Annotated in this window: 53 protein-coding genes, 1 pseudogene and 1 other annotated feature (1 of these 55 cut by a window edge); of the genes and pseudogenes, 46 read left to right on the top strand and 8 right to left on the bottom strand. The window is 36.6% G+C overall.

Features of this window, described 5'->3' with window-relative positions; genetic code table 11:
- From BN1243_RS10140 to BN1243_RS21780, 8 genes are all read left to right on the top strand, one after another.
- Positions 1-743, top strand: partial view of a tripartite tricarboxylate transporter TctB family protein gene (locus BN1243_RS10140; protein WP_230200167.1) — the 3' portion only. The gene continues 58 nt to the left of window position 1, outside the view; the window shows 743 of its 801 coding nt (coding positions 59-801); its start codon lies beyond the left edge, outside the window; it ends in the stop codon at positions 741-743.
- Positions 744-1,019: 276 nt separating this feature from the next.
- Positions 1,020-1,538 carry an STM3941 family protein gene (locus tag BN1243_RS10135; protein WP_062106476.1) on the top strand — a complete coding sequence of 173 codons (519 nt, stop codon included), beginning with the start codon at positions 1,020-1,022 and terminating at the stop codon, positions 1,536-1,538.
- A gap of 154 nt (positions 1,539-1,692) precedes the next feature.
- Positions 1,693-2,319 carry a hypothetical protein gene (locus BN1243_RS10130; protein WP_062106474.1) on the top strand — a complete coding sequence of 209 codons (627 nt, stop codon included), beginning with the start codon at positions 1,693-1,695 and terminating at the stop codon, positions 2,317-2,319.
- Positions 2,316-2,549: a hypothetical protein gene (locus BN1243_RS10125; RefSeq protein ID WP_062106473.1), complete on the top strand. Its 234-nt coding sequence runs from the start codon at positions 2,316-2,318 to the stop codon at positions 2,547-2,549. Before BN1243_RS10130 ends, BN1243_RS10125 begins: the two co-directional genes overlap by 4 nt.
- Before the next feature lie 5 nt (positions 2,550-2,554).
- Positions 2,555-2,932, top strand: coding sequence for an SET domain-containing protein (locus tag BN1243_RS10120; RefSeq protein WP_062106471.1), 378 nt, complete (start codon positions 2,555-2,557; stop codon positions 2,930-2,932).
- Between the two features lie 213 nt (positions 2,933-3,145).
- Entirely contained in the window at positions 3,146-3,727 is a 582-nt protein-coding gene (locus BN1243_RS10115; RefSeq protein ID WP_062106469.1) for a DUF6944 family repetitive protein, read from the top strand.
- A gap of 116 nt (positions 3,728-3,843) precedes the next feature.
- Positions 3,844-4,057 (top strand) — a binding site (T-box leader).
- 63 nt (positions 4,058-4,120) lie between these two features.
- The gene (gene proS, locus BN1243_RS10110) at positions 4,121-5,557 is read left to right on the top strand and encodes a proline--tRNA ligase (RefSeq protein WP_062106467.1); all 1,437 of its coding nucleotides are present in this window, start codon (positions 4,121-4,123) and stop codon (positions 5,555-5,557) included.
- Between the two features lie 113 nt (positions 5,558-5,670).
- Entirely contained in the window at positions 5,671-8,784 is a 3,114-nt protein-coding gene (locus BN1243_RS21780; RefSeq protein WP_084781876.1) for a hybrid sensor histidine kinase/response regulator, read from the top strand.
- Positions 8,785-9,473: 689 nt separating this feature from the next.
- Here the strand turns inward: BN1243_RS21780 and BN1243_RS10100 are convergent.
- Positions 9,474-11,426 (bottom strand): elongation factor G, encoded by a 1,953-nt coding sequence (locus BN1243_RS10100; protein WP_062106466.1) that lies wholly within the window; start codon positions 11,424-11,426, stop codon positions 9,474-9,476.
- A 378-nt stretch (positions 11,427-11,804) separates the two neighbouring features.
- On the opposite strand from BN1243_RS10100, the gene BN1243_RS10095 reads away from it, so the two are divergent.
- From BN1243_RS10095 to BN1243_RS10035, 13 genes are all read left to right on the top strand, one after another.
- Positions 11,805-12,287, top strand: a complete 483-nt coding sequence (locus tag BN1243_RS10095) for a hypothetical protein (protein ID WP_062106464.1) — start codon at positions 11,805-11,807, stop codon at positions 12,285-12,287.
- Positions 12,288-12,711: 424 nt separating this feature from the next.
- A complete protein-coding gene (locus BN1243_RS10090; RefSeq protein ID WP_326569832.1) occupies positions 12,712-13,218 on the top strand; it encodes a sigma-70 family RNA polymerase sigma factor in 507 nt (168 codons plus the stop codon).
- Positions 13,215-14,108 (top strand): DUF4367 domain-containing protein, encoded by an 894-nt coding sequence (locus tag BN1243_RS10085; RefSeq protein ID WP_062106462.1) that lies wholly within the window; start codon positions 13,215-13,217, stop codon positions 14,106-14,108. The genes BN1243_RS10090 and BN1243_RS10085 overlap by 4 nt, the downstream gene beginning before the upstream one ends.
- Before the next feature lie 303 nt (positions 14,109-14,411).
- A complete protein-coding gene (locus BN1243_RS10080; protein WP_230200166.1) occupies positions 14,412-15,473 on the top strand; it encodes a GntR family transcriptional regulator in 1,062 nt (353 codons plus the stop codon).
- 168 nt (positions 15,474-15,641) lie between these two features.
- Positions 15,642-16,979, top strand: coding sequence for an ABC transporter substrate-binding protein (locus BN1243_RS10075; RefSeq protein WP_062106453.1), 1,338 nt, complete (start codon positions 15,642-15,644; stop codon positions 16,977-16,979).
- A gap of 183 nt (positions 16,980-17,162) precedes the next feature.
- On the top strand, positions 17,163-18,104 hold the full coding sequence (locus BN1243_RS10070; protein ID WP_407638854.1) for a carbohydrate ABC transporter permease: 942 nt from the start codon (positions 17,163-17,165) through the stop codon (positions 18,102-18,104).
- A 12-nt stretch (positions 18,105-18,116) separates the two neighbouring features.
- Positions 18,117-18,953 (top strand): carbohydrate ABC transporter permease, encoded by an 837-nt coding sequence (locus BN1243_RS10065; protein WP_062106451.1) that lies wholly within the window; start codon positions 18,117-18,119, stop codon positions 18,951-18,953.
- Between the two features lie 39 nt (positions 18,954-18,992).
- Complete coding sequence (locus BN1243_RS10060; protein ID WP_062106449.1) at positions 18,993-21,404, top strand: family 43 glycosylhydrolase; 2,412 nt, start codon at positions 18,993-18,995, stop codon at positions 21,402-21,404.
- A 19-nt stretch (positions 21,405-21,423) separates the two neighbouring features.
- Positions 21,424-23,187 carry a glycoside hydrolase family 2 protein gene (locus BN1243_RS10055; RefSeq protein ID WP_062106447.1) on the top strand — a complete coding sequence of 588 codons (1,764 nt, stop codon included), beginning with the start codon at positions 21,424-21,426 and terminating at the stop codon, positions 23,185-23,187.
- Between the two features lie 238 nt (positions 23,188-23,425).
- Positions 23,426-24,400, top strand: a complete 975-nt coding sequence (locus BN1243_RS10050; protein ID WP_230200165.1) for a glycoside hydrolase family 43 protein — start codon at positions 23,426-23,428, stop codon at positions 24,398-24,400.
- A 122-nt stretch (positions 24,401-24,522) separates the two neighbouring features.
- Positions 24,523-26,058 carry an arylsulfatase gene (locus tag BN1243_RS10045; RefSeq protein ID WP_230200164.1) on the top strand — a complete coding sequence of 512 codons (1,536 nt, stop codon included), beginning with the start codon at positions 24,523-24,525 and terminating at the stop codon, positions 26,056-26,058.
- A 94-nt stretch (positions 26,059-26,152) separates the two neighbouring features.
- A complete protein-coding gene (locus tag BN1243_RS10040) occupies positions 26,153-27,658 on the top strand; it encodes a CehA/McbA family metallohydrolase (protein WP_062106445.1) in 1,506 nt (501 codons plus the stop codon).
- 236 nt (positions 27,659-27,894) lie between these two features.
- Positions 27,895-28,971 carry a helix-turn-helix transcriptional regulator gene (locus BN1243_RS10035; RefSeq protein WP_062106443.1) on the top strand — a complete coding sequence of 359 codons (1,077 nt, stop codon included), beginning with the start codon at positions 27,895-27,897 and terminating at the stop codon, positions 28,969-28,971.
- Between the two features lie 926 nt (positions 28,972-29,897).
- Here the strand turns inward: BN1243_RS10035 and BN1243_RS10030 are convergent.
- Together BN1243_RS10030 and BN1243_RS10025 are read right to left on the bottom strand one after the other, a co-directional pair.
- Complete coding sequence (locus tag BN1243_RS10030; protein ID WP_062106441.1) at positions 29,898-30,587, bottom strand: LrgB family protein; 690 nt, start codon at positions 30,585-30,587, stop codon at positions 29,898-29,900.
- Complete coding sequence (locus BN1243_RS10025) at positions 30,577-30,948, bottom strand: CidA/LrgA family protein (protein WP_062106439.1); 372 nt, start codon at positions 30,946-30,948, stop codon at positions 30,577-30,579. Before BN1243_RS10025 ends, BN1243_RS10030 begins: the two co-directional genes overlap by 11 nt.
- A gap of 220 nt (positions 30,949-31,168) precedes the next feature.
- On the opposite strand from BN1243_RS10025, the gene BN1243_RS10020 reads away from it, so the two are divergent.
- From BN1243_RS10020 to BN1243_RS23050, 4 genes are read left to right on the top strand one after another with little or no spacing between them, the layout of a single operon-like run.
- On the top strand, positions 31,169-31,543 hold the full coding sequence (locus BN1243_RS10020) for a GntR family transcriptional regulator (protein WP_062106437.1): 375 nt from the start codon (positions 31,169-31,171) through the stop codon (positions 31,541-31,543).
- A 2-nt stretch (positions 31,544-31,545) separates the two neighbouring features.
- Positions 31,546-32,421 carry an ABC transporter ATP-binding protein gene (locus BN1243_RS10015; RefSeq protein ID WP_062106435.1) on the top strand — a complete coding sequence of 292 codons (876 nt, stop codon included), beginning with the start codon at positions 31,546-31,548 and terminating at the stop codon, positions 32,419-32,421.
- Positions 32,405-33,022, top strand: coding sequence for an ABC-2 transporter permease (locus BN1243_RS10010; RefSeq protein WP_062106433.1), 618 nt, complete (start codon positions 32,405-32,407; stop codon positions 33,020-33,022). The genes BN1243_RS10015 and BN1243_RS10010 overlap by 17 nt, the downstream gene beginning before the upstream one ends.
- A gap of 12 nt (positions 33,023-33,034) precedes the next feature.
- Complete coding sequence (locus BN1243_RS23050) at positions 33,035-33,331, top strand: YfzA family protein (RefSeq protein ID WP_062106431.1); 297 nt, start codon at positions 33,035-33,037, stop codon at positions 33,329-33,331.
- Between the two features lie 59 nt (positions 33,332-33,390).
- Here BN1243_RS23050 and BN1243_RS10000 read toward each other — a convergent pair whose 3' ends face one another.
- The gene (locus BN1243_RS10000) at positions 33,391-33,963 is read right to left on the bottom strand and encodes a DUF4352 domain-containing protein (RefSeq protein WP_062106429.1); all 573 of its coding nucleotides are present in this window, start codon (positions 33,961-33,963) and stop codon (positions 33,391-33,393) included.
- Positions 33,964-34,428: 465 nt separating this feature from the next.
- Between BN1243_RS10000 and wrbA the strand changes: the two genes are divergently transcribed.
- From wrbA to BN1243_RS09985, 3 genes are all read left to right on the top strand, one after another.
- The gene (wrbA, locus tag BN1243_RS09995; RefSeq protein WP_062110545.1) at positions 34,429-35,040 is read left to right on the top strand and encodes an NAD(P)H:quinone oxidoreductase; all 612 of its coding nucleotides are present in this window, start codon (positions 34,429-34,431) and stop codon (positions 35,038-35,040) included.
- A 161-nt stretch (positions 35,041-35,201) separates the two neighbouring features.
- Positions 35,202-36,152, top strand: coding sequence for a cation diffusion facilitator family transporter (locus BN1243_RS09990; RefSeq protein ID WP_062106427.1), 951 nt, complete (start codon positions 35,202-35,204; stop codon positions 36,150-36,152).
- 331 nt (positions 36,153-36,483) lie between these two features.
- Entirely contained in the window at positions 36,484-37,335 is an 852-nt protein-coding gene (locus tag BN1243_RS09985) for a DegV family protein (protein ID WP_062106425.1), read from the top strand.
- Positions 37,336-37,434: 99 nt separating this feature from the next.
- Here the strand turns inward: BN1243_RS09985 and BN1243_RS09980 are convergent, their stop codons facing one another.
- Both BN1243_RS09980 and BN1243_RS09975 read right to left on the bottom strand, forming a co-directional pair.
- Positions 37,435-38,433 carry an inorganic phosphate transporter gene (locus BN1243_RS09980; protein WP_062106423.1) on the bottom strand — a complete coding sequence of 333 codons (999 nt, stop codon included), beginning with the start codon at positions 38,431-38,433 and terminating at the stop codon, positions 37,435-37,437.
- A gap of 15 nt (positions 38,434-38,448) precedes the next feature.
- A complete protein-coding gene (locus BN1243_RS09975) occupies positions 38,449-39,066 on the bottom strand; it encodes a DUF47 domain-containing protein (RefSeq protein WP_062106421.1) in 618 nt (205 codons plus the stop codon).
- A gap of 417 nt (positions 39,067-39,483) precedes the next feature.
- Here BN1243_RS09975 and BN1243_RS09970 point away from each other — a divergent pair, with 417 nt between their 5' ends.
- From BN1243_RS09970 to BN1243_RS09920, 11 genes are all read left to right on the top strand, one after another.
- Complete coding sequence (locus BN1243_RS09970; RefSeq protein ID WP_062106419.1) at positions 39,484-40,095, top strand: DedA family protein; 612 nt, start codon at positions 39,484-39,486, stop codon at positions 40,093-40,095.
- A 127-nt stretch (positions 40,096-40,222) separates the two neighbouring features.
- A complete protein-coding gene (locus BN1243_RS09965; RefSeq protein ID WP_062106417.1) occupies positions 40,223-41,224 on the top strand; it encodes an LLM class flavin-dependent oxidoreductase in 1,002 nt (333 codons plus the stop codon).
- Between the two features lie 176 nt (positions 41,225-41,400).
- A complete protein-coding gene (locus BN1243_RS09960; protein WP_062106415.1) occupies positions 41,401-43,485 on the top strand; it encodes a class I SAM-dependent methyltransferase in 2,085 nt (694 codons plus the stop codon).
- A gap of 135 nt (positions 43,486-43,620) precedes the next feature.
- Positions 43,621-44,466, top strand: coding sequence for a hypothetical protein (locus tag BN1243_RS09955; RefSeq protein ID WP_062106413.1), 846 nt, complete (start codon positions 43,621-43,623; stop codon positions 44,464-44,466).
- 126 nt (positions 44,467-44,592) lie between these two features.
- Complete coding sequence (locus tag BN1243_RS09950; RefSeq protein ID WP_069201852.1) at positions 44,593-45,189, top strand: P-loop nucleotide/nucleoside kinase family protein; 597 nt, start codon at positions 44,593-44,595, stop codon at positions 45,187-45,189.
- An 84-nt stretch (positions 45,190-45,273) separates the two neighbouring features.
- Positions 45,274-45,999, top strand: coding sequence for a 3-ketoacyl-ACP reductase (locus BN1243_RS09945; protein WP_062106410.1), 726 nt, complete (start codon positions 45,274-45,276; stop codon positions 45,997-45,999).
- Positions 46,000-46,264: 265 nt separating this feature from the next.
- Positions 46,265-46,969 (top strand): gamma-glutamyl-gamma-aminobutyrate hydrolase family protein, encoded by a 705-nt coding sequence (locus BN1243_RS09940; RefSeq protein WP_062106408.1) that lies wholly within the window; start codon positions 46,265-46,267, stop codon positions 46,967-46,969.
- Between the two features lie 143 nt (positions 46,970-47,112).
- A complete protein-coding gene (locus BN1243_RS09935) occupies positions 47,113-48,426 on the top strand; it encodes a Gfo/Idh/MocA family protein (RefSeq protein ID WP_062106406.1) in 1,314 nt (437 codons plus the stop codon).
- A 98-nt stretch (positions 48,427-48,524) separates the two neighbouring features.
- Positions 48,525-49,352 (top strand): sugar phosphate isomerase/epimerase family protein, encoded by an 828-nt coding sequence (locus tag BN1243_RS09930; protein WP_062106404.1) that lies wholly within the window; start codon positions 48,525-48,527, stop codon positions 49,350-49,352.
- 375 nt (positions 49,353-49,727) lie between these two features.
- Complete coding sequence (locus BN1243_RS09925; RefSeq protein WP_062106401.1) at positions 49,728-50,282, top strand: DJ-1/PfpI family protein; 555 nt, start codon at positions 49,728-49,730, stop codon at positions 50,280-50,282.
- A 61-nt stretch (positions 50,283-50,343) separates the two neighbouring features.
- Complete coding sequence (locus tag BN1243_RS09920; RefSeq protein WP_062106400.1) at positions 50,344-50,700, top strand: hypothetical protein; 357 nt, start codon at positions 50,344-50,346, stop codon at positions 50,698-50,700.
- Positions 50,701-50,722: 22 nt separating this feature from the next.
- Here the strand turns inward: BN1243_RS09920 and BN1243_RS09915 are convergent, their stop codons facing one another.
- Positions 50,723-51,886 carry an MFS transporter gene (locus BN1243_RS09915; protein WP_062106398.1) on the bottom strand — a complete coding sequence of 388 codons (1,164 nt, stop codon included), beginning with the start codon at positions 51,884-51,886 and terminating at the stop codon, positions 50,723-50,725.
- 108 nt (positions 51,887-51,994) lie between these two features.
- On the opposite strand from BN1243_RS09915, the gene BN1243_RS09910 reads away from it, so the two are divergent.
- The 4 genes from BN1243_RS09910 (at position 51,995) to BN1243_RS09895 (ending at position 54,692) form a co-directional block, all read left to right on the top strand.
- The gene (locus BN1243_RS09910) at positions 51,995-52,540 is read left to right on the top strand and encodes a hypothetical protein (protein ID WP_062106395.1); all 546 of its coding nucleotides are present in this window, start codon (positions 51,995-51,997) and stop codon (positions 52,538-52,540) included.
- A 145-nt stretch (positions 52,541-52,685) separates the two neighbouring features.
- Positions 52,686-53,126: an NUDIX hydrolase gene (locus tag BN1243_RS09905; RefSeq protein ID WP_062106393.1), complete on the top strand. Its 441-nt coding sequence runs from the start codon at positions 52,686-52,688 to the stop codon at positions 53,124-53,126.
- Between the two features lie 593 nt (positions 53,127-53,719).
- Positions 53,720-54,274 (top strand): DJ-1/PfpI family protein, encoded by a 555-nt coding sequence (locus tag BN1243_RS09900; protein ID WP_062106401.1) that lies wholly within the window; start codon positions 53,720-53,722, stop codon positions 54,272-54,274.
- Positions 54,275-54,335: 61 nt separating this feature from the next.
- Positions 54,336-54,692: a hypothetical protein gene (locus BN1243_RS09895; protein WP_062106400.1), complete on the top strand. Its 357-nt coding sequence runs from the start codon at positions 54,336-54,338 to the stop codon at positions 54,690-54,692.
- 22 nt (positions 54,693-54,714) lie between these two features.
- Here the strand turns inward: BN1243_RS09895 and BN1243_RS09890 are convergent, their stop codons facing one another.
- Positions 54,715-55,878: an MFS transporter gene (locus BN1243_RS09890; protein ID WP_062106398.1), complete on the bottom strand. Its 1,164-nt coding sequence runs from the start codon at positions 55,876-55,878 to the stop codon at positions 54,715-54,717.
- Between the two features lie 108 nt (positions 55,879-55,986).
- On the opposite strand from BN1243_RS09890, the gene BN1243_RS09885 reads away from it, so the two are divergent.
- The 3 genes and pseudogenes from BN1243_RS09885 to BN1243_RS22330 form a co-directional block, all read left to right on the top strand.
- The gene (locus tag BN1243_RS09885) at positions 55,987-56,532 is read left to right on the top strand and encodes a hypothetical protein (RefSeq protein ID WP_062106395.1); all 546 of its coding nucleotides are present in this window, start codon (positions 55,987-55,989) and stop codon (positions 56,530-56,532) included.
- Positions 56,533-56,677: 145 nt separating this feature from the next.
- Positions 56,678-57,118, top strand: coding sequence for an NUDIX hydrolase (locus BN1243_RS09880; protein WP_062106393.1), 441 nt, complete (start codon positions 56,678-56,680; stop codon positions 57,116-57,118).
- A 184-nt stretch (positions 57,119-57,302) separates the two neighbouring features.
- Positions 57,303-57,671: pseudogene (locus BN1243_RS22330) on the top strand (RNA-guided endonuclease InsQ/TnpB family protein); the annotation flags it as partial.

Here is a 57,671-nt window from a genome sequence, read left to right as displayed (position 1 = left end):
AAGTAATTTACTTTCTTCTCATTGGTGTTGCAATATTGGTTGCAATTTTGTTTGTTAGTTTTATTTTTCGAGGACGGAAAAAATGGGCGATTGTGATAACAACTGTGCTTGTGATTGGGTTTGTTGGATACTATTTATATTACCCATCATTAAAAGTAAAGACGCATACGGAGCGATACGAACAGGTCACGGACTACTTGGCAAAAAAATATCCAAATAAGAAATTTACCATCTCTCCAAAACATTACGAAGAAGGATATACGGTCGGTGAGTTTATGGTTAATGATATTAAAATACCACAGATGGGCGTGACTTTATCCGTTGATAAGGAAGGACAAGTAACGCAAACAAGTACTTGGTCAACTCAAGACTATCCAACACAGCAAGAGTTATGGCGAGAAATTCCATTTTCTTACGGTGGAACCTACACATTAGATAAAGAACTTGCGGAAATCACCAAACTAGATGAATGGATAAATGGTGAATTAACAGCATTTGCGTTGACGATTGATAATTTGCCTGCGATTGCTTTATTTAATTATTCCAATGCAGGTTATGGGTTATTAGAACTTCAACAAGGTGAACAGGAAGAGGTCGTTTCAATAGAAATGGAAGGCTATCTTTTTATTTATATTGATGATCGCTATCAAGGGGATAAGGTTACGGTTGATTTAAAAAATGGCGAGGAATACACTGCAAATGTCGATGAGAACAAAGGTCGATTAATTGTTCGAAAATTATAGGTGAATATTTCTCCCCAAAAAATGAAGAATTAAGGATCAGTCATATCATGCTGAAAAATTTACTTTCATGATAGACTGATCCTTAATTTTAATGCGTTATGGTGCCTTAGGTCATCTAAAATACAAGGGATAGACTAGGCAATCTTCTAATCAGAAGCAAATGAAAAGAAAGTAAAAATCAATCTCAATCCTCTGTAGGTCGTTTGGAGGATTTATTTGTTAGGAGAAAGTTGTTAAGTTGAGTAGTGAATGTTGTTGGATTTGGGAGGTAACGCAGTGAATGATGATTTTATTGTAATGGCTAAAAGGGGCAGAATGGTCATGTTTGCTATCTTTAGTCTCGTTTTTGTTGCGGCGGGTATTTTGATTTTATTGACTCCGTTTAAAGAAACAATGTGGCCTGCGGTAGTAGGTATTCTTGCAATCATAGTATTTGGGTTTTGTTTTCTTTATTATGTTATTGTACTCATCAAAAGTGAGCCAGCTGTAATTGTTACAAAAGAAGGAATCGTAGACCAGTCCAGTTATATTAAGGCAGGCCTTGTATGCTGGGAGGAAATTGAAGCAATTGAATTCTTGAACTTTTCGGGTCAGACTTATCTGGGTATTTTTACATTTGACCGTGAACTAATCATTAACCGATCAAATGGTATGAAGAAATTGTTTAATATATTAAATAAAGGATTATTGCCATCACAGGTTAATATACCAGTCAATAACTTAGCTTGTTCTGCGGAGGACCTTGTGTATGCCATTGGTCAACGTTGGGAAGCAGCAATGAAAAAGGAATCTTAACCTGGAAATTGGTTGTACAGATAGAATAATATCTACTATTCACCAGTCTATTAACATAGTCAAAGGAAATTCTTGGATGCCATCGAATTAAGTGACTACGGTAGCTATCTCATTTAAGTTGACAATGTGATGATTATAATAGGGGGCATGAGCAATGAATGTTGTTGAAGAATCAAGGCGATTGGCCATTAGAGTGCCAGAGCTTCGTATGAAGGAATTAACGTCAAAATTGACAGCTATGGAACAGCAGGAATTGGATTCAATGGTAGAAATGAAGTTTAAAGCATATCCAGAAGTGACAAAACAACAATATGCTGAAAATGTCAGATTGACGGCTATTAGAAACCTTACATTCAAAGATGTTACACCGAAAGCAACACTCTTTCAGAAATTGCGCAAGAAGGAGAATTTGAAAGAATACGAGATAGAGCTATCGAATGAAAAAGATGTAGCCGAATACGATTTACACTTTACATTCGCATTAGAACTTCGCCAACTAATGGAAGACGTCGGGCTAGGGCTTGATTGGCCCAAAATGCTGCCTGTAGATTTTGCTATGTACTATACAGATAAAATGGACGAGGATGAAAAAAGGTGGTTTTTATCGTTTCCAGATCCCGCTTGGTGTTCCGCGAAACTAGATGAAGCAAAAAATCTTCAGGAAAAAGCAGGGGCCTACGGTGAGAATATGCAACAATTAATCCAGTGGCTTCATAAACATTGGGAAGCCGGATACAAGATTTATGCAGATATTGACCCTGATGACGATGATTGGGATTGATGGGGTGGAAAGACATTGTTCTTAAGCAAGTACTACAAAGCAATCCGAAAAATAGAGAAGAAAGAGACTTTCCAGAAGTGAAACTGATTAACTGGAAGGTCTTTTTAGTTTTATGTTTTATGATGATCAATAAAATATTTAACAGGAATCGACTATCTGATTTAAAAATGCGGTTAAATGAGTCATTTAATGTTATAGTTGAAAAGTATATTTTACAAGTGAGTAGGTGATCTGCATGATTGAAGTAAAAACATCTTCAATAAGTGAAGGAGAATTTAACAGAGGGGTATTTGCTACCTGCGATATAAAAAAGGGAACGTTGATACATGAAGCTCCTGTTATTGCATATCCAAACGAGCAACATCCGTACATTGAGCAAACGCTACTGGCTGATTATGCATTTGAATATGGGGTGAATCATACCGCCATCCTTCTTGGTTATGGGATGTTGTTCAACCATTCGTATGAGCCTAATGCAACGTATGAGATTAGTTTTGAAAAACATACTTTCGACTTCTATGCTTATACAGATATAAAAGCCGGCGAAGAAATTTTGATCAATTATAATGGTGACGTGGATGACAAAGAGCAGCTATGGTTTCATCAGAATTAAATAATACTACTTGCAAAATTCACGTTAGATAAGGCATCCTTCAGGGTGCTTTTTTTTATATTGTACCAAGAGCTACTAAGTCCCTTAATGATGGGAGGGCGGTTAGGTGAAATTATTTTTTAGAATATTCAACCGGCTTATGGGTCTATAAGAACCGAACTACACCATAAGAATATAATAATTAAAATCTATATAAGTTGGAATGGATAGCGAATGAATAGTCATTATAAAGAAATAATTGGATCTCTTCTATCGGTGATCGGAACTATACAAGCAGCAATTGGCAATACTCCTCAGTTTCAATTGAACGAAAATGAAACCTATCTCCTAAGATTGACTGGGAATACGCTGCAAGCATTAGGTAGTGCATTGTCTGCTGACGGACAAGGTACAGTTTCTTTTGAAAAAATTGGCGATGAAATTCAAGCAACAGGTAACTCAACCGTCATTACAGGAATGTTGCTAAATGGTATTTTTGAGGACGAAGAAACGGAACAAAGGCTTAATATTGCGGGAAGTTGGATACAGGCTTTAGGAAGTTTTGTTGGCCTTACTGATGAATTTTTTGATAGCACAGAAGATGGCAGATTAGAGAATATTACTGGAAACTTGTTGCAAGGTGTTGGAAACTCCTTGCAGGCAATAGGTGGAATTCAAGCATTGCATGACAAAGGTTCGGAACAGTATCAGATTGGAGTAGCGGGAAGTTGGATTCAAGCTGCAGGTTCTGTAATCTCTCTCATTGGACAAATCCAAGAGGAATCAGAGGAAATACGCCGTAATATTAATGAATAAATTCTAATGTACCTTTTTTAGTAACTTTGTCGGCCTGTCCTCAACAATATTCTGCACAGTACATTGACAGTTATCATTGAATTCCTTGAAGCAAATTGATATATTAAATTATAAATACGAAATCAATGATGTGATCAAGTAAATAAGGATTGTGAAACAGAAAATATAGCCATGGCTGAAAGCTATATCACCCCTACTTATTGAACCCTGTCACGGAGATGTTAGAAAAAACTAACCGAGTCGTTTCGTTACAAACGTCTAGAGGACTTATTATTTATTTAAGTCGAACTAAGGTGGTACCACGTCTATTAGCGTAAAGACGTCCTTATTTAAGGACTTTTTATGCTTTTTTTATTTTAAAAAGTTGTTTCACTTTCTCAGGAGGAAAAGACGATGTCACAAAAAACAAACGATTTTACAAAATGGTATATTGATACAATTCAAAAAGCTGATTTAATGGATTACACTCCAGTTCGTGGTTGTATCGCATTTAAGCCAGATGGGTATGAATTATGGGAACATATTCAAGCAGAGATGGATAAACGTTTTAAAGAAACCGGCCATCGCAATGCATATTTCCCAATGTTAATTCCAGAAACCTTCTTTCAAAAGGAAAAGGACCATATTGAAGGGTTCTCACCTGAACTTCCTTGGGTAACAGAGGCTGCAGGAGAGAAACTAGAAGAACGTTTAGCATTGCGTCCAACTTCAGAAACAATGATTGGACATTTATATTCAGATTGGATTAAAAGTTATCGGGATCTTCCAGTACTCATTAATCAATGGGCAAATGTATTCCGTTGGGAAAAGAAAACTCTGCCATTCATTCGGACTTCTGAATTTTTGTGGCAGGAAGGACATACAGCTCATGTGGATGAAGATGATGCACGCAAAGAAACGATGCAAATGTTAACGATTTATAAAGAAGTCGTAGAAGGATTACTAGCAATTCCGGTTTATGATGGGAAAAAGACACCATCAGAACGTTTTGCCGGTGCGATTGATACATTCTCCATTGAAGCAATGATGCAAGATGGGAAAGCTGTACAAGCGGGTACTTCCCATTATTTAGGGACAAAATTTGCCGAAGCATTTGATATTAAATATTTAAATAAAGAAAATAAACATACCTATGTACACACAACATCTTGGGGTACTTCTACACGATTAATAGGATCCGTTATTATGGTTCATGGAGATGAACAAGGTTTAGTCCTGCCACCAAAAATTGCGCCAACCCAAGTTGTGTTAGTTCCAGTAGGCCCATGGAAAAAGAATCCTGCCATTATCGAGAAGTTAGATCAAATCTTTGCAGCTTTAAAAGCAAAAGGCATTCGTGTTCGTCTTGATGATTCTGATCAATCACCAGGCTATAAATTTAATCATTGGGAGTTAAAAGGAGTACCTGTCCGTATTGAACTAGGACCACGTGATTTAGAAAATAATCAAGGTTTAATGAAAGCCCGTGATGAAGCGGAAAAGGTATCAGTACCAATAGAATCAATTGTTGAAAGCATTGAAAAAGAACTTGAAACAATGCAAGCTCGTCTATTTGAAAAAGCAAAAGCCTTCCGTGCAGAGAATTCGCACACACATATCGATTCAATGGAACAGTTAAACCAACATTTAGCAGAATCTGAACAAAAAGGAATCATTCCTGGTTGGATATTGTCTGGATGGTGTGGAGAGGATACGTGTGAAGAAAGTATAAAAGAAAAAACAAAATTTACAACACGAAACATTCCATTTAATCCGCCTACGACGAAGCATACATGTCTCCATTGTGGTAAAGAGGCTAAGCATACAGTATGGTTTGCTCGTGCTTACTAATCTAAGTTTATAAATGTACACATAAATGTGCTGCTTTATTGCTAATCTGAAACACATTACGGAACGTAATATTTCAGATATGACAACTGGTATATCAAGTGGAGGCAAATCAGTTGAAATTTAAACATAAGCTATACTTAATAGCTTTTATAGCCAGCTTCTTATTGACAATAATGATTGGTGAAAGCAGAATCTTGGCGAATCAGTCTGGTAATACATCGAGTGTGTTTGATTTTAGTGTTATGCCAGATTCGAAGGAATTCTATACTGAACTTGATGGTGAATGGAACTTTTTTGAAAAAATGTTGTTAACACCTAATGAGGTCAAGGAACAATTAAAGCATGGGATAGGGAGAACGGTCTCCCTTCCTAGCTCCTTCGAAAGACAAACAGGAGAGAACCATTCATTTGGAACATACAGTACAACAGTCAAAATAGCTGATGAATATGTGGGTGAGACATTAGCCATTCATATTCCCTATCAATATAGTGCTTATAAATTATTTGTAGATCAAACGGAGATTGCTAGAAATGGCATAGTGGGGCAAGATGCTGCTTCACATGTTGCTGAAATGGCTCCTAGAACAGGTTATTTTATTGCGCAATCAAATGAAGTGCTACTCACTATGCACGTGTCAAGCTTTGATCATATTCGCGGAGGATTTGAAAACCCTATATATATCGGGGAGGCTTCGGTTGTATCTAAAAAGTTTAATACGAATATGACTAGCACACTCTTTATGAATGGCTGTATATTTATTATTGGTATATTTATGATTTTATTTGCGTGGTATCGCAGACAGGAGCATGTGTTTTTTATTTTTGGCCTGTTTGCTATGCTTATTTCTGTTCGTGCTTTATTTGCTGTTCCATTTTACTATACACTCATATTTTTGAATATGTCTTGGCTTTGGGGGACGCGGTTAGAATATATTTTAACCGAGGCGACTTCTATGTTATATGTCATTTTATTATGGAAATGGCATGAAAAGGAGTTTTCTAAAAAAATAATGTATGGACTTGTTGCCATACATTTAGCACTTATGTTTACAACTTTATTCACGCAACCTGTGTTTTTTCAATCGCTCTTTTTTAAGGTGTATTATTTAACTATCCCTACATTTTTCTATTTAATGTATGTAATTTACAAGAGCGTTCGCAATAATAACAGAACTGCAAAAATAAATGTCATCGGAATGATTCTAATATTTTTTGCATTTTTTAATGATTTTGCGATCGGAAACAATTGGTATCAAGGATCAACATTAATGTTACCAGCAGTTGCCGTTTATGTTATGATCCATGTCATCCTAATGAGTAAAAATTTTGCCGATTCTGTTCAAAAAACAGAGCAACAAAATGAGCAACTATTAGCTTTAAACGCTTCGAATGAAGAGCTAGCGATTCAACTACAAAAAGAGATGAAGAAAAAGGATGATTTTCTAGCAAATACATCCCATGAAATTCGAAATCCGTTACATGGCATTATTAATATTACTCAGTCTATTTTGCGAAACAGATCCCATCAGTTGGATGAAAAAACAGAGAAAGATTTGAAGCTTCAATTAACAATTGGTCATCATATGTCATGGACTTTGGAAGATTTATTAGACATTACCCGCTTGAAGGAACATCGGATTCAGCTTCATAGAGAGAGTCTTTACATACAGTCTATCTCTGCAGGCGTTGTTGATATGCTTAAAGTTTTAATTGAAAATAAAAATATTGAAATGGAAGTCAGAATCCCAAGCGACTTTCCGTGTGTTTCAGCGGATAAAAATCGGCTAATTCAAATTTTGTTTAACCTTCTACATAATGCTGTTAAATATACGCATGAAGGCATTGTTATAATCGATGGCGACATAAAAGAAGGGATGGCCCATATTCATATTACGGATACGGGCATAGGGATGGATGAAAAAACGTTACGAACAATTTTCGAGCCATATGAACAAGGGGACTCGAGTATTACGGCAATTGGTGGCGGTCTTGGTCTAGGGCTAAGCATTTGCCAACAGTTAGTGGAAATGCATGGTGGAATCATTAGAGCGAGCTCCGTTTTAGGGGAGGGTTCGGTTTTTACTTTTACCTTACCACTAGCAGAAAAATCTTTTGAAAAGCAAACAGCAGCACCAACATCTTCATTTATAGATATAAGTGAACTTCCAATTAAAGAAACTCCATTTGTCATGCATAATGCGATGATTAAGGCATTTACAAAAAACAGCGCAACATCATATAAAACGAGAATTTTGGCAGTTGATGATGATCCAGTGAATTTGCAAGTGTTGACTAAAATACTTTCTGAAAACCAATATGAGGTAGAAGTCGTTTCAAGTGGAAAAGAAGCATTAAAAAAACTTGAATGGAAGGAATGGGATTTAATTATTTCAGATGTTATGATGCCTAAAATGTCTGGCTATGATTTAACCCGTTCCATTCGGGAAAAATTTTCCATCTCTGAACTACCAATTCTTCTTTTGACAGCACGAAGTAACCCAGAGGATATATATACTGGATTTTTAGCAGGTGCAAATGATTATGTTACAAAACCAGTCGATGCTGTAGAACTAAATGTTCGCGTGCAATCTTTAACAAACTTAAAGGCATCCATTAATGAACGGTTAAGTATGGAAGCTGCATGGCTTCAAGCACAAATTCGTCCGCACTTTGTGTTAAATACGTTAAATGCTATCGTTTCATTGAGTGAGATCGATACGTCTAGAATGGCTCGCCTAATTGAAAAGTTTGCACAGTATTTACAAAGTAGCTTCTATCTAAAAAATATAGACAAAGTCGTGCCTCTCGAAACTGAACTTGATTTACTAGAATCCTATTTATATATCGAAAAGGAACGCTTTGGGAATCGGCTACATATAAAATGGGAAATAGATGAAGTTAAAGATGTAATGATCCCACCTTTATCGATTCAAACATTAGTAGAAAACGCGGTCAATCACGGAGTGTTGAAAAAAGTCGCTGGAGGTTTAATAACAATACGAATTAGTAAAGAAAATGACTATACGGAAATTTCCGTTATCGATGATGGTGTGGGAATGGATGAAGAAAAAGTCCAAGAAATTTTCACGCTTCAATCTGATCGAAAAAAGGGCATTGGAATTATCAATACCGAACAGCGTTTAAAGCGACTGTATGGGAAAGGTTTACAGGTTAAAAGTGCACCTGGAGTTGGAACAACTATTGCATTTACTGTACCAACTAACTGATAATGGCGGACAATTGAACCTAGAAGTTGGTTGTGCATTAGCGCCTGAATTCTTTAAAAGTAAATTTTTTTCAAAATTAGAGGGGCTGTCCAAAGGTGGAAGATCACTTCCCATTTGGCTTCCCCTATTTTAGTTGATTAAAACGTGGTTGATTTATCATGGGTTAAAAACATTTGTCTCAGCCTCCGGGCAGAAGTCTCCTTCCTCAACATCTGAAAGATGTAGGTGAGAGATGAATTCTTGCTCTTATATTTTTTAACAGAATAGTCCTCTGTAAAATCTTTTGTACACGCGCTTAGTAAGATGAATATTAAAACAAAAAACAATAAGGTTATCTTTTTCATTCTACTTTCCCTTCTCTGCTGTTCAGTGTTGTTGGGTTACTAATCTAGAAGTACTCCTGTTCACTTTATCGTTTGAGCAACGATAAAGTGAACAGGAGGTCTGTTATTTACCTGAAAGGTCAGAACTCTATAACACTATAATAAGACTGTGCGGTTACAGAATTTATCCTAAACTGCAAAAAAAGGTTTTGCCAAGCAATTCAAAATATATTAAGCCAACACCCAATAGGCGCAAACAATTCGAAGTTATTTTATTGAAAAAGTTCATGTCAATCCCCCTAAAATGCATACTAGCATCTCGGGGGATTCGAATGTATGGATGATTGTTCTGTTAGGCCGAGATTTTTATTGTATATGCATTGCTTTTTTTGCTTGATCCCATGGAACGGTGTAGCCGACTCCTTTGGCAATAAATATCGACGAGGAGGTATATTCGGGATCAGCGTCTTTTTGATAATTGATTCGGGCAATCACTTCTTCTTGGTTATGGCAACGATCATAGCCCCCGTGGCGGAGAGTGAGAACGCCCTTACCGTGTGTGAAAGCAATGAAACTTGCATAATAATTCATGAAGGTTGCAACTGGTACTTTTCCTGTTAATATTGCTTTATCGCCAATTGTTTCCGCTGGAGAAAACGTCCCATACGCTTGCTGAATATCAGACATTACCTTGCCAATATGATCTAAATCTACTTTTATTTTAAAATCATAATACGGTTCGAGCAGAACGTTCTCCGATTGTTCTAATCCTTGCCGAAGGGCGCGGAAGGTTGCCTCACGGAAATCTCCACCATGTGTATGTTTATTATGGGCTCGTCCAGTCAGCAATGTAATTTTAACATCTGTGAGAGGGGAGCCGGTAAGTAAACCGTGGTGATCTCGTTCAAATAAATGATGACGGATTAAATTTTGATGGCCAATAGACAGATCATTGGCATGGCAATGATTTTCAAAGCTAATACCTGTTCCTCTCGGTGAGGGTTCTATTTTTAGGTGTACTTCTGCATAGTGTTTCAAAGGTTCAAAATGACCGTAACCAGTTGCAGTTGTGTTCACTGTTTCCTTGTAAAGAATTTCAGGCTCAGCAAAAGTAACTGTATAATCGAATCGCTCTTTAATGATTCGCGTTAATACTTCTAATTGAATTTTCCCCATGACATGAATGTATATTGCTTGAAATCTTTCATCCCAAATGACCTGTAGGGAAGGATCTTCTGCCTCTAAAATTCTGAAACAGCTTAACATTTCTTTATCATGAATAGCGGTATCAAAAATGACCTTTGATTTTAAAATTGGGATCATATCGTAGGTTGTTTTCTCCATTAAATCCCCGACCCCGTCACCAATCGATGCAGTCGATAGGCCAATAACAGCTGCAATTTCACCAGCTTGAATAAGGTTAGTCGTTTGGAAACTTGCTCCATTATAAATTCTTAGCTGTGTCACTTTTTCAGTTACTTTATTTTCTTCATCACCATAACTGATTTCATCGCGGACACGTAATGTGCCGCTTAATGTCTTAATAAAAGTAACGCGATTTCCGTTTTCATCATAACGAATTTTATACACTCTGCCTGCAAAAGGACTTTCATTCACATAATTTGTTTCTGTTAAAAGATCGAGTTGCTCTAAAAATTCTACGATCCCTTGATCCTTCAAGGCTGAACCGTGAGCACAAGCAAATATTTTATTGTCCTTAATCATGTTTTTAAATGTATGTATCCATAATGCTTTGTCATAGCCCGTTTCCAAATATATTTCGAATAATACCTCATCGCGTTCAGCAATAAATTCGATTAAATCTTCCGTCATATCCCCGTTACTAAAGGATGAAGTTAAATCACAAACGTCCGGAGTTAAATTAGCATGAATATCTTCTAAAACACCTGCGAGATTTGCTCCTTCACGATCTGTCTTATTAATAAAGAAAAAGGTCGGTATCCGATGTTTTTGTAGAAGCTGCCAAACTGTTTCGGTATGCCCTTCCACTCCTTCAACCGCACTAATAATCATAATGGCATAGTCCATAACTTGAATGGCTCTTTCCATTTCCGGGGAAAAATCGACATGACCCGGTGTATCAATAACATAGTAGGTTGAATCATGATAAGTAAATCTTCCTTGATCAGCAAAAACTGTAATTCCTCTTTCTTTCTCTATTGCATGACTATCAAGAAATGTGTCTTGATGATCTACGCGTCCTCGATGTCTAATACTATTTGTATGATAAAGCAGTTGCTCCGAAAAGGTCGTTTTTCCTGCATCAACATGTGCAAGAATACCGATTATTTTGTTCATTTTCGTCCTCCTAACGACCGTCGTACTGTTTTTTCATTATAGCAAATGAAGGAAAATTAAAAGAGACAATGACGCAATTTCGTAAGGTGAATAAAGTGTAGTTTTTATAAAAAATAAGTCAGTTTAGTGGGGTTTGGGGATAAGAAACTTTTGCTAGAGCTTTCTCAAATTGGTAGGGAAACTCTTCCTCATTCCAATCCTAATCTTTTGTTTCTTTGCCACATCTGATAAAGTTAATGAGTATTATCCAACTATAAGCATGAAAGCTGTTTTGGATTGGCGTGTGCTTAATTTGTATTAAAGGTATAGATATTACTGATATTACGAATGCAAAGGGATTAGCATTGATATAAATCAGCGAGGAAAAGAGGAAACAACATGCTCACATTTGAAGAAAAACAAGCAATCATCGAATCATTTCCCCAACTTACACGTAAGGAGGTATCAATGAAACGGGTGAATTATCATTATTTAGACAGCTTGTATGATAAAACAATTGTTGTTTATCACCTGCATCCAAACGGTAATGGGTTTGTCTTTGTTGGGGATTTGAAAGGGTATCAAGCGGATGATAAGGGACTTATAAATATTAGAGATACCTCAGAAGAAGAGTTACGGAAAGTGATTTCTGATTCTATAAAGTATTTATCGGAAGGATCGGAAGAAGAGATTGATTCTGAAGCGAATATTGAGTACGAATGGCGAAATAAGGAAGGTCACACAATGATATTAACGTGTGAGGAAATGCTTTGGAATATATATGCAGGTTTAAACTTAGTAGAAAGCTTTACTTCATACAAAGATGCTGAAAGCTTTTTGCGGGAGGAAGGATTTGAGCCAGCACAAAATCGGAGCGAGTAATCGCACCTTTTGAACAAAGATTAGCGTTGCATTCCCCTGGGAGAGTGGTTGTGTGTGTCCAGGCCAATGTGCATTTGCATCAACCCTGAAACTTGCGGCTTCAGCCGCGGAAGGTTCATAGAAAATGCAAGGATAATTCAATAAATTTCGATGAAGAGAATTACTTTTAATTCTCTTTTTTCTTTGCCTGATAGTGAGAAGGAAATGGCTTAGTAAGTTGATATATATATGAGGTTTCCTATTTTATAAATTTTTTTTTACTTTTTTAAAGCCAAATGCTTCGATCGATTGTCTAATAGGTAGAAATCATTAATTTAAAAGATTGGGAGGAGGGAGGTCGCAAGAACAGAAATGTGAAGGATAAAGAAATATCATCATTCACTGCCAGAACAGAGTAAAAATAGAGGTGGTTGTTATTAAAAAGTTGGTAAGAAAAGCGCAAAAGGGGGATGAAAAAGCCTATCTCATCCTTTTCCAACAACATGAAGTAGACATTTATCGGATGGCCTACATTTATGTGAAAAATCAGCAAGATGCACTAGATATTGTCCAGGAAACGGCTTATAAATCATTTAGCCAGATCCAAACCTTGAAAAATCCCGATTATTTTAAGACATGGTTGATTAGAATCGCTATAAATACAGCACTTAGTTATTTAAGACGGGAAAAAAAGGTAGTCCATTTAAATCCTGAATACGCTGAAATGTTTCCCTCAAATGACAAAGATGTTTCTCTTCAAATAACACTGAGAGATTTAGTCGAGGGGTTAAAAGAAAGTGAAAAAAGCGTCGTCCTTTTAAGATTTTATGCAGACTATACGATTGAGGAAATTTCAAATATTTTAGACATGCCTCTAGGTACAGTGAAAACAAATTTATATCGTTCTTTGGATAAATTACGCAAGCAGTTGAAGAGGGAGGATTATTTATGAATAATGAAATAAAACGTGAAATGGAAAAAATCGAAATTCCGGATGAACTTCATGCTAGAGCAGAGACGGGAATTAAGCTTGTTAAACATGAAGGAAGGAAAAGTAAACGGTATCCTAAATGGATTGTTGGGGTCGCAGCTTCTGCTATGCTTATGGGAGCAACCTACTCAATCGGAGGTTCCTATATAGCGGATGCAGCCGAAAGTTTGTTAGGAAAAGTAATTGGTTCAGAGGATACGATTAAGGAAATAAAGGAAGTTTTCCCTAAGGAAGAGGTAGAAGCATATTTACCGCAAAGGGAACAACACCTGAAATTGGCAAAGGAGCATCTCTCACCAGAAGAATATGAAGAATATAGCCAATTGATTAAGGAATCGATGGAGCTTGACTTGGAACGGGGGAAAATTCCTCACGCAGATTATGAAGAACGATCACAAAAACTTGGGGAGGAAATAGAGAGCTACGGAATTTATGCTCTAATGATTCATACGTTCGAGGAAGCACAGGAAATGGCCAGTTATCCGATTAAACGGCCGACCTTTGTACCGGAGGGATATGTTTCGATAAGGGAAGAAGCACATACTGAACAGGCAAATGTAGGGAAGGATCCAAGGGTTTTGTTGGAATATCAACAAAAAGATGGAGAATTTAATTTCATTACAGTTACAGAGAAAATAGATAAGAGTATCGGGTTAGGGATATATAACAATCTCGATACTTATCAACTAAAGGGATATACTTTTGAGCATGCTTACGGCTATAAAGACGGGCTCGGCAATGTCCAGACGATGAGAGTCACGATACCAGAAAAGGATTACCAAATTACTATAGATGCAGCGTTGTTATCTAAGGAAGAGATGGAAAAAGTATTGCTATCAATGGTTGAATAGTCATCACCGCGTTAGGGATACATGTAATTGTTTGGACATATTATAAGCTAACAAAAAATAACGGCCTAATCTCTGCAAGAAAACTCACTAAGACTTAGCGATCGTCAAGATGGGGCTGTAGTCGCAAAGATCAGATGTATTATCATCTGGTCTTTTTTTTTTCTCCAAAGCACTTATTTTTGCAACTCAAATAGAGGGTATCCTACTATTGATAAAATCTAAAAATAGACAAATATAAAATTAGGATATAAAGTATAGTTAGTATAAAACGAACTTAGGTGATGAGTTATTAAAAATGTACCATTGTACCAGCAGATTAAAGATTATATTAAAGAACAAATTATTTCAGGAGATTTAAGAGAGGGAGATTTGGTTTCTTCTGAAAAAGAATTAATGGAAAAATTTCATGTCAGTCAAATTACAACGAAAAACGCGCTTAATGGGCTCGCTGAGGAGGGAATTGTCAAAAGAATAAGAGGAAAAGGGACGTTTGTAACAGAAAGCGGCCTTCTAAAGGAATCTAATCGTTTATCAATAAGCGGCCAAAGTCGATCTAATGGTGTAATAGGACTGATTTTGCCAAGTATGAAAACGAAAATTGAGCAAGAGTTTGTTAATTATATTGAAATATATGCATCAAAATATAAATATAATCTTGTTGTTAAAATTACGAGAGAATCACAGTTTGAAGAGAGCAATGCGATTGAAATGCTTCAAGAATTGGGGGCAAAAGGGATCATCATTTTTCCTACCGAAAAAGAGGTTTATAATGAGTCGATCCTTAGGCTTTCATTGGATAAATTTCCTATAGTTTTAATTGATCGATATTTAGAAAATATTAGGACTTATAGTGTTTCTTCTGAAAATGAAAATGGTACATTTGAAGCAATTTCATATCTTATTCGTAATGGGCATCACAATATTGGCTTGATTTCACCGCCAATTACGAATACCGTTACAGTTGAAAGATCAAATGGATTCGAGCGTGCCTGTTTAAATAATGGATTAGTTGTAAATAAACATTTATGGTTTTTAATGAATTTCCATAAAATTTCCATTGAGCAAGCTCCTTTATTAATCAAAAAGTTTTTATTGAACAACCCAGAAATTACGGCGCTTTTTATTATGAATGCTGAGCTAACACGTTATACATATATGGCAGTTGAAAAGATAAAAAAGGAATACGCTCGGGACATTGAGATCATATCTTTTGATCATTCAGGAATAGAGGGAATTGCTTATATTCAACAGAATATTGAAGAATGCAGCAAACAAACAATAGATTTGTTACTAGAACAACTTGAAGGGAATTATGAACCAAGGAGAGTTTTTGTTCCGGTCAAGTTTATAAATGATTCATTATAAAAGTTCTAAATAAGAGGATTATGACCTAATACGTTAAAAAACTATTAGGTTTTTTTTAGTTTAAAATCATATAATTAGTTCATTTTATACTAAGTATAGTATATATATTGAACTTTTAATCTAATATTATGATAAATGAAAGGGATTACATTTCTGGGGAGGTTAAATATGAAGAAGGTAAGAAGTGGATTAATTGTATTTGTTTTGAGTATGTTTCTGTTGGTCACGGGATGCAGTAGCAACTCGAGTAATTCAGGAGGGCAATCAGAGGAAAAAGGAGAAACGATTGAATTATCGTTCATGGGCCATGGAAATCCAGACGAAAAGAAAATCTTTCAATCCGTCATTAAATCTTTTGAAGATAAGTATCCAAATGTGAAAGTAAAATATACAAGCGTTCCTCCTGCAGAATATTCGCAAAAACTATCTACATTAATTGCATCTGGCAAACAGCCTGATGTGTATTATGCCGCTGGACCTGAGTTCGCCCGCTTCGTTGGCGCTGATCAATTATTAAATTTACAATCATATCTTGATCAAACAGACATTTTTAATCCAGATAATGTTTGGGAGCAGGCATTAAATAGGTATCGCTATAGTGGTCAAACAGTAGGAGAAGGAGATTTATATGGCTTACCAAAAGACGTGGGACCTTGGGCGATGGTCTACAACAAAGACTTGTTTGATGAGGCTGGTGTCGATTATCCACCTCACGAAGTTGGAGAATGGACATGGGATAAGATGTTAGAAACGGCATTAAAATTAACGAAAGATACAAATGGTGATGGGAAAACAGATCAATATGGGATTGCTGGCTTTCCTTTAGAAACAGCAGTCTGGGGTAATGGAGCGGATTATATTGATTATGAAACGGGTGAAGCGAAAATTGATACACCCGAATTTATCGAAGCCATGCAATTTGTCGCAGATTTGAGTCAAAAACATAAAGTATCGCCTTCTCAGGAGGCGGAGGAAGCGCAAAATTCCTATACAAGGTTTGTATCTGGTGGAGTGGCTATGTTCGCAATGGGTCCTTGGGATCAACCAAGTTTTTGGGAATTACCATTTGGGTGGGATTTAGCCCCTTGGCCAGCTAGTCCAAATACAGGGAAAACGGCAACTTGGCTTGGCTCAATGGGATTTGTTATATCTAAAAAGACTGAACATCCTGATGAAGCATTTGCCCTAGCTTCCTATTTATCATTAGATGAAGACGGGCAAAGGCAATTTATGGAGTTAGGGCAACAAGTACCAAACTTAAAGAGTCTTGCGGAAAATGAGTTTTTAACTATGGATAAGGCACCGGAAAATCGCCAAGAATTTATTAATATAATTGAAGATTATGGTAAACCGAATAACGGTTGGAGATCTCCAGATGTTCAGTGGCTAGATCATTTTAATCAGGAAGCAGCAAAAGTTTGGAATGGAGAAATGTCTGTCGAAGATTGGGTAAAACAAGTTAAACCAAAAATGGAGGAACTGTACAAAAAAGGGAACTTGAAGTGATCTAATAGAAATATAGAGGCTGGGACAAAAGCTTTTTAACCGATGATAAATCCGAACAATATTGTTGGTTGTGATTTACCCACTCCGGAAATATCCTTTGCTTTAGGCAGGGGGATACTAAGTTATGTCACAGTCTCTATGTTTTACCGATTTGAATCTGTTTAACAAAAGGAGGGAACATTTTTGGCTGAGTTGCTTACGGAGACTGAGAAGAGGGTCCATTCCAATCGAAAACGTTCTAAAATACCCGGATACAAAAAGAAAGAGATTTTGTGGGCGTACTTATTTGTTGCAGCTCCAGTAATTGGTTTTCTCTTATTTGGGCTTATTCCTACCATTTGGTCAGTTGGTTTAAGTTTTGCTGAATGGGATCTCATTAACAAACCTAATTTTGCTGGGATAGATAATTATAAGGAACTTCTTGGGGATGAAAAGGTCTTTAAATCTATTTATAATACGATCTTCCTTATGGTTGGAATTCCGATCGGGATGATTCTTTCATTAATATTGGCTGTTATGATGAATAGAAAGATTAAAGGGATAAGTGTTTTTAGAGCAATCTATTATATTCCAGTCATCACTCCGATTATTGCTGTTTCACTCGTTTGGCAGTGGATCTTTAACTACGATTTTGGACTTTTAAATAATATGCTATGGGAATGGTTTGGAATTCAAGGCCCTAATTGGCTTGGAAGTGCATCATGGGTTAAACCAGCACTAATCATTATAGGTGTTTGGACAGGGATAGGGAGTAATATGATCCTTTATTTAGCCGGTCTTCAATCTATCCCTAGTTCGTATTATGAAGCAGCAGAAGTAGACGGGGCAAATATTTTTCAAAAATTTACGAAGATCACTTTCCCATTATTATCACCAATCCATTTTTTTGTCCTTGTTATGGGTGTGATTGGTGCGTTTCAGTCTTTCAGTCAAATTTATGTCCTCGCTGGTGATGGTGGCCCTGAGTATAGTGCAGCTACAGTTGTTTTCTATATTTTTGAACATGGTTTTAAATATTACAATATGGGATATGCAAGCTCAATTGCATGGATATTGGGAGTTATCGTCTTTATTGTAACTTTAATCCAATTTAAATTATCTAAACATTGGGTTTATGAAGGATAGGAGGATGAAGGTATGAAGAGCGAAAAGATTATTAATATTTGGGCCTTCGCTATCCTGTTATTTGGTTCAGTGGCGATGCTCGTACCATTTGCATGGTCAATCTCTACTTCATTAAAAGATCAAAAAAATATATTTCAAATTCCACCTAAATGGATACCAGATCCTGCAACTTTTCAGCATTATATTGAAGTTTGGAAAGAAGTCCCGCTACTAAGTGGGTTTATCAATACGCTCATCGTTGTAGTCTTTGTATTGGTAATTGGGATTTTTACTTCAACGATGGCTGCTTATGCTTTTGCGAAAATTGATTTCCCTTTTAAAGAAACTATCTTTTTAGCTTTGCTTGGCACGATGATGATTCCTTTTGCAGTTGTAATGATCCCGCAATTTATCATGTTTTCTAAATTGAATTGGGTAGATACATTGCTTCCTTTAATTTTACCAGGGCTATTTGGAAATATTGTGACTGTGTTCTTTCTTAGACAATTTTTACAGAGTGCCTTGCCTGATGAATTAATTGATGCAGCTAAAATAGACGGAAGCGGTTTTATTCGGACTTTTTTCACCATTGTTTTACCTGTCGCAAAACCGGCTATTGCTGCCCAAGCGGCTTTAGGATTTATGGGAATTTGGAATGACTTTCTAGGCCCATTAATTTATTTGCATTCTCCGGAAAAGCAAACTTTACAAGTTGTTATCGCTTCGATGCAGGCACAGTATATGGGTTCTTCTAATTATCCATTGATATTGGCTGCGTCCATAATATCTATGATTCCATGTGTCATTATCTTTTTAGTAGCACAAAAGCATTTTGTTCAATCATTGGCAATCAGTGGAATAAAAGGGTAGTTAAGGCAAGTTGAGCTTTTTTGGAGGTTTCAAATTCGAATGAATCGAAAACAATATTTCCCTATACTTTATTTAGGCCTTATGCTATTGATGTTAACAGCTTGTGCACAAATAGAGGAAGTAAAGGTGGATATAAACATGGATAAGATGCAAACGTACAGTAATCCTTTTGAATTGGCTGATGAATGGCCGGATTACGGTAACGGTGATCCTTATGTTTTCCGTTACAACGGGATCTATTATTTATATGTGAGTACAAAGGATGCCAGAGTAGGAATCAAAGCATGGAGTTCTAGTGATTTGGTAAATTGGACATACGAGGGATTAGTGACCGAGGATGAGCGCACAGCTTCTGCATATGCACCTGAAGTTGTTTATTGGAACGGAACCTTCTATATGTATACTTCGCCGGCCGGTAATGGCCATTATGTTTTAAGCAGTAAGAGTCCAACAGGTCCTTTTAAAGTTGAAACGGAAAATCTAGGTATGTCCATTGATGGATCTGTTTTTATCGATGATGATGGCTCATGGTATTTTACCCATGCAGGAAATACAGGAATTGTTGGTCATAGAATGATAGATCCGTTTACGTTTGAAGAGGGTGTGGAAACGAATGTCTTTTTAGATCATTGGACAGAAGGGTCGATGATCATCAAAAATAATGATTTTTACTATATGACATATACGGGAAATCATGTGTTTAGTAAAGGGTACAGAATTAATTATGCCGTTTCTGAACAAGGGCCATTAGAAGGATATGAGATTCCCGAGCATAATCCAATCATAATCAGTACTCGCGATGAATTTAATGGTCTTGGTCATAATTCGATTGTGATGGGCCCCAATCTAGATTCTTATTATGCTGTTTATCATAATCTTATTGGCCGTTCAGCTGAAGGTCCTCCAGTACGGAAAATGAATATAGATCGAATCGTATTTAACGGAAAGAAGATGGATGTACTTGGCCCGACCCAATTTCCAACTCCTGTACCTGAACGACCAGATTTTGAGAAAAGATGGCAAGAAAATGAACAGGTTAAACAAAGCTGGTTAAGTGAAGTTAAGACTGGTGCTTATTTTACTGCGGAATTTAACTTTGCGATACCGGAGAAAAAGAAGAACGCGAAAGTCGCAACGCAATTCTCTTATTACGATGATCAACATTATGGAGCGGTGTTGGTCGATTTTGAAGAACTTAACATAAATCTCTTGCAAGTAAGCGACGGAAAGACGCAAATTTTAGACTTTGCTGCTTTTCCCGAGGAATTTGATTTTAGTTACTTGCATAATGTGAGAGTGGAAAATAGAAAAAATAAAACAATCGTGTATTTGGACGGAATGAAGAAAATAGAAGTAGAATCTACTGGTTTTGGTGCAGGGGAGATAGGCTATCAATCTGAACATGCAAATATCGTTTTCGGTTATACCGCATTTTCTAATCATGTTGATAATTCAAGTGATTATGAATTGTATAAGCCATTACCAGGTATTATTGAAGCTGTTCATTATTTAGAGGGTGAAAACAGAGGGTACTTTATTAAGGAACTATCAAAAGAAAATGTTTATCGGGAAAATGTACCGATTCGATTAAGTGAAGCAGGTTCATACTCAGTTGCTTTAAAAAATAAGGGTGACTGGCTTAAATATAAAATAAATGTAAGTGAAGCGGGATTATATGAGATAAGTGCTGTTATCAATCCTAATTCTGTCAAAAGGAATCTTTCCTTCGAGGTGTCGATAGACGATGAAAAGGGAGAGGCATTTAAGGTAAAGAAGAATCTCTTAGATTTGGAAGTTCAGACTCAAAAGATTCGCCTTGGCAGAATTAGACTCGAAGAGGGTTTGCATATATTGAAGTTTTTACATGATGGCGGAGAAGTGGAAATGGATCATTTCGAATTTAATCTCGTTTCTGAGGAAAAATTTGAAATGAAAGATGGAATAAAGCAAGTGAAGGCAGAAGATATCCACGGTACATGGACACAAAATGAAGATGGGGTAGACTCCAATTCTGCCGAAGATATGAAAATGTATGTTGGCGATGAAAAATGGACAGATGTTGAAGCGGAGTTAACTTTTGAAATCAAAGATGAACTGATGGATGAAGCGGGAATATTATTGAGAGCCACTAATGAATCTGATTTTGAACATCAAGTGAAGGATTCGTTGATCGGCTATTATGTATCTTTCAATACGAGGGAAGTATCCTTGCAAAAGTTAAACTACAATTCTACTTTACTGAAATCAACATCCGTTTCATTGGAAGAAGGAAAAGAATATCATTTACGTGTTTTAATCGAAAGCAATGAGATCAATGTTTATTTGAATCACGAAAAGAAACCAATTATTACTTATAAAGATCCACTGGCCTTTACGAATGGAAGAGTAGGAATAAGATCGGAATATTCGGATGTCTATTTCAAGGACTTGACAGTTAAGTCATTACCATAAGATAAGGAGAATTCATCATATGAATCACAATAATCTACCAAGAAAAGAATATCCAAGACCCCACTTTACAAGGGAGGATTGGTTAAATCTAAATGGAGAATGGAACTTTGCTTTTGACAAAGAAAATGTTGGCGAAAAAGAAAAATGGTATGAATCTACAAATCTCCCACAAAAAATCATTGTACCTTTTACCTATGAAACAAAGGCAAGTGGAATAGGTGAAGAGGAATTTTGTTCCAACATTTGGTATCAAAAACAAGTGGCAATTCCTCAAGAATATGAAGATAAGATGGTTCTTTTACATTTCCAAGCAGCGGATTATATTACAAAAGTTTGGGTGAATGGAAAGTATGTTGGAAAACATCAAGGCGGGCAAATTGCTTTTTCCTTCAATATTACAGAGTATCTTAGCGAGAATCGTGAGTTTAATATAGTAGTCAAAAATGAAGATAGTTATAGTTGTCATCAACCAAGAGGAAAACAACGTTGGCAAGATCAAAACTTTGGATGCTGGTATGTCCAAACGACTGGAATTTGGCAAACGGTTTGGCTGGAGTTTTTGAATGAGACACATTTGGAGACTGTAAAAATCACGCCGGATATTGATACTGAGTCAGTAGAGTTTACTTATCAGTTTCCGGATGCGATTGATGTTAGTGATAATCTTTCATTAAAGACGGAAATCACATTCAATCAAGTGCCAATCAAATCCTTTCATATTGATGTGAATCGCGGGCTACATACAGCGAAGGTTAATATCGCGAGTGATCACTTTGATTGGAAAGTGGTGCTCTGGGGTCCTGAACACCCGAATCTATATGATGTTATATTTACTCTTTATAAAAATGAAAAAGTGGTGGATCAGGTTGAATCTTATTTTGGGATGAGGAAGATTTCAATTGAAAATGGAAATGTATTGTTAAATAACGTTCCTCTTTACCAAAGATTACTTTTAGACCAAGGTTATTGGCAAGACAGTCATTTAACACCACCTTCAGAAGAAGCCATTCTTGAGGATATTGAAAAAACAATGGAGATGGGATATAACGGCGTTCGAAAACATATGAAAGTGGAAGATCAACGTTATCTCTATTGGGCTGATAAAAAAGGATTACTCGTTTGGTCGGAAATGGCTGCAACCTATGAATACTCTGATGAAGCGGTGCAAAATTTTACAGAAGAATGGATGGAAGTCGTAAAGCAACATTATAATCATCCTTCTATTATTACGTGGACACCTTTTAATGAGTCATGGGGAATAAAAAATATTTATACGGATGTAAAGCAACAGCAATTTACTGAAGCAATTTATCACCTCACGAAATCGTTCGATAGCATGAGACCTGTCATCGTCAATGATGGTTGGGAACATACCGTTTCGGATATTCTGACGTTGCATGATTATGTCGAATTAGGCGATGAGTTTTCGGAGAGATATAAGGGCTTCGAAAATATTGTTGGCAACAAAATTGCCTTCAACAAACATAAACATGCACTGGCTCAAGGCTACAAATATAAAGGGCAACCGATCATTATTAGTGAATATGGCGGTATTGCCTTTAACTCAGAAAAAGGCTGGGGCTATGGGAACCAAGTTAAAGACGAGGAAGCGTTTTTGAAAAGATTTGAATCGATCACGCAAGCAATTAAAGATATAGATTACATTTGTGGCTTCTGTTATACCCAAATTACAGATGTACAACAGGAAGTAAATGGATTACTTACAGAGGATCGCCAACCAAAAATTGAGATGAAAAAGATTCGAGAAATTAATCTTAAATAAATTAGTGACATAACTCATGGGGAGTTTCAGTTAATGACTGTGACAGTGTAAGCAATCATTGTCTTTGGCTATCAAAATATATACTTAGTACAGTGCCAGCTACTAAAACCGTTCAACAAGTGTTCTAGTATCTGGCACTTTCCCGATAAGGCAGAAAAATAGCAGCACAAACAACGATAAATTCACGATTTCTTTGAATACCTCTATAAATCCAATTGAAAAGAAGGAAGGGATTAATGTGACAAACGATGTTTTTCAAAATCCGTTAATGGATCCAGGAGCAGATCCGTGGGTTTATAAGGATCATAATATGTATTATTTTATGGTTACGAGAAGAAACCGACTTGATTTATGGAAATCTCCAACGCTGAGCGGTATCGCGGAAGGAGACTGTAAGACGATCTGGACTCCGCCACAGGAAGGGATTAATAGTCAAAATTTATGGGCGCCCGAAATCCATAAAATAAATGGAAAATGGTTTGTTTATTTTACAGCAAACGATGGTGATGGCGGCGACAAGACTCGGAAAATTTTTGTTCTTGAAAATTCATCGGAAGATCCTTTTGAGGGTGAGTGGATTGAACGAGGTTATGTGAATACTGAACATCCAGGATTAGATGGAACAGTCTTCGAGCACGATGGACATCAATATTTTGTTTATGCGGGTTATGGAAACTTTCCAGCCTATGGCTCCGGGCTATACATTGCAGAAATGACCAATCCTTGGACAGTGACTGGTCCAAATGTATTGATCTCCAAACCGGAATATGAATGGGAAATGCAAGGGGGCATGGCGATCAATGAAGGACCTGTTCTATTGAAAAGAAATGGGAAGCTTTTCTTAATATACTCGGCGAGTACGACATGGTCTGATGATTACTCACTTGGTATGTTAACCGCCTCTAATGAAGCAGATGTATTGAATGTTAGTTCCTGGGATAAATCGCCTCATCCTGTTTTCAAGAAATCAGTGGAGAACGGGGTGTTCGCTCCCGGCCATAATAGTTTTTCCCAATCACCCGATGGGACGGAAGATTGGATTATTTATCATGCCATTCCAAAATCGGAAGGCGGTAGTCAACTGCGCAGCACTCGTGTTCAGAAATTCGGCTGGAACGAGAATGGTACACCTGATTTTGGAATTCCGTTATCAACCTCAGTGCCTATCCAATTACCTTCAGGGGAAGGATTAACGAATAAAGTAAACGAATAAGGATTATATCCGATAAGTCATTACCTTAAGTGAAATCTTAACATGAGAACGCTACACCGCTTGAAAATTGCACTTTTGGATAATTCAAGCGGGTTTTTTCTAAAGTTTAAGGGGGATGCAAAATGATGAAAGACAAGCCAAATATTATTTTTATTTTAACCGACGATTTAGGTTTCTCGGATTTAGGTTGTTTTGGAAGTGAGATTGAAACGCCAAATTTAGATCAGCTGGCCAATGATGGGTTAAGGTTTACACAATGTTATAATTCGGCACGTTGCTGTCCAAGTCGAGCTTCTTTACTAACAGGAGTATATCCTCATCAATCAGGGGTTGGGCACATGACTGATGACTATGATCTACCTGGTTATCGTGGTTATTTGAAGGATGATTGTGTAACCATCGCTGAAGTGTTGCGAGAAGGCGGCTATCGCACGTATTTATCTGGAAAATGGCATGTTGGGAAGCATGACCCTATTAAGCGGGGATTTGATGAATTTTATGGTTTATTAGGTGGATTTACAAGTTTTTGGGACGAACAAAGCTATGTTCGCTTGCCGGAAGATCGGCCGGTACGAGATTTTAATCAAGGGGAATTTTATTCAACGGATGCGATTACGGATTATGCTTTGGATTTTATAAATGAAGCTCGTCAAGATCAGAATCCGTATTTCTTGTATTTGTCTTACAATGCACCTCATTTCCCTCTACAAGCACCAAAAGAAGATATTGAAAAATATATAAAGTTGTATGAAAAAGGTTGGGATCAAATTCGCGAAGAGCGTTTTGAAGAAATGAAAGAATTAGGAATTGTGGATCAAGAATCACAACTAACTCCTTTATCGGAATACTGGGATCGTGATCGGGAAATCCATGGTGTAAACCCTGATTGGAAATCGATTGATCCAGATCGAAAGCGGGATTTGATACGTCGAATGGCGATATATGCAGCGATGGTCGATCGAGTTGATCTGAATATAGGCAGAGTCATTGAAGACTTAAAAGAAAACGCTGAACTTGAAAATACTCTAATTGTGTTTTGCTCAGATAATGGAGCATGTGCAGAATGGGATCCTTGGGGATTTGATAACTGGATTACGACGACAAACATTTTACATAGAAAAGCAGACTTAGAGAAGATGGGTGGCCCTGACAGTTATCATAGTTATGGATCGGGATGGGCTAATGTGAGCAGCACTCCGTTTAGAATGTATAAACACTACAGCCATGAAGGAGGAATTAGTACACCAATGATTGTACATTGGCCGGAGGTGATTAAGCGAAAAGGAGAAATCGATCATCGACCTGCTCATTTTATTGATTTTATGGCCACTTTTGTAGACATCACAGGTGCACCATATCCTAATGTTTTTAATGAAAATGAGATTCTACCTATGGAAGGTGAAAGCTTTTTACCAGCTTTTCTTGGAGAAGCCCCAGTGTCACGGACATTATGTTTTGAACACGAGGAGCATTGCGCCATCCGTCACGACGATTGGAAATTAGTGAAAATAAAAGAACGAAATTGGGAGCTTTATAACATTAAAGAGGACCGAACTGAGATGAATAATCTAGCGGCAGAATATCCAGAAAAAGTGAAGGAAATGGAGCACCTATGGAAGGAATGGGCGGAAAGGACGCATGTGGTTCCAAGATTATAAAAAAGGCAATATGGTCGAATATACGTGCAACCGCAAATCGGGAGGATGATAGCAACAACGAAGTCCCAAAATCATAATTGAGGTGAACGAGTAAATGGCAAATCTAATTAACTTTGAACAAAAAATAGATAAGGGGAAGTCACTTCCTCTTTTTTCTCATTGTTTTATACTGCCTGATGAAAGCGAGTGGATCGCCTTCACATTCAATGCCACTAACAATGCCTGGTTATTATTCTTAGTGTTCGACGCCGATAGGACGCTGCGTACACAATATTTACGTGGGAATTCATTAAATAAATTACTGTTGCATAAGGAAGCCACTAAATCAAGTGCCCTTACTGTTCCTGGTGAATTGCCGGGTGGTGAGTGGCTAATCCAAGTTGTTCCAACCTATGGCTCTAACAATGATCTGCAACAGACAACATCTGAAGCTTCATATGAAATTACAGTTGAATCAGGTAAAGGTGGCGTGATCGAACAGGATCATTTTCACTCATTAGGAAATACCTGCTGGGTTTTACCGCAACAACAAGGTAAGGGTTTTTTGATTAACGGCTATGACTGGGAGGAAGTGAAAGATCCAGAGGAAAAGTGGTACCGAGGGGATTTTCATACGCATACCATTTTTTCAGATGGGAAAATGACTCGTAGTGGTAATAATGATAGTGCCAGAAATCAAAAACTAGACTTCTTTGTAGCGACCGACCACAACATTGTTCATACGTCGTGGTCAGAAGAAGAAGTACTGATCATTCCTGGTATTGAAGTGACTACATCGAAGGGGCACTGGAATATACTAGGGGTGCAGGAGTGGCCGGATATAAGGCCATCAATGCCCAATGGGGGGTTAGAATCAGAGAAAGGTATGAAGCTCCTTTTTCAAGAAGTGAAGGAAACAGGTGCGTTATGTTCTGTTAACCACCCGTTTTTATCCCCCTGGGCTTGGCAGTTTACTAATATCCCTTTATCTATGATTGATAGTATCGAAATTTGGAATGATCCGACATATAAAGATAATCCGATTGCAACTGAACATGCCTTGAACTTTTGGTCGCATATTTGGAATGAAGGTTACCATATAACAGGGATCGGTGGCTCCGATTCTCATCTTCTCCCGCATGAATCTTATAATGACGGAGGACAACCGTCTTTAATCGGTGATCCAGCAACATATGTCCATGCACTAAACTTGTCTGCATCCGCTATTTTAGATGCTGTTAAACAAGGGAAGGTTTTTGTATCGAGAGGACCATTTATTAGTTTGAGCGTTTCTATAGGTAACCAAATATTTAAAATTGGTGACGAAATAACAGCAGCCCTGGAACAGAATGGGTATAATGGCAGGTGTACCGTTACTCTCGAAAATGGTGATGAAAATATCTTCATTTATTGGATTGAAAATGGTGAAGTTGTATTGAAAGAACAAGGAATCAACTCCAGTTATTCATTTAATTGGAAAAATAAAGGGTATAGTTGGTTACGAGTTGATGTGAGGTCAGCAGAAGGGCAATTGTTAGCCTTTAGTAATCCTATTTATTACGGAAATAAAAATACGTCTGTAACCTCATGGGGAGATTTACTAAAAAAAATAGAAATGTAAAAATCAAGTCTTTAATACTCACGTCTTCTAACTTTTGGAAGAGCGTAATTTGGACAACATACATAGAAAATACAACGCCTGATCCTTTCGAACACAGATAATAATTCAAAAGCATTTCGAAATGTCTCAGCAGATATTATTTCACGATTTTAGTAAAGGTTAAATTTGTAAAAGCACAAGAAATATCAAAAAACAGAAATTAATACCTCTTATTATTGAATATAGGAGTGAGACGAATGAATGAACAGATCCAGCTTATGATTAATTGGATTGAGGCTAATTTAAAAAATCAATTTTCGTTAGATGAACTATCTAATTATATGGGATATTCCCCTTATTATTGTTCATTTAAATTTCACCAAGTAACAGGGATTAGTATTAGGCGCTATATTCTTCTTAGAAGATTGTATTTATCTACTGAAGACCTGGCGAATAATAAGAAGATTATCGATGTTGCATTTGATTATGATTATTCTTCACAAGAAGCATACAGTAGAGCATTTAAAAATATTTTCGGCATCAATCCTAAAGAATACCAACTTAATAAGCTTCCTGTTCAATCAGTCGTTAAACTCACTATTAATAAAAATGGGGAATGTTTTAAAATGAATATTTCTAAAAAAATCGAGGTTGAAAAGTTACACAATAAACAGAGTGAGTTGTTTGACGAAGACGTAATGCACATCTTGAATGGTCAAGTTATGTATGAAGAGTTTAAAAAGAACAGGCTTATGGGAGATTCTGATTATGCTCCATTTAATGAAGCGATGTGTGTGAACGCAACGACTGAACGAATTTTTGATAAAGAGTTTACAATTACTCGAGCTGCTGGTCATCATGAACCAGTAGAGGGATATATTGAAAAAGTTATGGCTCCTTTAGCCAATCTTTTTCATAAAGAGTATAAATGTATCGTACTATGGTTCGGTGAAGACATGTTTTGTCAAATGAACCTACTTACCATACTGTCCTATCTTGAACAGTCAGGCTATGAGGGAAAAGTGTTCTTAAATAGTTTTAGAGAGGATGAATTTAAAGTTAATCAAACCGAACTTAAGTTAGGTCATTATAATTTTGTATATAAAGAAGTGTTGGTCCGTCATACCAAACCAACTAAGGAACTTATTCCAGTTATGTATCAAGCAATAAACATTTATTTAGATCTGTTAAAAGAAGATAATGAGGTAGTAAATTTTATTAATAAAAATAAAGAGTTATCTACAAAAGAATTAATCCAGAGGTTGTTTGATCTGTTTCCAACAGTAGGTTACGGAGATGCACAATATAAAGAGCTAATTAATAAAGTCAGATAAGAATGAGAAGCGACAATAAAATCAAAATGTTGTAAAAAATGCATAACCAATTAGGGCTTTCCTTTGGAGCTGTCCAAAAAGTGGAAGACCACTTCCCTTTTTGGCTGCCCCTTTTTTAAACGAGAGTTGATTTCCGCAGGCATGGCTCAGTCTCAACAAATCCTTTAAGACAATGTTCTAAATTAGAAACAAAAATACGATTTTTAAATCCAGTAATGTGAATTTAAAGTCGTATTTTTAATGGGGTTATCTCGAAAAAATAGTTTCAAAGTTTTGAATCGCTTAAAAGATTATTAGTACCTTTTTTAAGATTATCATGACATTTAGGTGGGGGAAATCTAGGGGAAATGACCATGAGAACTGCTGTCAACATCTGTCATAGACCATATACCTGGAAAAATGTAGCCAACGGGCTATGATAACCTCTGTCATGGACCATAGCTCTGGAAAAACGCAGCCAACGGGTCATGACAACGTCCGTCATAGACCATATACATGGAAAAACGCAGCCAACGGTTCATGATAACGTCCGTAATGGACCATAGCCCTGGAAAAATGCAGCCAACGGGTCATGACAACGTCTGTCATAGACCATATACATGGAAAAACGCAGTTAACGGTCCATGATAACCTCTGTCATGGACCATAGCCCTGGAAAAATGCAGCCAACGGTTCATGACAACGTCTGTCATAGACCATGTACCTGGAAAAATGTAGCCAACGGGCTATGATAACCTCTGTCATAGACCATAGCTCTGGAAAAATGCAGCCAAAAGCAATAATAGAGTGTTTTTGTGGGTGATTTACTTAACAAAAAAGGATAGATGTATGCAGGTATAACCACTGTCCATCTATCCTTTCATCTTTTATGAAGTATCCTTATAATGAAATGTTATTTTTTGACATTAGTCCCAAAAGATTGCTCTTTATAAAAACATCACTACAACAATCGGGGTAATGACTGATGTGAAAACAGCTGCGAGCACCATGGCAACTGTACTAGCAGCTCCTTCCCGTAAATCATCCTCCATCGACCTAGCTGTGCCGATTGCGTGAGAAGCACTTCCCATTCCAAGACCACGTGCAAGATGATGGTCAATTCGAAGCCAGCGAAATAATGAATGACCCATGACTGCACCGCTTATCCCTGCGACCATAACAAGAACAGCTGCTAACGTAGGCGAACCTCCAACACTAGTAGTGATATCCATTGCGACGGGAGAAGTAACAGACTTTGGCAAAAGTGAAAGTAAGACAAGGTGATCCAACCCAAACCATTTCCCCAAAAGCAGTCCACTTGCGACTCCCAAAATAGAGCCACACAGCGTTCCAAACAAAATAGGAACCGTATATTCGATCAGGATTTTACGATGCCGATAAAGTGGAAGAGCTAATGCGACAACCGCTGGTCCTAGAAATGCCTCGATCCACTTACCACCAATCATATACGTTTCGTACGGTATACGAAATATCATTAAACCTATAACAAGAATAATAGTTGATGTTAAAACGGGCAGTGTGAACGGATGGGGGAATAGTTGGCTGATCTTTCTAGCGGCAAAAAACACAATAACTGTAATAGCAATGGCCGCAAGCCCTATTAAACTATGAATCATTATCATACCGCCCTTTTTTAAGTAACAGCTGGCTCAGCACCCCCGTAAAGATCATCACTAAACATGTGCTAATCAAAACAACGAAAATTAAAAAAATGCCTTGTACATTCAATAACTCTGGGAAACTTATAATTCCTACAGTTACAGGAAGGAAAAGTAATGGCAAATACTTGATAAGCAGGACAGATCCTGTTTCAACCCAAGCTTGTTTGAAAATCCCTGTTAATAGCAAAATAAATAAGATAAGCATTCCAATAATACTCCCAGGAATGTAGAGGTCCAACATTTTTTGAATCCAGTTTCCAAGTAAATAAATTAGAAATAGAAGTACAATCTGAAAAAGTGTTTTTGTGATTTTCACTATCAAGTCTCCACTTAGGTTTCTAAAAAGTTTAAGAAGAAAAGTATCTTTTCGTACATCTATTATCGACATTCTAGATAGCGATTTCAAGGGTCTAGAAATCCATATTAAGTTCACAAAATAAAATTCATAAGCATATTGTACATTTTGTATATAATGTATATAATGTGTATGCGGGAGTGAAGGGAAGTTGTAGAACCTTTACATATGGAGGAAGAGAATGCAAATATTAATTTCCAATAGTTCCAAAGAGACGATTTACAATCAAATTAAAAATCAAATAAAAGAAAAAGTATTAACGGGTGAATTAAAGGAAGGTGATGCGCTTCCCTCGATGAGGCAATTGGCAAAGGATTTGCACATTAGCGTCATTACTACGAAGCGTGCCTATGAAGAGTTGGAAAAAGAAGGGTTTATCTATTCTATCGTTGGAAAAGGTTCCTTTATCGCTGAACAAAATGAAGATGTCATGAAAGAAAAGAAATTGACGACGATAGAAGAGAAGTTAATAGAAGTTATTGCCAATAGTAAAGAAGTAGGGTTATCCCTGCAAGAAATTAAAGAGTGGATTACAATTTTGTACGAGGAGAGATGAGAGTGGGGAATGCGGTTGAATTACAAAATGTGCATAAATCCTTTGGACGTTTCGAAATAAAAGATGTGACGTTACAAGTAAAAAAGGGGTTTGTGACAGGCTTTATCGGAGCTAATGGGGCTGGAAAGTCCACAATTATTAAGATGATTATGAATTTGCTTCAACCGGATTCAGGGGAGATCCGTGTTTTTGGGAAGAGCTATAAGAAGAATGAAAAGGCAATCAAAGAACGAATCGGGTTCGTTTTCAATGATAATATTTTGTATGGAGACTTAGCTTTGCGTGATATGAAAAAGTTAATTGCCCCTTGTTATCGACAATGGGACGATTATTTATTTCAGCAATTTTGTGATAGGTTTGAACTTCCCCTAAAACAAAATACGAAGTCTTTCTCTGATGGTATGAAGATGAAAGCCTCACTTGCCTTTGCATTATCACATCATGCTGAATTTCTCATTATGGATGAGCCAACAAGCAACCTTGATCCGATCTTTCGCAGGGAATTTATCGATCTTTTGCATGACGTAATGCTAGATGAGCAAAAGACTATTTTATTGTCGACCCATAATATGAGTGATTTATCATCATTTGCTGATTATATTACCTTTATTCAAAAGGGGCAGATTGTCTTTTCGAAAGAAATTCATGAGATAGAAGAGGAATATGCGATTGTTCGTGGTGGAGTAGACTTGCTTGATCGAGATACTGAGCAATATTTTCTTGCCATTAGGCGCGCTGATAATAGATTTGAAGCTTTGACCGCTCATTATAATACAGTTAAAGAACTGTTTGGGGAAGAAGCAATCATTGAAAAAGCGAGTCTAGAAGAGATCATGTATTACACTCGGGGAGGTAAAGAAAATGCTTCAGTTAATTAAAAAAGACATAACCATCCATAAATTTCAATGGATTATGTATTTTGCCATGCTTCTCTTCTTTATGTATTGGGACAAGGATGCCATATTTATTGTCGCTATAATAAGTGCCGTTATAATAATGAATGCATTTTATGCTGATGAACAAGCAAATGGACATAAATTATGGAATGCATTGCCATTCACTCGAAGCGAAATAGTTGGTGCCCGATATTTGAGTTTAATGGTCGTTACGATCATCAGTATGAGCACTGTTATGATCATTGAGCTTATCATGAGTGGAGGGTGGGAACTGTCATTATGGAAACAAGTAGTTGGCAGCTTTGTCTTAATGATATTTAGCGGGGCACTCTGTTTTCCGCTTTTTTATCGATTAGCTCAAAAAAATGTCATTTTTATATTAATCATATTGTATATTCTCCTTGTAATAGGAGGCTCATATTCATTTTATTATTCATATAAATACATGTTAGATACGCTGATTATCCCTCAGATTCTAAGTAACAGTTTGTTTTTTGTTCTTAGTGTCTTTCTAGCCTTATGTTTGTATCTGTTTTCGTGGATGCTATCTATAAAAATCTATAAATCTAGAGAACTCGTATAAAAGGGAAAAGTTATGGCTGAACAAATACCATCCAAAAAGCGATTTAGTTGGTTGTTGCATCTTCTTTTGTTTGCGTTATTTCAAATCACTTTTATATTATTTGACGGATCGGAAGTTTGGATCATTTTTAATTTAAATAAAACAGGCGAGTGGGTCGTATCTCATTTGGATTGGCTATTCACCAAATTCCAAATGTATAATAGCGGACAACTGAATATTGTTACAGTTGTTTGGGGTAGCCTTCTGATTCTACACATCATAATTTGTATAATTGAGAAATTGTCTTATAAATATAAAAAAACTATTTGATTGCAAAGAGCAATAGCAATCAATATTAAAAGTGCCAGGACCCCCCTGGCACTCAGTGTTTAATGTTTGATACTGAAAATATATTCATTTGTACCGTAAATGGCTCCCCATTGAGAGGAGTAAACCATTTCACCTGGTTTACTCCCTTTTGGTATTGGGAATATTAATTTTCCTTGATTTTTTCCACCTGGGCGCACCGCAGCTTTCTTTAAAGTGCCATCCATTTCAAGTTCAGTTTCCGCTAAATAGTTATCCGCTTCAATCTCAACCCCATTTTCATCATAAAATTTAAAGGAATAGTTCGATACAGCTTGAGAATGGGATTCCTTATCGCCAATATTTTCAAACGATATATCAAATTTTACATAATCATATTTAGCATTATCCTCTGCCTTCTGGGATAAATCTTGAACAATTTCAAAGTTTGTAACAACCATTTTTAGTTTAGTCGTTTTTTCTACAATTACACTAGTTTTCACGTTGAAAGCTTTATCTAATTCAACTTCAATTGATTCTTGTTTTTTCGTAATTTCACCTGATTGTTTTGGTGCATCAGTATGATCGTTTGCTGACGAACAAGCGGATAGTAAAGCTAATAATAAAATTGTAACAAAGCTTACCATTTTTTTCATAAAGTTAATCTCCTTTTGTATACAATGAATGCTTAACGAGTTGCCCATAAATTAGCACAAAAGTAATATCGGAAGTAAATAAGTAAAATTTAGCAACATAAACAAGCAGATGAATAAAATTTCATCTAAGTCCTACCGTGCAAACGAGTAATTTTATATAGGAAAGTAAAAAAGTTAGTTAAAATAAAAATATGTATTGAATTCGAGATATATTATATGGTACTATACTAAACAGAGGGGAAACCTTACTCGAATAGAATCGATAATCTCGCGTATTGGAGTCTTTAACTTAAAGACCTTTAACGTTAATATCTCGAAATGGGAAAGTATGAATTAACTGTTTTGGTGCATCTCAACTTCATTATTTTCAAACGCGGTGGTTCTAGGAGGTAAAAAGCTAAAAAAGAAGGTGCAATAATGGGGTTTCTAAACAATCTATTTAAAAAATCAAAGGAGACGAAAAAAATGTCAAACACTAAATTAGCAGTTGTTTTTTATAGCATGGGTGGAACAAATTATGAAATGGCCAAATGGGCTGCAGAAGGTGCGAAAGAAGCTGGTGCAGAAGTTAGAGTTTTAAAGGTACAAGAATTAGCGCCTGAGTCTGTGATCGCAGCAAATGAAGGCTGGAAAGCAACTGTTGAAGCAACGAAAGATGTTCCAGTTGCGACTTCAGAAGATCTTGAATGGGCAGATGCGATTATCTTTAGCGTACCAACACGTTTCGGCAATATGGCATCACAAATGAAGCAATTCCTTGATATCCAAGGTGGGCTTTGGGCAACTGGCAAAACAGTAAATAAAGTTGTAAGTGCAATGACTTCTGCACAAAATCCACATGGTGGTCAAGAAGCTACGTTATTATCTTTATACACATCAATGATGCACTGGGGTGCTATTATTGCAACACCTGGTTACACAGATCCGGTTATTTTTGGTGCTGGTGGTAATCCATATGGAACAAGTGTAACAGTTGGTCAAGATGGTAAAATGATTGAAGATGTTGAAGCGGCTGTTAAACATCAAGCAAAACGCACTGTTACTGTTGCAGAATGGGTTAAAAAAGGAAATCAATAAACGCTAAGAAGGACTGTTATTAATTTGACAGTTCTTCTTTTTTTTTTTTTTTTGAAAAGTCATGGATTAATGACAACGATCATCAATTTTACATGATAATTAAAAAAGAACAAATACTAGGGAATGTTAAGTTAATAGTCATTTTTAATTTGGAGGGAATCATGGCAAAAAAGAATGCTTTATTAAAGAATGGAAATAAATCTGCCTTTATTGCAGCTATTGTTAATACAATTATTGCAATTGTAAAAGGCACCGCTTATTTTTTTACGGGAAATGTTGCGATGTTTGCTGAAACAATGCACTCATTGGGGGATGCGGCGAATCAATTTTTTGTTTTTATTGGAAGTGCTTTAAGTAAAAAGTTACCAACAGACCGCTATCCAAATGGCTTCGGTAGACTCGTGAATTTAGTTTTACTTGGAGCTGTCATTATTGTAGGAATTATGAGTTATGAAACGATTAAAGAGGGGTATCATCACATTTTAAACCCAACAAAATCATCAGGGATTCTAATTAATCTTGCCGTTTTAATACTAGCTGTCGTTTTAGAGTCTTTTGTCCTCTTTAAAGCGATGAAAGAAGTGATCCATGAAACCCGAATTGAAGCAAAAGGGTTTGAAATTTTTACAAAAAGCTTTGGTGCTTTAAAACGTGCCAAGCCTGCGACTAAGCTTGTCTTTATGGAAGATTTGGTCGCTACACTAGGAGGATTAATTGCAATAATCGGAATTTTAATGTCTTATTATGGCGGTCTCCATGCAGCAGAAGGAGTCGCTTCAATTATGATCGGTGTCATGATGTTCTACGTTGTGGGAAGAGTATTTTTAGATAATGCCAAAGGGGCACTTGGTGAAGCTGATGATGAATTAGAAGAAGAAATTGCTAAATATGTATATACAAATCCGGAAATTAAAGATATTAAGGCATTATTTGCGATGAAAGAAGGGGAGGATTATCATATTGAAATGAAATTAGAAATTGATCCAACATTGACTGTCGCACAAGCGATTGATATAAAGGACAGAATAGAAGATAAAATTCATGAAATGAAAAGTGTGACGGATGTGATTATTGAATTTGATAAAGATGATGGTATTCGGACATGGAAATAGTTTTGTGGTTTTATCAAAGATCTTGAAATATCCTCGTTTAATCGACGTTCCATGTTAATATTATTTTAGGAGGCGTCGATATGTTTTTCTTTAAAAAGAAAGCAAAAATAACGGACAAACAGTACAAAAGCTCGTATATGTTTCATCCGGTTTTTAATGATGAACTTTCAAATATATGATATTCAACCAATTGAACCAGAAGCACGGGAAAGCTGGATTCATCAAATGAAGGTTGCGGCAAAATTAACAGTTAAATGAGCTGACTTCATGACTCTTATATATGGTAATATATTGATATAATAATTTTATAGAATAAGAGAGGTAGAATAAATTGAAAAAAGTTATTCTAAGTGCAGATAGTACTTGTGACTTTGATGATATTTTAAAAAAGCGATATCATGTGCATTGCCAACCTCTTCATATCAATTTGGATGGTAAACAGTTTAAAGATGGAGTAGATATTACCCCGGATGATATTTACGACACCTACCAAAAACAACGGATTTTGCCGAAAACATCAGCTCCTAATGTCCAAGAGTATATCGACTATTTTAAGCAATGGACAGATGAGGGGTATGATGTGATCCATATCAGTTTAGGTTCGGGCATTTCTTCTTCATATCAAAATGCTTGTATTGCAGCGGAGGAACTTGGAAGTGTTTATCCAATTGATTCAGGCAATCTTTCTACAGGAATGGGACTTCTCGTAATAGAAGTAGCTGAGAGAATCGCCATGGGAATGCCAGCAGAGCAAATTTTCGAAGAAGTTAAGATGTTAAAAGCTAAAGTTAATGCAAGTTTTGTCATTGATACACTTACTTATCTTCATGAAGGTGGCAGATGCTCCGCTTTGGCCGCATTTAGTGCGAACTTACTTAATATTAAACCTTGTATTGAGGTCGATCATGCAAGTGGAAATATGAATGTAGGAAAAAAATACCGCGGTTCCCTACCGAAAACTTTAAAACGTTATACAATGGACAGATTAAAAGAGCGCTCTGATATAAAATTTGATCGGATTTTTATCACCCATTCAGGCACATCTCCTGAAAATATCGATCTAGTGCGAAAAGCGATCGAGGAAGTTGCAGAGTTTAAAGAAATTCTTGTGACACGGGCGGGATGTACCATTTCCTCTCACTGTGGTCCGAATACACTTGGTGTATTGTTTATGAATAATTAAAACCTAATAACTGCTTTGAAAATGCATAATAAATAAAGCTCTCCTGACATAATGTGGGAGAGCTTATATGTTGCTAAACAGGCGCTTACGTTTTCTATATTAAAAAAATACATTTAGGATATAAAAGAATATAGCAGCAAGGGTTGCTGAAATTGGCAAAGTAATGACCCATGTAATAAGCATTCTTTGAGCTGTCCCCCATTGTACCCCTTTTAACCGATGAGAAGAACCAACACCAAGAATAGAGGAGGAAATGACATGGGTAGTACTTACAGGCAAGTGGATAAATGTTGCTCCGAAAATAACGGCTGCTCCTGTTAAATCTGCCGCTACCCCGCTAACGGGACGGATCTTCATTATTTTACCTCCGACCGTTTTAATAATTTTCCATCCACCCATAGCTGTTCCTAATGCCATTGCAAGTGCACAAATAAATTGAACCCAAATTTGAATATCTTCTGAGCTCTGATAATTATTGACAATTAAAGCCATTGTAATAATCCCCATTGCTTTTTGTGCATCATTTGTACCATGGGAATATGATTGTAAAGCTGCTGTAGCAATTTGGATTCTCCTGAACCTTTTGTTCGTTTTTGTCAAATTACTATTTTTAAAAATAACTTTAATAATACTATAGACGATAAACCCAACGGCAAAGGCCAAAATTGGAGAAATAATGAGTGCCTTTATAATGGAAAGAAATCCGCTATAATTTAAGGATGAAAAACCTGAAGCTGCAATCGCTGCACCTGCAATTGAGCCAATTAAAGCATGAGAAGAACTACTTGGAATTCCATAATACCAAGTAATTAAATTCCAAGCGATTGCAGCTAGTAATGCTGCAAGAATAATAGTTGACCCGTTTTCTAATGTAAAGGGATCTACAATATCCTTCGTTATGGTTTTGGCTACTCCTGTAAAAGTCATTGCTCCGATAAAGTTCATGACAGAGGCTAGTATAATAGCATGCTTCGGTTGTAAAGCCTTTGTCGAAACGGATGTCGCGATCGCATTAGCAGTATCATGAAATCCATTTATAAAATCAAATGTCACTGCAAAAACGACAATTAAGATTGTTAAGATAAGGATTGTATTCATACTTTCACTAACTCCTTATGCATTTTTCATAATAATGGCTTCAAATGTATTGGCGACATTTTGGCAGTAGTCAGCCACTTCCTCAAGTTCCTCATAAATTTCTTTGTATTGGATAATGCGAATAGGATCTTTTTCAATTTGAAATAAATGCTTAATCGAAATTCGTAAAATGGCATCACATTGAGATTCATAGTCCTTAATTTTAATCGCATGTTCACTAATTTGAGAAAGTTTCTTTTGGGATAATAAATGGATCGCTTTTTCGATTTCTTCTACACCTTTTTGGATCGCATTAACGAATTGCAACATATATTCATCCGCTTGAACTATAGAATACATATCAAATAAAGCGGCTGTTTGCTCAAGTCCGTCTAAGATGTCATCCATATTCATGGCTAAAGCTAATATATCTTCTCGTTCAATAGGTGTTATGAACACATTATTTAAGTCTTGGATTACTTGGTGAACGAGAGTGTCTCCCTTCGTTTCGAATTCCTTCATTTTCTCGGAAAATATTTTCAAGTCTTCTAAATTGTTTAGCTTATATTCCGAAAAATAATTCATGCTCTCCGTTAGATTAGAAGAGATATTTGCCAAATGAATAGAAAACTGATCCTCTTTTTTCTTAAACATTTTCTTCCTCCATAAAATAAAAATTTGCTATCTAATAATAGCGTAATTTGTCGAAAATAAACAGATTCTTAATAAATTATTTACACAATCTTTACAAAGGGCTGAAGTCGAAAAAGTGGAAAAGTGCAGAAAGGAGATTGTGTAGCTAATTAAGTGATTTATTCGACATTAACTAGCTGTAAAAGACTTCTAATTCAGGGTGCTTAAGGAGACGAAGAAAATGCATTCTAGTTGAAGTTTATTTTGCTCTGGCTTGAATATGGAACTTAAATTATAATGATTAGGCACACTTTTTTAGGAATCTCAAGAATCATTAGAAAAGCACAATTCATATGGATCAGATGCATTAGCTCTTAGATATGTATTTTGTGGCTAATAAAGACTTAATATACGGGAATTGTATAAGGAGAATGAAACATGGAGAATTGGATAACACACATAATGGAGCAATTTGGATATTTCGGTATTTTCCTGTTGATAACTGTGGAAAATTTATTTCCCCCGATTCCATCAGAGGTTATTTTAACATTTGGAGGTTTTATGACTACTCATACAGACTTAAGCATTACTGGAGTAGTGATTGCTTCTACACTAGGATCTGTACTTGGAGCGATTGTACTTTATGGTATCGGATTACTAGTTGATGTTAAAAGAATAGAAAATATAGTAGAGAGATGGGGACATATTCTTAGATTAACAAAAAAGGATATTCATAAAGCAAATGATTGGTTTTCTAAATTTGGGGTCTGGACAGTATTCTTCTGTCGATTTATCCCATTAATTAGAAGCTTGATTTCCTTGCCTGCTGGAATGGCACACATGAATTTCTGGGTGTTTCTAATATTGACAACGATAGGAACATTAATTTGGAATGTAGTTCTTGTAAATATTGGTGCTTCTGTTGGAGCATCATGGGAAACGATCGTAGGTTATATGGATGTTTACTCAAACGTAGTGTATGCATTTTTAGCTTTACTTTTAATCGTATTTATCGTTTTATTTGTTAGAAAGAGAATTTTAAAAAAATAAAAGAGGACACTTCGAGATGCTAATCTAATAAGCATCTAAGTTTGTTATACTCCATATCCTTGATACTATAAGAGAGACAGGGAGCTCCATTCCTGCTCAATTTATAAAAGAAAGGGTAGTTTCCATAATGTCAAATAGACAAATTCCGGTTTCCGTTTTAAATCTTGTTCCAATTAGACAAGGGCAAGGAGCAAAAGAAGCAATTGATGCCATGGTCGATTTGGCCCAAGCAACGGAAAAGATGGGGTATGCACGTTATTGGATAGCAGAACACCATAATACTTCAACACTTGTGAGTTCTGCGACATCTATTTTAATAAAACATACATTAGAGCATACGGAAAAAATTCGCGTTGGCTCTGGTGGAGTCATGCTTCCCAATCATGCGCCATTAGTAGTGGCAGAGCAATTCGGAACAATGGCAACGATTTATCCAGATCGATTAGATTTAGGTCTTGGCCGCGCACCTGGAACTGATATGATGACAGCAAGTGCTCTAAGGCGTTCTAAAAACGATACGGTCTATACTTTCCCAGGAGATGTTCAATCATTACTTACTTATTTTGGACCAGAAGAAAAGCAAGGATATGTCAAAGCTTTTCCAGGAGTAGGGACGAATATCCCGATCTACATTCTTGGTTCTTCTACTGACTCTGCCCATTTGGCGGCTAAGCTTGGTTTGCCATATGTTTTCGCGTCTCACTTTGCTCCAAGATGGATGGAGGATGCTATTAAAATTTATCGAAGTGAATTCCAGCCTTCCGAATATCTATCTCAACCTTACATGATGGTATGTCTCAATGTGGTTGCGGCTGAAACAGATGAAGAGGCGAAACTCGAATCTACTACAATGCAACAATTTTTCCTAAATGTTGTACGTGGATCACAAATGAAGTTAAGTCCTCCCGTAGAGAATATGGATGATATTTGGAATGAACAGGAAAAGGCTGTAGCGTCGAATATGAGCAGTGTTACTTTTATTGGGAGTAAAGAAACTGTGCGAGCACAATTGAACGAGTTCCAAAATAAATATAATGTGGATGAAATTATGGCCGTCTCTTACATTTTCGATCCTGAAAAACAAAGACGGTCTTATGAAATTTTTAAAGAAATAGTGGATGAAGGGTAGAGAAGGGGCCACAGATACCAAAACAATACAAATTTGTTTTGGTATCTGTCCCCTATTTTATATTTTGTAAGATACAGTGTGCAGGAGCGGTAATACAAACCGTTGTTTCTGCTCCTGCATTTATAACCCTAAGAATGTGTTCGAAGAGATCCCCATCCTAAAAAAGGAGAGGAACTATGCTAAATTCATTAAGTTTCATTGCCAAAGTAAAGGCTGGTAATAAACGAGTATTACGTGACAATCGGTGGTTGTTATACCTGTATATAACGGAAGAACAACATGTGAATTTAGAACGGGTAGAGTCATTAAAAGATATACAAGAAAACCATGTTCTTCTATATGTGGAACGAACGCTACAATTATTAAATGAGATGGATATTCCTGCTTGGGAGAAAGAACTTATTGAAGAAGTATTAATCTGGTCGGAAGTGGCAAAAGGCGGAATGAAACATAAGCGGCTGGAATGGGAGGAAAAGGGATTTCAGCTCGCTATACATAATATCGGATCAGCTCAAATTTATGCTGCAGAACAAATGAATCTTCCATTCCATGATCGCAATACGGAAAGAGAAGAATTGATTTACATTCTCATTCTTACTCACGGATTAATCGGTCAGTTTATTCGAGGGGAAGTTCGCTACCAACAATTTCAGCCATTAATCCAATGGATAAAAGAACATAAAGATTTAAATTTTAATATTTCACGTATTCTCTATACACTTAATCGTTGTATCATTGAGGCGGTTTCATTAGAGATTTGGAACAATGTTCGTGCAGAAGTGAAAAAAATGATAGGTTGGATTGTAAATGGTGAAGAAATGAAAGATTATTCGTTAAAGGAACGGATAAAACGATTGCGTCAATTATCGATTGGACGCGGGGAACCTTACCATAACCAATTTGATCACTATTATAAAAGTGATAATTTGAAAAAGTGTCTTGAAACATTTTTTGGGAAGACAGATATGTGGTATGTGGAATCAGCTTTGCAAGACTTTTCGTTAGAAGAATTTTTAAAAATTTATCTTTTAATCTATCAACATATTAATCCACTTTCCCTTGAACAGATTAGTTTCGAACCTTTTATGAAGGATATCTATTATGACTATAAAGGAAAGAAAGCGACGAACCTATATAAGAAACGGATTATTGAAACGTATCTACGGGAATGTACGATGGAAGAACTTCTAGAAGGGAAGATTCCCAATAATGAACATGTTCGCTTATACATTCTTCCATTAGATCCTTTAGGGCAAATTATCGGTGTTCATTTTTCTTATTCGAAAGCAGGCCAAAAACTCATTGAATTTTGCCAAGAAGCAGAGAAGTCCCCGTTGTATGAAAGATCGATAATCCTCTTATATGACTTTTTTGGATTTCGTAAAGATGCCTTTGATCGTTTGCAGAATGAGCAAACGTATTTAACAGATATGAATAGTGGGCACGATCATAAGCAGCTCATTTCGGATTATGCCATTGGAAATATACTGGTCGATATTGGAGCTGGAGGCGGTGTGATGTTGGATATTTTATCTGAAAATCACCCTCATGCAACAGTCGTAGGCATCGACTTATCATTGAATGTGATTGAGGAATTAAACAGACGCAAATTCCGAGAAAATAAGTCCTGGATCGTTAAACAAGCAGACGCCTTAAAACTGAAAGAGCATTTTGAACCGAATAGTGTAGATACGATTGTCTTTTCATCTATTCTGCACGAGTTGTATTCCTATGTCCCATATAATGGGGAAAAATTTAATAGTGATGTCGTTATTCAAGCTTTAAAAAGCTCCTTCGAAATATTAAGTCCCGGCGGTCGAATGATTATTCGGGATGGGATTATGACGGAGCCAAAGGAAGAAATGCGACTGCTTGAATTTTTTGATCCAAGTGGCCTTGCCTTTTTCAAACGATATGTCATGGATTTTAAAGGAAGAATGATCCAATACGAACAGCTTGATGATATGACGATCAAGCTTCCTGTAAATGATCTAATGGAGTTTTGCTATACGTATACGTGGGGGGAGGAAGCTTACCCACATGAGGTACAGGAACAATTCGGGTATTTTACCCCAAATGAATATAGAGAAGTAATTGCAGAAATGATTGGGGAAAGTGGAAAAATCATTGAATTTCGCCATTATCTCCAAGATGGATACGAGGAATTCCTTTTACCAAAAGTTAAAGTGATGGATGAAAATGGGGAGAAAGTAAGTTTGCCAGATAGCACGTGTTTCATTGTCGTAGAAAAAATGGAGTGATGATGATCCAATCATTGGTTCGGTCATCAGTTTCATTATAATTATGATATTGAATTTTTATCATTGCCTTTTTTAAATTATTAACTATGAATAGATTCAACTCATTTTTGGAAAGCTTTTTTTAAAAATCTAGAAATGAGTGTTTACATGCGTTACTTAATTTCGGTTCTTTGCCTAGCTGCTGGCGTTCTTTTAAATAGTCAATTTGTTGCTGCAAAAAATGAGGGTATTGGAATTTGGGTGGAAATGCTTCCATGGGAAGAGGTTAACGAAATCTTACCGAAGTACAGTAAGTTTACGATTTTGGATGTGGAAACTGGAAAGAGGTTTGACGTACAAAGGCGGGCAGGAAATGGGCATGCGGATGTTCAACCACTAACAGCAAAAGATACAAAAATAATGAAGAGTATTTACAACGGAGAATGGAGCTGGAAACGCAGAGCAATCATTGTTATTCATAACGACCAATGGATAGCTGCCTCGATGCATGGGATGCCTCATGGCGGAGGGACATTGGATAATGATTTTCGAGGCCATTTTTGTGTGCATTTTAATGGAAGTATAACCCATCGAAGTAAGTCCATAGATTTATCCCATCAATTGATGATTTTGAAATCGGCGGGTAAATTAAATGAGTATTTAAATAGTAGCGAGCCGGAACAGCTTATACTAGCTTATATTACTGGAATTAAGCAAAAGGATGAGCGGATTGTTTCGAACATTTCTGCACAGAAATTAAATTGGGAAAAGTATTTCCGAAAAGTTGAAAATATAAAACCTCGAAAAATTACCACAAGAACATATGAAGATAATGAATTATATCTTAATATACCTGTTGAAATTGAATGGATTGATGAGAATTCAAAACGCCAGATATATGATGGGACTATCCATTTGCTCCGATTTGCGCCTAATGATGGATGGAAGGTTGATAGTGAGCGTTTTGTAAAAGATCTTTTGAACTTTAAGCAAGAGGAATAATCATCACTGCCCCGCATGTTTTTTATATACAATTAAATCAGTTGTAAGGTATGCTAATATCAATTCTGCCAGAGCTTAATAGCTGGTCCAATTGAAAAAAATGGGGTAAAAAGGGAGATGATTTTTTTGCCAAAAGTAATTTTTGTTAGTGGAGTTGCTGGAACAGGAAAGACAACGATTTCTAAAGAAATACATAAATATATACCTGCCGTATACTTAGATAAAGATACTGTTGGGGGAAAGTTTAGTGAGCAGTATTTGAAAGGGACTGGATATGATCCGAATGATCGGGATTCGGTTTATTATAAAGAACATTGTCGGGATTTAGAGTATGATGTGACGATGAATATTGCAATGGAAAATGCTGCGTTAGGATTAGATACAATGTTAATTGGGCCATATACAAAGGAAATAAAAACGAAAGATTGGCTCGATCGAAAATTAGCGCAGTTTGGCCTTGTTAGAGAACAGGTTAGCGTAAAGGTCCTATTTATTACTGTAAAAGATACGGAGCTTCAAAAACAGCGGATTATCGAGCGGAATGCAATGGATCGTGATCAATGGAAACTAGACAATTGGGCTGCTTATGAAAAAAGCTTAACGATACCTGATGTTGCTTGGGATCTTAAAGAATCAGACATTATGGTGTTTGATAATTCGGGGGAATTAACAGAATATAGGGTTAGAGAGATTGTTGAGTTTTTAAATGCTGATGAAAAGTAGAAGATATGAGAGCTTGTTACTTCCAGCATAATATTAGAAGAATGTACTTATGATAAATAGGAAATTTAGAAGGAGTTGTTAAGATTGGCACAATCATTAAAAGGAAAAGTTGCACTTGTTACAGGTGCTGGAAAAGGAATTGGGAAGGCCGTAGCTCTTGCTTTGGCTAGTGAAGGAGTAAACGTCGGTTTACTTGCTAGAACTGAGGCAGATCTGCAAGGGGTCGCGAGAGAAGTTGAAGGTCTTGGAGTTAAAGCTGCCTATGCTTCGGTAGATATCGCGTCTCGGGAAGAAGTGGAAAAAGCAGTTAGTAAATTGACTAGCGAATTAGGTCCAGCAGATATTCTTATTAATAATGCGGGAATCGGAAAATTTGAATCGTTATTAGAAATGGACCCTGAGGAATGGAAGAGAACAATCGATGTTAATTTGATGGGCCCGTATTATATGACACGAGCTGTCTTGCCACAATTAATTGAGAAAAATAAGGGAGATATCATTAATATCTCATCCACAAATGGACTGAATGGTGCTGCCACATCTAGTGCTTACAGTGCTTCTAAATTCGGATTAATTGGCATGACAGAATCATTGGCCCAAGAGGTTCGAAGAAATAACATTCGTGTTACATCCTTAACGCCAAGTACAGTTGCGACAGAGCTAGCAATTAACACGAACTTAATTGCTGAAAACAATGAAGAAAAATATATGCAACCTGAGGATATAGCAGAGTTTATTGTTTCACAGTTAAAATTGCATCCTCGAATCTATGTGAAAACAGCAGGGCTTCTAGCGACAAATCCGTTTTAATTAGATAAAATACCAGATACCGAAATAACCATTGTTTCGTATTTTTTAAAAAGATATTACCTGAAAATAGCCTTCCAAAAAGTTCTGTCTCCTAGTGTTGTAAAACTTTACGCTGGGAGACAGGTCTTTTTTTAAAAAGTGTAGGTTGCTGTTTTTTTATTTTTTCCTAGATATATTTGAAAATTAAAACTACTAACTGTGTAGTGAACATGCTAAAATAAATCCAAATCTAGAAAAAAATTCTACTCTATAGTGAGGGATATACATGAAGCCAATTATTGGTATTACGTCTCATATCGAACAAGAGAGCAAGTATGTACTTAATAGGGCGTATGTAAACGCTATCGTGCGCGCTGGCGGTATACCGCTCATTGTACCAGCCAGCATTGAAGATGATGTTTCTAAGCTCGTTCAAAAATTAGACGGATTGTTATTAAGTGGAGGTGGGGATATCGATCCAACTTTATTCGGTGAAGAACCGCACCCAGGGCTTGGAGAGATTTCTCCGTTGCGCGATTCAGTTGAAATGGTGCTTATTCATGAGATGCTAGCAGTAAATAAACCAATTTTAGGGATTTGCCGAGGTATACAAATACTAAATATTGCTATGGGTGGAAATATGTATCAAGATATTTATACTCAACAAGATGAAGTGTTGCTCCAACATAGTCAAATAGCAACGAAAAGTCATCGGTCTCACTTTGTTCAAGTGGAAAACGATACGATTTTGCACTCCATAGCCCAGGCTGAGAGAATTAAAGTGAATTCGTTTCATCATCAAGCAGTTAAAGATGTACCAAAACCACTTATCGTATCAGGTGTTGCAAGTGATGGAATTATTGAAGCAATCGAAAGTAAGATTCACCATTTTGTTGTAGGAGTTCAATGGCATCCAGAAGAACTAGTTGAAAGTGAAGATGGTGTTTCTATACGTTTATTTAAAAAATTTGTTCAAGCATGTGTGAAATGATAATAAATAGATACTATTAAATTGTATGGTGAAATATCATTTAAGAGACATAGTGAATTCAAGGTTTCCTTGAATCCATGTTCGATTATCATCTAGTTAAAGGGTACGAGGATTATAGTTAAATAGGGAGATGGTAGGGAAATATGTTTAATACAGCTGAAATAACTAGTCAAGAATCGGAAAATAAAACAGGCCCGATCAAAGCAGTTATTGTTGGAGCTGGAAACAGAACTAACGTCTATTCAACTTTTGCTGTGGAAAATCCGAAGGAATTGCAAATAGTAGGAATTGTGGAGCCTGATCCATTAAGAAGAAAAAATGCTGCTGAAAGATTTAATGTACCTAAAGATAACTGCTTTGAATCTATTGACACATTTGTTCATAGACCGAAATTCGCTGATGCTGTTATCAACGGAACTATGGATGAAATTCATGTTCAAACAACAATCCCCATTTTAAAGGCAGGTTATGATGTGCTATTGGAAAAACCGATTGGTACAACAGAGAAGGAAATTTTAAAATTAAATGAAATCGCTTCCTTTTATGGTAGAAAAGTAATGATCTGTCATGTTCTGCGTTATGCTCCATTTTATACGGAAATAAAAAGAAGAGTGTTAGATGGATTAATAGGTGAAATTATAAATATTCAAACCGCGGAAAATGTAGGATACGACCATATGGCGGTTTCATTTGTAAGAGGAAAATGGAACAGTAAGGAAAACTGTAAATCTTCCATGTTATTGGCTAAATGCTGCCATGACTTAGATATTATTGCTTGGTTAATGAGTGGAGTTAATCCAAAGAGAGTTTCAAGTTTTGGTAGTCTGATGCATTTTCATCCGGAAAAAGCTCCAGAAGGGGCAGGAAAACGTTGTTTAGTAGATTGCGAAATTGAGTCCGATTGTCCATACTCTGCTAGGAAAAACTATATCGAGCAAGATAAGTGGGGCTGGTATGCTTGGAGAAGCATCCAACATCTAGGACCTGATCCAACCGTGGAAGAAAAAATAGAATCTTTAAAAACAGATAATCCATATGGTCGGTGTGTATGGCACTGTGATAATGATGTCGTTGATCATCAGTCTGTCATAATTGAATTTGAAAATGGGGCAACAGCTGCGCATAACTTGGTTGGAGGAAGTGCGAAAGCTTGTAGAACGATCCATATCATTGGAACAAAAGGCGAAATTCAAGGATGTTTGGAAGATGGATATTTTACTATTCGTCACCCAGATCCACGTAAAGGTCATGCGTATAAAACAGAGAAAGTATACATCAATGTATCCAATAATATGCATGGGGGAGGGGATTTACTCCTAGTAGCAGATTTTGTTCATGTTATGAAGGGAAATGAACCATCCATATCGACTACTTCTTTGGAAGATTCTATTAATGGTCATTTAATTATCTTTGCGGCAGATCAAGCAAATGAAGAAAATAAAGTGGTAAATATATAATATAAAATAATTGGGATTCCGCATACAACATGTGAGAAGGAATATATATTAGATAGGAATCCCGATGGGTTTGGCTAAGTTAGTTAGGAGGTTGTTGAATGCTAAAAGGTATTAATCAGTGGTGTTATCCAAGTCAGACACCGCTGGAGAAAGTATTTGAATATAGTAGAGATGCAGGTTTCGATGCAGTCGAACTCAATCTCAGTGACGTTGGCAATATTGGCTTGACAGTGGCAACGACAAAGGAAGAAGCGTTAAAAATAAAAACGCTCGCCTCCCAAAATAGTATACAGCTTCGAAGTTTATCAACAGCTTTGCTTTGGAAATATCCTCTATCTTCACCAGATGAACATATACGGCAGCAAGGAATCCGTGTTGTCGAAAAGATGCTGGAAATTGCTAGTATTATAGACATGGATACAATCCTCATTATACCTGGAATAGTATCCGAACAAGTAGCTTACGATGAATGTTATGAGAGAAGCCAGGCATCTATTAAGGAAATCATTCCAACTGCCGAAAAATATAATGTAAAAATTGGTATTGAAAATGTTTGGAATAAATTTTTATTGTCGCCACTTGAAATGGTTAGGTATATTGATGAGTTACAATCAAGCTATGTTGGAGCCTATTTTGATATAGGGAATATTTTGCAGTATGGCTATCCAGAGCAATGGATCCGCCTTTTAGGAAAAAGAGTTTTTAAAATACATGTAAAGGATTTTCGCACAAGTATTGGAAATGGAGCGGGGTTTGTTCCGTTATTGGACGGTGATGCCAATTGGCCTGCAGTCATAGATGCGTTAAAAGAAATTGGTTATAAGGATACTTTAACAGCAGAGCTATCTCCTTATCCATTAAGTCCTCAGACGTTAGCTGATATTACAGCACGTCATTTGGATGTTATATTAAATACAGGGCGTTAAGCTATAAGCTAGCACGCCCTGCGTTGTGTTGAATATTCATTAACTATCAATATCTTATTATTCCCTTGCAAGATCTATATCCATTCAGAATCTTATTCCGAAAAGGCTAGTAGCCCTATGATTTAAAAAAGGATTGATAAGAAGAGGAAGGATTAGTGGGCTCGATATTGGTGGAAAAACAAAGAGCGTGAAACAATATAAATGCTAATATATAGTCCTACTCGCATTACAATTCTCCCGTACAAACACTATTTTCGATGTGTTTATACTTCAAAAAGGTTTTTTCCAGACAAATGTCGAAAGTTATCCATGTCCAAGAACAGTAACTGAAAACACAAATCTGGAACGACTAATATGGAAATCGGAGGTATGTTCATGAGTAAAAAAGTATTAATCATTACCGGTGATGCCGTCGAAGCACTAGAAGTGTTTTATCCTTATTATCGCTGTTTAGAAGAAGGTTTTGAAACTACAATTGCTTCACCTTCTGTAAAAAAGTTATATACGGTTACTCACGATTTCATCGATGGAACAGAAACATATGTGGAAAAGCCAGCATATGGCTTAGATTCTCATATAGCTTTTGCCGATGTCGATCCTTCTGAATACGATGGGTTGATCATACCAGGCGGCCGTGCGCCAGAATATATTCGATTGGATAAAGCTGTCCCTCATATTGTGAAACATTTCTTTGAAGAGAATAAGCCTGTAGGTGCGATCTGCCATGCTGCTCAAGTACTTTCTGTTGTGCCTGATGTTGTGAAAGGAAGGGAGTATACAGCCTATATTGCCTGTAAACCTGATGTAGAAGCATGTGGGGCAAAGTATATTGACGAACACTTGCATGTCCATGAAAATCTTGTTTCCGGTCATGCTTGGCCAGATTTGCCGGGCTTTATGCGTGAATTTATCCGTTTATTAAATAAATAAGACTAATAAAGTGCTAGGGAAACATTCATACCTAGCACTTATTTTAACGGGAGAGGTGCCTATGAAAATTCGATTAATAAGAGACAGTGTGGCGATGGGGGATGATGTCTATGCTCCAAATGAAAAAGTAATAGAGATCCCCGCTACTTTCACATTGGAAGAACTCGTAAAGCAGGTAAAGGAAATTCATTATTTGCCTTCCATTTATGGTGGTAAAGCAACATGGGTGCTATATGAAGATTTCAACCGCCCACCTTTGGTTGTTTTAGCCCAACAGTGGGAAAAGGCAAAATTCTTAGTGGATTCATCTCAAACGTTAAGTGATCTTTTTTTAGGAAAAGATCAAGGAGTATTTTTCTTTCGTTATTTACTGCAACGAGATCCTGATGAGGTTTTTCAGTCCTTCAAGCAGGAGTAATACACTTCATGCCTGCTCACTTCTAATATACCTTTGACTCAACAGATTCTTGTGTACGAAATTTTAAATAACCTATCAAAGTTAAGACTAACATTCCTATTAAAAAGGCGATAAAATATGGAGAAATGATTGTTCGAATGACAGAAGTAACAAAGGAACTGATAATCATTCCAAGAGAGTAAACAGCGGACATTATACCAAAAGCTCGACCATGGCCTTCACGTGTAATTGCTCCGGTAACAGCTGTTGCTGCTGCGGGCATAATGACACCGAAGCAGACACCCATGAGAAAAAGAAATAAAGGCAATTCAAGTAATCCATTAAAAAGGGCACTTAAGCTGATACATAGACTAAACAGCCCAAACATCATTCGTTTGATTGGATCAAAACGATGAATGAAAAATAACGATAATGATAAAAATGTACCAATCGCCATAAAGCTAAATAACTGTCCAGTGTTCATCGTAGAAACCCCATGTTCCACTGTTAAAAAAGGAACTTCGTATATGATGACACCGTGAATGTACATAACGGCAAAACCCGTTAAATAAACAAGTTGTAATTGATGGTTTTTTAACACACTTAAAAGGCTAAGCGTTTTTGAACGATTGTTTTTTACGACAACCATTTGCCGATCTCTCAAGAAACTGATTGTGTAAACAGCAATAAATATTAAAGCAGTCCCAATAATCATATACGTTTCGGCATATCCAACTGTGGCTCCCAATTTTCCACCAATCAGGGGTGCGACAATATTGGCAACCATACCAAGCATGCCAGTAATCGCCATGTTTTTCCCTTGATGCCGGCTGTTGGTGGCATAACCAGATATTAAGGCTAAAGCAGCTGGCATAAGGAAAGCTAATGCAAAGCCATTCAAGGAACGTAAAATTAGTAAGTCTGTTGAGTTTTCCGTAAATCCGTGGGCTATGTAGAGTACTCCAGATATAAAGAGCGGCAATATAATGAAGAGTCTTTTTCCATAGCGATCAACTAGAGGGCCGACGATTAAGTTTCCGGTTAAATTGGCTAACTGAGACGCACTCAGTATAATCCCAATCATAACACTGGATGCTCCTAACATCGCTGCATAAGGAGTAAAAATAGGCCCTTGAACACTCATAATTAAGCTAATGATAAACATCGTTATAAAAATATGTAACTTATCAATAGTTGCTTCCCGCATATTTTTCACCCCCAAAACATTTTATGCTCGGAATGGAAATTTAGACGGGCTTTACAAAATCTAGTAGTATGAACAACTAATAATATATTGCGATAGGTGGGTGAACTAATGGTAGATTTTTTGTACCATTACTTTGATGAATCAACAGGACCATTTTGTAATCTATCTGATCTTGAACTAGAAGAAGCAGAGCAAATACTCAATGAAATAAGGAGGAAGAAGAAGGGATTCGCAAGCAGACGATCATTTAATTATCTTCAAATTCGGCATGACCTAGAATTGAAAGTTAGGGATTTATTTATAGAAAAGGGTGGAAAGCCTAAACGAAGCCATCCACACTATATGACATTCGGGGAATGTAAGTGGTTATTAGACTGGTATCCTAAAGGCAGGGAGCTTCATATACCAATAACGGAATTTGATCGGGATACTATAAGTTTTACATACGGCGATTTGTTTCCAACGATGAGATACAATGATGGAAAGTTTTACCGTGGTCAGGTTTATATGCTTGATGAAATTTACCAAGTTATAAATAAATGTGGATTACCTCAAGAATGGAATTCTGAAGGGGATAAAGGCCCCGAACGGTATATAGAAGTGCAAATTTGGGATGATCGACCAATCGGGAAATACATTAGTGAGTTAAAATAGCTTGCGAAGAAGACTTTTTTGCGTTAAAGGAGCCCTATATAATAAAATTCCATTGTATACATAACAAACTTAAGCCTTTCATAGAGATCTTGTACTACCTGACTCGATGAATGCCGAGAGTCTATTTAAAATAAAGGAGGATGCTATGAAAAGAGTAGACGTCGTTTCAGCTTTCATTCAGGACGAAAAAGGAAATATATTACTAGTAAAGAATGTAAAGGAAGATTCCTTTTATTGGGGACTTCCAGGGGGAGCTGTGGAGAAAGGTGAAACATTAGAAGAAGCTGTCATTCGTGAAGTGAAAGAAGAAACAGGGTTTCATATAGCAGTTAGTGGTTTGCATTCCATCAGAGAGATGTTTTTCGAGAAGAAAGGACATCATGCATTAATCATTACATTTTTTGCTGAAATTATTGGAGGTCATATTAATATTTCAGATCCCGATAATGAGATTGGCGAAGTGAGGTGGGTAGATTATCAAACTGCAAAGGAATTAATGCCGTCATTATTTGAAAGACTTAGAATAGATTCGGATCATAAAAAGACATTGGCCTTTTATGACTTTGAAGGGAAATCAATAACTTAAAGATGTGGAAAGTTAGTAGCATATGTAATAACTAATAACAAACATCGTATTTATGATTAAGCCGAGAACACCCGTGACTTCAGTCGTGGGATGAATCGGCTTATTTTGTTATAAATTAGCATGTAATAGATTGCAAACGTACGTTCCANTTAAGTCCTCAGACGTTAGCTGATATTACAGCACGTCATTTGGATGTTATATTAAATACAGGGCGTTAAGCTATAAGCTAGCACGCCCTGCGTTGTGTTGAATATTCATTAACTATCAATATCTTATTATTCCCTTGCAAGATCTATATCCATTCAGAATCTTATTCCGAAAAGGCTAGTAGCCCTATGATTTAAAAAAGGATTGATAAGAAGAGGAAGGATTAGTGGGCTCGATATTGGTGGAAAAACAAAGAGCGTGAAACAATATAAATGCTAATATATAGTCCTACTCGCATTACAATTCTCCCGTACAAACACTATTTTCGATGTGTTTATACTTCAAAAAGGTTTTTTCCAGACAAATGTCGAAAGTTATCCATGTCCAAGAACAGTAACTGAAAACACAAATCTGGAACGACTAATATGGAAATCGGAGGTATGTTCATGAGTAAAAAAGTATTAATCATTACCGGTGATGCCGTCGAAGCACTAGAAGTGTTTTATCCTTATTATCGCTGTTTAGAAGAAGGTTTTGAAACTACAATTGCTTCACCTTCTGTAAAAAAGTTATATACGGTTACTCACGATTTCATCGATGGAACAGAAACATATGTGGAAAAGCCAGCATATGGCTTAGATTCTCATATAGCTTTTGCCGATGTCGATCCTTCTGAATACGATGGGTTGATCATACCAGGCGGCCGTGCGCCAGAATATATTCGATTGGATAAAGCTGTCCCTCATATTGTGAAACATTTCTTTGAAGAGAATAAGCCTGTAGGTGCGATCTGCCATGCTGCTCAAGTACTTTCTGTTGTGCCTGATGTTGTGAAAGGAAGGGAGTATACAGCCTATATTGCCTGTAAACCTGATGTAGAAGCATGTGGGGCAAAGTATATTGACGAACACTTGCATGTCCATGAAAATCTTGTTTCCGGTCATGCTTGGCCAGATTTGCCGGGCTTTATGCGTGAATTTATCCGTTTATTAAATAAATAAGACTAATAAAGTGCTAGGGAAACATTCATACCTAGCACTTATTTTAACGGGAGAGGTGCCTATGAAAATTCGATTAATAAGAGACAGTGTGGCGATGGGGGATGATGTCTATGCTCCAAATGAAAAAGTAATAGAGATCCCCGCTACTTTCACATTGGAAGAACTCGTAAAGCAGGTAAAGGAAATTCATTATTTGCCTTCCATTTATGGTGGTAAAGCAACATGGGTGCTATATGAAGATTTCAACCGCCCACCTTTGGTTGTTTTAGCCCAACAGTGGGAAAAGGCAAAATTCTTAGTGGATTCATCTCAAACGTTAAGTGATCTTTTTTTAGGAAAAGATCAAGGAGTATTTTTCTTTCGTTATTTACTGCAACGAGATCCTGATGAGGTTTTTCAGTCCTTCAAGCAGGAGTAATACACTTCATGCCTGCTCACTTCTAATATACCTTTGACTCAACAGATTCTTGTGTACGAAATTTTAAATAACCTATCAAAGTTAAGACTAACATTCCTATTAAAAAGGCGATAAAATATGGAGAAATGATTGTTCGAATGACAGAAGTAACAAAGGAACTGATAATCATTCCAAGAGAGTAAACAGCGGACATTATACCAAAAGCTCGACCATGGCCTTCACGTGTAATTGCTCCGGTAACAGCTGTTGCTGCTGCGGGCATAATGACACCGAAGCAGACACCCATGAGAAAAAGAAATAAAGGCAATTCAAGTAATCCATTAAAAAGGGCACTTAAGCTGATACATAGACTAAACAGCCCAAACATCATTCGTTTGATTGGATCAAAACGATGAATGAAAAATAACGATAATGATAAAAATGTACCAATCGCCATAAAGCTAAATAACTGTCCAGTGTTCATCGTAGAAACCCCATGTTCCACTGTTAAAAAAGGAACTTCGTATATGATGACACCGTGAATGTACATAACGGCAAAACCCGTTAAATAAACAAGTTGTAATTGATGGTTTTTTAACACACTTAAAAGGCTAAGCGTTTTTGAACGATTGTTTTTTACGACAACCATTTGCCGATCTCTCAAGAAACTGATTGTGTAAACAGCAATAAATATTAAAGCAGTCCCAATAATCATATACGTTTCGGCATATCCAACTGTGGCTCCCAATTTTCCACCAATCAGGGGTGCGACAATATTGGCAACCATACCAAGCATGCCAGTAATCGCCATGTTTTTCCCTTGATGCCGGCTGTTGGTGGCATAACCAGATATTAAGGCTAAAGCAGCTGGCATAAGGAAAGCTAATGCAAAGCCATTCAAGGAACGTAAAATTAGTAAGTCTGTTGAGTTTTCCGTAAATCCGTGGGCTATGTAGAGTACTCCAGATATAAAGAGCGGCAATATAATGAAGAGTCTTTTTCCATAGCGATCAACTAGAGGGCCGACGATTAAGTTTCCGGTTAAATTGGCTAACTGAGACGCACTCAGTATAATCCCAATCATAACACTGGATGCTCCTAACATCGCTGCATAAGGAGTAAAAATAGGCCCTTGAACACTCATAATTAAGCTAATGATAAACATCGTTATAAAAATATGTAACTTATCAATAGTTGCTTCCCGCATATTTTTCACCCCCAAAACATTTTATGCTCGGAATGGAAATTTAGACGGGCTTTACAAAATCTAGTAGTATGAACAACTAATAATATATTGCGATAGGTGGGTGAACTAATGGTAGATTTTTTGTACCATTACTTTGATGAATCAACAGGACCATTTTGTAATCTATCTGATCTTGAACTAGAAGAAGCAGAGCAAATACTCAATGAAATAAGGAGGAAGAAGAAGGGATTCGCAAGCAGACGATCATTTAATTATCTTCAAATTCGGCATGACCTAGAATTGAAAGTTAGGGATTTATTTATAGAAAAGGGTGGAAAGCCTAAACGAAGCCATCCACACTATATGACATTCGGGGAATGTAAGTGGTTATTAGACTGGTATCCTAAAGGCAGGGAGCTTCATATACCAATAACGGAATTTGATCGGGATACTATAAGTTTTACATACGGCGATTTGTTTCCAACGATGAGATACAATGATGGAAAGTTTTACCGTGGTCAGGTTTATATGCTTGATGAAATTTACCAAGTTATAAATAAATGTGGATTACCTCAAGAATGGAATTCTGAAGGGGATAAAGGCCCCGAACGGTATATAGAAGTGCAAATTTGGGATGATCGACCAATCGGGAAATACATTAGTGAGTTAAAATAGCTTGCGAAGAAGACTTTTTTGCGTTAAAGGAGCCCTATATAATAAAATTCCATTGTATACATAACAAACTTAAGCCTTTCATAGAGATCTTGTACTACCTGACTCGATGAATGCCGAGAGTCTATTTAAAATAAAGGAGGATGCTATGAAAAGAGTAGACGTCGTTTCAGCTTTCATTCAGGACGAAAAAGGAAATATATTACTAGTAAAGAATGTAAAGGAAGATTCCTTTTATTGGGGACTTCCAGGGGGAGCTGTGGAGAAAGGTGAAACATTAGAAGAAGCTGTCATTCGTGAAGTGAAAGAAGAAACAGGGTTTCATATAGCAGTTAGTGGTTTGCATTCCATCAGAGAGATGTTTTTCGAGAAGAAAGGACATCATGCATTAATCATTACATTTTTTGCTGAAATTATTGGAGGTCATATTAATATTTCAGATCCCGATAATGAGATTGGCGAAGTGAGGTGGGTAGATTATCAAACTGCAAAGGAATTAATGCCGTCATTATTTGAAAGACTTAGAATAGATTCGGATCATAAAAAGACATTGGCCTTTTATGACTTTGAAGGGAAATCAATAACTTAAAGATGTGGAAAGTTAGTAGCATATGTAATAACTAATAACAAACATCGTATTTATGATTAAGCCGAGAACACCCGTGACTTCAGTCGTGGGATGAATCGGCTTATTTTGTTATAAATTAGCATGTAATAGATTGCAAACGTACGTTCCATATAGTAAAATAATAGTATGGAAACGAGGTGATAAAATGGAACGAGATGAAGGAAAGGAATATCGTACCTATCAAATGGATGTGAAAAAAGGCCATCGTCTATTTTCCTATTTTGAAGAATTATGTGCAAACGGTAACAACTTATACAATCTAACAAACTTCTATATTAGGCAGGTTTACACCGCTTTGAAAAGTGATAAACCACTGCAACCACTGCAACCATTGCAGAGAGAAGTGTTAGAAACCATTTATCGTAACATCGATAAAATGAATGAGACAAAGACCATTGCCTATTACAAAAAGCTAAAAAAGGAAAATTTAATAGGAAAGGAAAAACAAAAAGAGTTAGAGCTATTTACTCTGCCAACTAAAGAAAAAGCATTTGTCGGTTACAACTTCCTAGAT

It is taken from the genome of Bacillus niameyensis (assembly GCF_001375535.1).
In the GTDB taxonomy this organism is placed as follows: Bacteria; Bacillota; Bacilli; order Bacillales; family Bacillaceae_C; genus Lederbergia; species Lederbergia niameyensis.
The sequence above is the reverse complement of the archived record's forward strand: the minus strand, read 5'-3'. Positions and strand labels throughout refer to the sequence as shown.

Excerpts from the sequence above, each read along its gene's own strand:
- BN1243_RS10130 (WP_062106474.1), top strand. The coding sequence starts at position 1,693 with ATGAATGTTGTTGAAGAATCAAGGCGATTGGCCATTAGAGTGCCAGAG.
- BN1243_RS10120 (WP_062106471.1), top strand. The coding sequence starts at position 2,555 with ATGATTGAAGTAAAAACATCTTCAATAAGTGAAGGAGAATTTAACAGA.
- BN1243_RS10115 (WP_062106469.1), top strand. The coding sequence starts at position 3,146 with ATGAATAGTCATTATAAAGAAATAATTGGATCTCTTCTATCGGTGATC.
- proS (WP_062106467.1), top strand. The coding sequence starts at position 4,121 with ATGTCACAAAAAACAAACGATTTTACAAAATGGTATATTGATACAATT.
- BN1243_RS10100 (WP_062106466.1), bottom strand. The coding sequence starts at position 11,426 with ATGAACAAAATAATCGGTATTCTTGCACATGTTGATGCAGGAAAAACG.
- BN1243_RS10095 (WP_062106464.1), top strand. The coding sequence starts at position 11,805 with ATGCTCACATTTGAAGAAAAACAAGCAATCATCGAATCATTTCCCCAA.
- BN1243_RS10085 (WP_062106462.1), top strand. The coding sequence starts at position 13,215 with ATGAATAATGAAATAAAACGTGAAATGGAAAAAATCGAAATTCCGGAT.
- BN1243_RS10075 (WP_062106453.1), top strand. The coding sequence starts at position 15,642 with ATGAAGAAGGTAAGAAGTGGATTAATTGTATTTGTTTTGAGTATGTTT.
- BN1243_RS10065 (WP_062106451.1), top strand. The coding sequence starts at position 18,117 with ATGAAGAGCGAAAAGATTATTAATATTTGGGCCTTCGCTATCCTGTTA.
- BN1243_RS10060 (WP_062106449.1), top strand. The coding sequence starts at position 18,993 with ATGAATCGAAAACAATATTTCCCTATACTTTATTTAGGCCTTATGCTA.
- BN1243_RS10055 (WP_062106447.1), top strand. The coding sequence starts at position 21,424 with ATGAATCACAATAATCTACCAAGAAAAGAATATCCAAGACCCCACTTT.
- BN1243_RS10045 (WP_230200164.1), top strand. The coding sequence starts at position 24,523 with ATGATGAAAGACAAGCCAAATATTATTTTTATTTTAACCGACGATTTA.
- BN1243_RS10040 (WP_062106445.1), top strand. The coding sequence starts at position 26,153 with ATGGCAAATCTAATTAACTTTGAACAAAAAATAGATAAGGGGAAGTCA.
- BN1243_RS10035 (WP_062106443.1), top strand. The coding sequence starts at position 27,895 with ATGAATGAACAGATCCAGCTTATGATTAATTGGATTGAGGCTAATTTA.
- BN1243_RS10030 (WP_062106441.1), bottom strand. The coding sequence starts at position 30,587 with ATGATTCATAGTTTAATAGGGCTTGCGGCCATTGCTATTACAGTTATT.
- BN1243_RS10020 (WP_062106437.1), top strand. The coding sequence starts at position 31,169 with ATGCAAATATTAATTTCCAATAGTTCCAAAGAGACGATTTACAATCAA.
- BN1243_RS10010 (WP_062106433.1), top strand. The coding sequence starts at position 32,405 with ATGCTTCAGTTAATTAAAAAAGACATAACCATCCATAAATTTCAATGG.
- BN1243_RS23050 (WP_062106431.1), top strand. The coding sequence starts at position 33,035 with ATGGCTGAACAAATACCATCCAAAAAGCGATTTAGTTGGTTGTTGCAT.
- BN1243_RS10000 (WP_062106429.1), bottom strand. The coding sequence starts at position 33,963 with ATGAAAAAAATGGTAAGCTTTGTTACAATTTTATTATTAGCTTTACTA.
- wrbA (WP_062110545.1), top strand. The coding sequence starts at position 34,429 with ATGTCAAACACTAAATTAGCAGTTGTTTTTTATAGCATGGGTGGAACA.
- BN1243_RS09990 (WP_062106427.1), top strand. The coding sequence starts at position 35,202 with ATGGCAAAAAAGAATGCTTTATTAAAGAATGGAAATAAATCTGCCTTT.
- BN1243_RS09980 (WP_062106423.1), bottom strand. The coding sequence starts at position 38,433 with ATGAATACAATCCTTATCTTAACAATCTTAATTGTCGTTTTTGCAGTG.
- BN1243_RS09975 (WP_062106421.1), bottom strand. The coding sequence starts at position 39,066 with ATGTTTAAGAAAAAAGAGGATCAGTTTTCTATTCATTTGGCAAATATC.
- BN1243_RS09970 (WP_062106419.1), top strand. The coding sequence starts at position 39,484 with ATGGAGAATTGGATAACACACATAATGGAGCAATTTGGATATTTCGGT.
- BN1243_RS09965 (WP_062106417.1), top strand. The coding sequence starts at position 40,223 with ATGTCAAATAGACAAATTCCGGTTTCCGTTTTAAATCTTGTTCCAATT.
- BN1243_RS09960 (WP_062106415.1), top strand. The coding sequence starts at position 41,401 with ATGCTAAATTCATTAAGTTTCATTGCCAAAGTAAAGGCTGGTAATAAA.
- BN1243_RS09955 (WP_062106413.1), top strand. The coding sequence starts at position 43,621 with ATGAGTGTTTACATGCGTTACTTAATTTCGGTTCTTTGCCTAGCTGCT.
- BN1243_RS09940 (WP_062106408.1), top strand. The coding sequence starts at position 46,265 with ATGAAGCCAATTATTGGTATTACGTCTCATATCGAACAAGAGAGCAAG.
- BN1243_RS09935 (WP_062106406.1), top strand. The coding sequence starts at position 47,113 with ATGTTTAATACAGCTGAAATAACTAGTCAAGAATCGGAAAATAAAACA.
- BN1243_RS09930 (WP_062106404.1), top strand. The coding sequence starts at position 48,525 with ATGCTAAAAGGTATTAATCAGTGGTGTTATCCAAGTCAGACACCGCTG.
- BN1243_RS09925 (WP_062106401.1), top strand. The coding sequence starts at position 49,728 with ATGAGTAAAAAAGTATTAATCATTACCGGTGATGCCGTCGAAGCACTA.
- BN1243_RS09920 (WP_062106400.1), top strand. The coding sequence starts at position 50,344 with ATGAAAATTCGATTAATAAGAGACAGTGTGGCGATGGGGGATGATGTC.
- BN1243_RS09915 (WP_062106398.1), bottom strand. The coding sequence starts at position 51,886 with ATGCGGGAAGCAACTATTGATAAGTTACATATTTTTATAACGATGTTT.
- BN1243_RS09910 (WP_062106395.1), top strand. The coding sequence starts at position 51,995 with ATGGTAGATTTTTTGTACCATTACTTTGATGAATCAACAGGACCATTT.
- BN1243_RS09905 (WP_062106393.1), top strand. The coding sequence starts at position 52,686 with ATGAAAAGAGTAGACGTCGTTTCAGCTTTCATTCAGGACGAAAAAGGA.
- BN1243_RS09900 (WP_062106401.1), top strand. The coding sequence starts at position 53,720 with ATGAGTAAAAAAGTATTAATCATTACCGGTGATGCCGTCGAAGCACTA.
- BN1243_RS09895 (WP_062106400.1), top strand. The coding sequence starts at position 54,336 with ATGAAAATTCGATTAATAAGAGACAGTGTGGCGATGGGGGATGATGTC.
- BN1243_RS09890 (WP_062106398.1), bottom strand. The coding sequence starts at position 55,878 with ATGCGGGAAGCAACTATTGATAAGTTACATATTTTTATAACGATGTTT.
- BN1243_RS09885 (WP_062106395.1), top strand. The coding sequence starts at position 55,987 with ATGGTAGATTTTTTGTACCATTACTTTGATGAATCAACAGGACCATTT.
- BN1243_RS09880 (WP_062106393.1), top strand. The coding sequence starts at position 56,678 with ATGAAAAGAGTAGACGTCGTTTCAGCTTTCATTCAGGACGAAAAAGGA.